The following is a 55611-nucleotide window of genomic DNA, read 5'->3' as shown; positions in this document are numbered from 1 at the left end:
GTGGCGTTGTCGCCGGTCATGTATTCACGTACGTCCAGCGGGATCGACTGGTCGCTGGGCAACAGCACCGTTGCATTGCGCAAGTGATGCTTGCGGATCTTGCCCTTGTCCACCAGTCCCAGCGCCATGCGCGTGGAGAAGGGCTGGCGGAACGAGGACGACGCCACACCCGTCACCAACCCATAGAGAAAACGGATCGGCCGACGATGCTGCGGCGTCAGGATCGAGAACGTCATTTCGTTACGTTGCTTGCCTTCGAAATCCACCATGAACAGGCGATCGCCCAGCAGCAGGCAGAACCCGTGGTAGGTGAATGAATACCCGATCTTGCCGCTGCCATCGCGCAGCGGAAAGCGCTCGACGGTGACGTACTGCACCATCGAGTCGGCGCGGTACAGGCAGGTGACCGAACGCAGGATCCGGCCCTTGTAGATCGATGAATTGTGGTAGCGGTAATACACCCCCAGATAGTCTTCGAGCACGTCAGCCGACTGCTTGGCCAGCGGCAGGAAATGATTGAACTGCTCCGAAGCCCGCAAGCCGGTCGGCAGTTCGTTTTCATAGCCTTCATAGAACTTCTTGAACTCGGCGGGCGGGCGGAAGAGGTCTTCGGCTTCCATCATGAAATAGCGGCCGATCTTTTGCAGAATCTTCTGCGACGGCACGTGCTGGCCCACCAGGTACTTGTTGAACTGCTGGCGGTTCACATCAACTTTGCGGCACATGTCGGCCACCGACCGGCAGGACTCCACCAGCGTGCTCAGATTCTTTTGCACATTGGCCTGCAAGTCGCTGCGCGCCTGCTGTCGCTCGGGGTGGGAGGTGGCGGCGGCTAATGACAGGGGCGATGAGTCCGGGCGGCTGGGCATTATTATCTCGATGTACTTGGCTGGTTAAGGCGCCAGTTATTAAGTTATAGCGCGGTTATCGAATAACCTTGGGCATAACCGTAATAACCGTTTAAGCGTTTGAAACTTCCGATCATTACCAAAGCATCTTTCATGCCGTTTGTTTAAGTTCAAACATGAAGTTTGAGCATAACTGAATGCGTCAGATTGTAAGCGCTTTTGCTGAAGGTTCGGCGCCAGTGCGTTGTGGTTTTCACGGGTCAATCGTGACGGTGGCGGTCCGCCCAGTAACACATTCGATAGCGACGGGTAACACCCCGTGCTGCGCAGGAGTGCTTCAGTCCGCGTCAGGTATCGCCAAGGGTGCGAAATGGTGGAAACACCGGTCACCCCTGATACTCGGGCCAATGCTTTTTGCGGAGGATTGGGCGATGGCAAGGTTGACCGGCGACATTCCCGGAAAGAGGCGACTCAAGGTCGGCATGGTCGGCGGCGGGCAGGGCGCTTACTTCGCCAGTTACCACCGCGCAGCGATGCGCCTGTGTAATCGCTTCGATATCGTCGCCGGCGCATTCTCTGCCGACGCGGATAAATGCCGCGAGGCGGGCGCAGCGCTCACTATTGAACCCGAACGTATCTACTTGTCGTTCGAGGACATGGCGGCCGCCGAGTCTCGCCGCCCCGACCCGATCGAGGCGGTGGTTATCGTGACGCCCAACCACTTGCACTTCGAACCGTGCCGGTTGTTCCTGGAGGCGGGCATCCCGGTGATCTGCGACAAGCCCCTGGTCAACCACCCTGACGAAGCCCGTGAGTTGGCGAGCCTTGCCGAGCGCCATGGGACATTTTTTGCGCTGACCTACACCTACCAGGGCTACCCGATGGTCAGGGACGCCCGCAGTCGCATCCAGGCCGGCGAGCTGGGTGAGCTGCGCTTCCTGTACGTCGAATACCTGCTGGAGTGGCTAGCCCCCGGCGTGTCCGGCTTGAGCAATAGCCTGGCGTGGCGCGGTGACCCGCAAAAGGCCGGCCCCACCGGCGCGCTGGGAGACGTCGGCACCCACGCCTTCAACCTGTTGGAGTTTCTGTCCGGGCAGCGCTGCACCCAGCTCAACGCCAAGTTGACCAGCGTGGTGCCGGGTTGGGGCCTGGACGATACCTGCGTGGTGCAACTGGAATTCGACGGCGGCGTGGATGGATTGTTGTGGGCCAGTTTCGCCGCGCCAGGGCATCGCAATGGCTTGCGCTTCAAGATCGTCGGCAGCCTGGCTTCGCTCGAATGGTGCCAGGAGTCACCGGAAACCCTGTTGTTCACGCCCACTGACGGTGCAGACCGCATCTATCGGCGAGGCCAGTCCGACAACAGGCCGCAGACGCTGATGTTCACCAGCTTGCCGGCGGGCAATACCGAAGGTTATCTGGAAGCGCTGGCCGTGCTGTACGCCGACTTCGCCGAGGCCCTGGACGCCGGGGCGCAATGGCGCACAGCGACCAGCGTCCCGTTGCCGGATATTCACGAAGGCGTGCGCGGGGTGTTGTTGTCCCAGGCCAGCCTCGAATCCCACCAGCAGCGGGCCTGGGTGCCTTTCCCGCGGTAATTGATTTCATGCGTGGCACCGCTGCGCATCCAACGACTCACCCAAACGCTGTTGAGGAAAAACAATGTCAAGCGAACTGCATCGCGCCGCGTATTCGGTACTGCTTCCCGCATTCGGGGATTTGCACCTGGACGACAATGTGCGCCGTTACCTGAGCCGTGGTGGTGTATCCCTGTTGCTTGGGGAAACCCGGGATGAATACGTGGGCCGAGGCATGAGCCCGGCGCGCAAGGCGGGCGAGTCCAAAGCCGATTTCATCAGTATCGTCAAGGAAGCCACGGCGCTGGCGGGCTCTGCGGTGCTGATCGCGGTAGACCAGGAACTCGGCGGAATCGAACGCCTGCACCAACTGGTCCCGGCGGTCGCCACCCGGGCGCAGCTCCAGGACCTCGGCGCCGAGGACCTCGAGCAACGTTGCTTCGAGATGGCCGCCGCGGCCCGCGGGCTGGGCGTGAATCTGTTCCTGGCGCCCATCGTGGACGTGGTCACCGGCGTCAATCCATGGCTGCACAACCGGCACCTGGGCGCGGATCCAGTGGAAGTCAGCCGAGTGTCCTGCGCGTTTATCCGCGGGGTGCAGCGCGCGGGTGTGATCGCCACTGCCAAGCACTTCCCCGGGCACTACATCACCGAGCACGATCCGGCCATTGCCGAAGCCACCGTGCCGGGGCCGCTGGAATTGCTGCATGACAATCTTGAAGTGTTCAAGCAGGTCATCGCCACCGGCGTAAAAGCCGTCATGCCTGGCCCGGCGGTGTTTCCTGCGATTGATGCGCAGCAGTCGGCGTCCACCTCGTCGAAGGTCATCGGCGTACTGCGTGACACCCTCGGCTTCGAAGGCCTGATCATTTCCGATGACCTGGACGCCGTGTCGATCCTGCGCGGCAACACCATCCCCGATACCGCCGTAGCCTCCCTGGTGGCCGGTGCGCACCTGTTGCTGGTGTCCAGCGAGTCAGGCCTGGACAGCATCGCCGAGGCGATTGTCGCCGCCGTCCATGAAGGCACCCTGGACCGCCAGGTTCTGTTGGACGCCGCTGCCAAGGTCCGTCAACTGGCAATCGCCACCCAGGAAACCAGCCATGAGCGCGAATGACCGCAAGGCCTACGGCGTACTGTTCCCGGTATTGCTGGACGTGCAGATGACGGATGACGTGCGTCGGTTCCTCGGCAATGGCGGGCGCAGCCTGTTGTTTGGCGAGACGGGAGAGGAATACGTCAGCGGAAAAATGAGCGCCAGCCGCCTGCAAACCGAAACCCTGGACATCTGGCAGCGTTTTACCGGCACGGCCACCGAACTGGGTGGGCCGCTGCTGCTGGCAGCCGATGCCGACATCTCCGCCGTGCACCGCTTGCAAGGGGTGACCCCGGCGCTGCCGGAGCCCGATGTGGCCCGGGCGATGGATTGTGCGGCGCTGGAACAGGCGTGCTTCAAGGTCGCCACCGCCGCGCGGGCGACCGGGGTCAACCTGCTGCTGTCGCCGACGGCGGATGTGGTCGGCGGCCGTAATGTGTGGCTGGCGGGGCGCACGCTGTCGGGCGATGTCCACCAGACGGCGGCGATGGTCGGTGCGTATGTGCGCGGCGTGCGGCGGGCCGGGATGGCCAGCACCCTGAAGCACTTCCCCGGGCACCCGGTGCTGTTTCAGCAGCCGTCGACTGAAACGGCGGTGGTCAGCGAGTCCATGCAGCAACTGCGGGCCTTCTGGCCCGGGTTTCAGGCCGGGATCGACGCTGGCGCCGATGCGGTGATGATGGGCCCGGCGATATTCGCCGCATGCACACCGCCCACGGCAGCCTCGGTGTCGCCTGAATTGATCGGCGTGTTGCGCCAGGAGTTGGGCTTCAAGGGGCTGGTGATGACCATCGACCTCGATCACCGCTCAACCATCGGCCAGATGTCCCTCGGCGAGGTCGCAGTGGCCGCGCTGAATGCCGGGGCCGACTTATTACTGATTTCCGCAAAGGCTATGCCCCACGTACCGCAGATCGTTCGGGCGATTGTCGCCGCCGTCGCCGAGGGCCTCTTGCCCCAAGCGCGGCTGGACGCCGCGGCGTTGGCCGTTGGTGCCTTGGCTGATCGCTGTTCAACCGTAGGAGCGCCATATGGCAACCCAAAATAACGTCCTCGCCCTGCATTCCACCGTTGCGAAACACTCGACCCTGGCGATGGATATCGACATCGCCCGGACGCTGGGTTTTGACGCGCTGGAGATCAACAGCGGCAAGCTGGAGGCGTATCTGCAGGCCGGCTATACCGAGTCAGAGCTTCAAGCACTGCTCAACGACGTGCCTGTCACCGGCATCGGCTACCTGCGGGATATCGAACGCCAGGGTGACGAGCGTGACGACCTGTTCAATGAAGCCCGGCGGCTATTTGAGCTGGCCAATCTGGTGGGCGCCAAAGGCGTGCAAGTCCTCACCGGTCCGATCAATGTACAGGCGGTGATTGATTTTCAGGCGATCGGCAAGAGCCTGCATTACTCAGGCTTGCTGGGCATGGATCAGGCCGAACAATACGCCCGCACGGCAAGCAACCTGGCGGAGTTGGCCGATGTGGCCAGGCAATACGGTCTGCTGCTCTACCTCGAAGCCTTGTCCTGGACGCCACTCAACACCCTGGATCACCAACTGCAGCTGATTGAACGCACCGGGCGCAGCAACGTGAAGATGGTGATCGACTATTGGCATTGCTTTACCAGCGGCGTGACCCCTGCGGACGTCGCCCGGCTCGACAAGGACGTGATCTACGGCGTGCATGTCTGCGACTCACTGGCCTTCGAAGGCGGTATTCCGAATGAGGAAGTGCTGCGCGATGTGCCCACCGGCAGCGGCGTGCTCGACCTGGTCGAGTGGACCGCCGCGGTAAAGGCCACCGGTTACGCCGGGTGGTGGAGTTGTGAGTTGTTCTGCAAAAAACAGCAGCAGCAAAACAGCTACGCCGTCGCCCAACAATTGAAGACGCTGTTAACCGGCCTGGTCGGTTGATAACGCGCGTTTCGACACTGGCTGAATACTAAAAAGATCTGAGGTTGTCATGGTGGATTTCATCGTAATCGGGGGCGGCTCCACGGGCTGCACAGTCGCATCGCGCCTGAGTGAGGATGCGGGAGCGTCGGTGGTGCTGTTCGAGGAAGGCCCGCGGGATCGCAGCCCTTACATCCATATTCCCGGCGCCTACTACAAGACCGCCCAGGGCCCGCTGCTCAAGCGTTATGCGTGGGAGCCGACCGAGGACCAGCACCGCAGCGAAACGCCGACCATGGTCCAGGCCAGCGTGCTCGGGGGCGGCAGCTCGGTGAATGCGATGATTTATATCCGTGGCGTACCCGCCGACTACGACGGTTGGGCCGAACAGGGCGCCGCCGGGTGGTCGTATAAAGACGTGTTGCCGTACTTCAAAAAGGCCGAGGACAACGAGCGGTTCTGCAACGAGGTGCACGGTGTCGGCGGGCCGTTGGGGGTGTCGGACCCGATCAATATCCACCCCTTGACCAAAGTCTGGCTGCGGGCCTGCCAGCAGTTTGGATTGCCCTATAACGAAGACTTCAACTCGGGCCAGCCCGAGGGCTGCGGGCTGTACCAGATCACCGCCAAAAACGGCTTTCGCAGCAGTGCCGCCGTGGCCTACCTTGCGCCGGCCAAGTCGCGCAAGAACCTGACGGTGAAGACCGGCTGCCGGGTGCTGCGTATCCTGATGCAGGGCAACAAGGCCGTCGGCATCGAATACCTGGAGAAGGGCGTGCGTCAGGTGATGCACGCCGACAAGGAAATCATCCTGTCCTCCGGCGCCATCAACTCACCCCGGTTGCTGATGTTGTCGGGGATCGGGCCCGCTGAGCAGCTGGAAAAACACGGGATCAAAGTGGTTCAGGATTTGCCCGGTGTGGGGCAGAACCTGCAGGACCATATCGAAATTTCACTGGTGTATGAGCTGACCGGCCCCCACAGCTACGACAAGTACAAAAAACCGTGGTGGAAGCTTATGGCGGGGTTGCAGTACGCGTTGTTCCGGCAAGGCCCGGCGGCGTCCAACCTGATTGAAGGCGGGGCGTTCTGGTGGGGCGACAAGACGGCGGTGCACCCGGATATCCAGTATTTCATGGTGGTGGGCGCGGGCATCGAAGAGGGTGTGGATTCGGTGCCCGGCGGCAATGGCTGCACGTTGAACCTGGGGCAGATACGGCCAAGGTCCAGGGGCTATGTGGAGCTTTACTCCGCCGACCCGATGTCCCCGCCGCGCATCGTGCCCAACTACTTTTCCGATCCGTACGACATTGAAAGCCTGGTGGACGGTTGCCTGGTGGGCGAACAGATCATGGCCCAGGCGGCCTTCAAACCCTACGTGGCTCGTCGGCATGTGCCGGAACCCACCGTGCGCTCGCGCGAAGCGATGAAGCAGTTCTGTCACGAGGAAGCCCACGCCGCACTGCATCCATCCGGCACCTGTCGCATGGGTGTGGATGAGCGGGCGGTGGTGGGGCCGGACCTCAAGGTGCATGGCATCGAAGGGCTGCGGGTGGCCGATGCGTCGATCATGCCGACCCTGATTTCAGGCAACCCCAACTCGGTGTGCATCATGATCGGCGAAAAAGCTGCCGACATGATCCGGACCGCCCGATAGAGTTGCCCGGGCGGTAACACCAGCCTCTTTTTGGGGCAGGCTCAGGCGCCGATCAACCACAGCGCGAAACAGCTGCCGAGGGCCAGCAGCCCAAGGGCGATGCCAAGCTTTGCCTGCAGTTCAAGGGGCATTGCCCTAGGGGCCGGATGTTTGTCCATGGAATCAACGGACTGTACGCGGCCGTTGATCATCTGAGCGGTTGCAAAGAACAAACTGTGCATGGCATGTGCCTCGTGGGTCGTTTCTGCTCAAGTCGAGGCCGATATCGGCCGCCTGCTGGTCAAGAGCAAGCTCCATGCCATTGCCCCAACCTCAACGACGCCCCGTCCGTGTACTCACATCCACCCACACCGCCAGCACCAGGATGCTGCCCTTGACGATCATCTGCCAGTAGCTGTCCACGTCGAGCATCGACATGCCGTTGTCCAGGCTGCTGATCACCAGTGCGCCGAGCAGGGCGCCGTACACCGTGCCCGAACCGCCGCGCATTGAAGTACCGCCGATAAAGCATGCCGCGATAGCATCCAGTTCGCCCATGTTGCCCGCCGAAGGTGAACCCGCCGCCAGGCGCGCGGTGTTGACCAGCCCGGCGAGGGCGCACATCACGCCCATGATCCCGAAGATCCACAGCTTGACCGCCTGCACGTTGATCCCCGACAGGCGCGTGGCTTCCATGTTGCTGCCCACCGAGTAGATGCGCCGGCCAAAGACGGTCTGGCTGGTGACGTAACTGAACACCCCCAGCAGCACCAGCAGAAGCAGCACCGGCACGGGAATGCCGTCGTAGCTGTTGAGGGTGTAGACGAAGCCGGCCAGCACGAAACCGATCAACACCACGCGCACGCTGTCGCGCAGCATCGACGGCAGCGCCAAGCCGTGCAGGGCGCGGTTGTGGCGTTGGCGCCAGGTCAGGAATACCGTCAGCCCGAACAGCAACACGCCGAGGATCACACCCACCACCGTCGGCAGGTAGCCCTGGCCGATGTACACCAGTTGTGGCGAAACCGGTGCAATCGTGGTGCCGCCGGTAATGCCCAGCAGCACCCCGCGAAACGCGAGCATGCCGCCCAGGCCGACGATGAAGGAGGGGATGCGCAGGTACGCGGTCATGTAGCCGTTGCCCAGGCCAATCAGCAAGCCACAGAGGGCGACGATGGCCAGGTTCAGCGGCAGGGGAATGTGATAAACCACATCTAGGATCGCCGCGACGCCGCCGAGCAAACCGAGCATCGAGCCCACCGACAGGTCGATCTCGCCGCTGATGATCACCAGCACCATGCCGCAGGCCAGGATGCCGGTAATGGACATCTGCCGCAGCAGGTTCGACAGGTTGCGCGGGGTCAGGAAACCGCCTTCGGTCTGCCAGCTGAAAAACACCCAGATCAGCACCACGGCGATCAACAGGGCGAGCATTTTGTAGCGGGTGAAGAGCTGTTTGACCTGGTTCATTTACGCGGACTTCCGATCATTATTATTGTCATGCCCGTTCGGTTGGCTGAGGGCGGCGGCGAGCACCTGTTCCTGGGTCAGGCCCTGGTTGATGAAGTCGCCGCGCAACTGGCCCTCGCCGATCACCAGCACCCGGTCGGAGACCCCCAGTACCTCGGCCAGCTCCGAAGACACCATGATGATCGACACGCCTTCGGCCGCCAGCGCGCCCATCAATTTGTAGATCTCATATTTGGCGCCCACGTCCACGCCACGGGTCGGTTCGTCGAGGATCAGCACCCGGGGTTTGGTCAGGAGCATCTTGGCCAATACGGCCTTCTGCTGGTTGCCGCCGGAGAGGCTGGTGATCGGCAGGAACGGGTTCGCCGTCTTCAGGTGCATGCGCTTGATTTCCTGTTCGACGCTGCCCAGTTCCGCCTCGGCATCGATGCGCGTCAGGTGCGAGAAACGGTCCAGCACCGCCAGGGTAATGTTTTGCCCAACGCCCAGGTCCGGGACGATGCCCTGGCGCTTGCGGTCTTCCGGGACCATGCACAGCCCGGCGCGAATCGACTTCAGCGGCGTGCGTGTATCAATCGGTTTGCCATCCAGCCATACCTCGCCTTGGTAGCGCCCGGGGTAGCTGCCGAACAGCGCCGACACCAGTTCCGTGCGGCCGGCGCCCACCAGCCCGGCGATGCCGAGGATTTCGCCACGGCGCAGGCTGAACGAAACATTGTCCACCCGCTTGCGGCTCGGGTTATCGACGTCGTAGCAGGTGATGTTGCGCGCCTCGAACAGCACCTCGCCGACCGCATGGGGTTCGGTGGGGTAGAGGTTGCTCATCTCACGGCCGACCATCTGCGTGATGATGCGCGATACGTCCATCTCGGCCATGGCCGTGGTCGCGATGTGTTTGCCGTCGCGGATCACCGCGATGGTGTCGCAGATGGCCGAGACCTCATCGAGCTTGTGGGAGATGTACACGCAGGCGACGCCCTTTGCCTTGAGCCCACGGATGATGTCCAGCAGCACCTCGATTTCCGAGCGGGTCAGCGCCGAGGAGGGTTCGTCGAGGATCAGCAGGCGCGCCTGCTTGTTCAGGGCCTTGGCGATTTCCACCAGTTGCTGGTAGCCGCCGCCGTATTGCGAAACGGGCAGGGCGACGTTCATGTCCGGTACTTTCAGCTCGCGCATCAGGGCTTCGGCACGGTGCATCATGGCGGGGTAGTTCATGCGCCCGCCGGGCAGTGTCAGCTCGTGGCCCATGAAGATGTTTTCGGCCACCGAGAGGTCGGGTACCAGGGTCAGTTCCTGATGGATGATCACGATGCCGCAGGCTTCGGTTTCGGCGATGGAGTGGGCGCGCAACGGCTGGCCGTCCCAAAGGATTTCGCCGTCCCAGGTGCCATGGGGATACACCGCCGACAGCACTTTCATCAGGGTCGATTTGCCGGCGCCGTTCTCGCCGCACAACCCTACGCATTCCCCGGGTTTTACCTTGATGTCGATGCCATTCAGGGCTTTGACGCCACCGAAGGTCTTGACGATGTTGTTCATTTCCAGCAGGTAGTCGGACATGGCGGGCACTCATTCCACAGCGAAAAGGCAGGAGCGGCCTCAAACCGCCCCTGCAGTGAGCCGTACGCTTACTGCCCGGCGATTTGCGCTTTGGTGTAGAACCCGTCTTCTTCCAGCACGTTGACGTTGTCCTTGGTCAACGCGGTCGGCTTGAGCAGGATGCTCGACACCTGCTTGCTGCCGTTGTCGTACTGCGAGTTGTAGGCCGGTTTCTCGTCACGCACCAGTTGCACCGAGAGCTTGGCCGCCTCGGACGCCAGCAGCTTCAGGGGCTTGTAGACGGTCATGGTCTGGGTGCCGGCGATCACGCGCTTGATCGCGGCGAGGTCGGCATCCTGGCCCGAGACCGGCACCTTGCCCGCGAGTTTTTGTGCCGCCAGGGCCTGGATCGCGCCGCCGGCGGTGGCGTCGTTGGAGGCGACGATGCCGTCGATCTTGTTGCTGTTGGCGGTCAGGGCGTTTTCGACAATGCTCAGGGCTTCGGTGGGGTTCCATTCCTTGACCCATTGCTGGCCGACAATCTTGATGTCGCCCTTGTCGATCGAAGGCTGCAGCACCTTCATCTGGCCCTGGCGCAGGATCTTCGCGTTGTTGTCGGTAGGTGCGCCGCCCAGCAGGAAGTAATTGCCTTTAGGCTGCGCGTTCAACACGCCCTGGGCCTGCATCTCGCCGACCTTTTCGTTATCGAAGGAGATGTAGGCGTCGATATCGGCATTCAAAATCAGCCGGTCGTAGGACAGCACTTTCACCCCGGCTTTCTTGGCCTCGGCCACCACGTTGTTCAGCACCGTGGCATTGAACGGCACGATCACAATCACGTCGACGCCCCGGGAGATCAGGTTTTCAATCTGCGAGATCTGCCGCTGTTCGTTGGCGTCCGCCGACTGCACATAGACCTTGGCCCCCAGTTGCTCGGCGGCGGCGGTGAAATAATCGCGGTCGCGGGCCCAGCGTTCAAGGCGCAGGTCGTCGATGGAAAAGCCGATTTTCGGATGGGCCGCGTCGGCCATGACCGAATTGGAAAGCAGTGCCAGAACGCTGGTGAGCAAGACAGTTTTCAGGTGTTTCATGATGGTGAGTCCCTTTTATTGTTGTTTAGACGCACTGCTGGACCTGGAGCGTAGCGGTCATGGGTAGATAAAGCGATTCACTACGCCTTCGAGCATCTCCTGGCGGCCACTCACAGCTTGTGGGTTCAGTTGGTGGCTGAAGGCATGCTCGGCCAGCGACGCCAGGCTGAAGTCGCCGCCAAGCACGGCACGCCCGAAGGATTGGTCCCAGCCGGCATAACGCTGGGCCTTGAACTGTTCGAGGGCGTCGTTCTGCACCATGGCGGCGGCACGTTCCAGGGACAGCGCCAGCACGTCCATTGCGGCCACGTGGCCATGGAACAGGTCCACTTCGTCGAGGCTTTGGCGGCGTACCTTGGAGTCGAAGTTGTAGCCACCTCCCTTGAAGCCACCGGCCTTGAGTACCTCGTAGGTGACCAGGGTCAGCTCCTCGACGCTGTTGGGGAACTGGTCGGTGTCCCAGCCGTTCTGCGGGTCGCCACGGTTGGCGTCGATGCTGCCGAAAATGCCCAGGGACGCGGCGGTGGCGATCTCATGGTGAAAGCTGTGGCCGGCGAGGGTGGCATGGTTGGCCTCGATGTTGACCTTGATCTCTTTCTCCAGGCCGAACTGATGCAGGAAGCCAAACACGGTGGCGCTGTCGTAGTCGTATTGGTGCTTGGTGGGCTCCTGTGGCTTGGGCTCGATAAACAGCTCGCCGGTGAAGCCGATCTTGTATTTGTGCTCGACCACCATGCGCATGAACCGCCCGAGTTGCTCGCGCTCGCGCTTGAGGTCGGTATTGAGCAGGGTCTCGTAGCCTTCGCGGCCGCCCCACAACACATAGCTGGAGCCCTTGAGACGGTGGGTGGCATTCATCGCGCTGAACACCTGGGCCGCCGCATAGGCAAACACTTCCGGGTTCGGGTTACTGGCGGCGCCGGCGGCAAAGCGCGGGTTGCTGAAGCAGTTGGCAGTGCCCCACAGCAGCCGGATACCGGTCTGTTCCTGATGGCCTTCGAGCTGGTCGACCATCCGCGCAAAGTTGTCGCGGTACTCCGCCAGGCTTGCGCCTTCGGGAGCCACGTCGGTGTCGTGGAAGCTGTAGTAGTCGATGCCCAGCTTGGAGAAAAACTCGAACGCCGCTTCGGCCTTGCCGCGTGCCACTTGCAGGGCTTCCCCCGGTTGCTGCCAGGGCCGCTGGAAGGTGCCGGAGCCGAACATGTCACTGCCGGGCCAGACGAAGTTGTGCCAGTAACACGCGGCCATCCGCAGGTGCTCGCGCATCGGTTTGCCGAGGATCAGCTTGTTTGCATCGTAGTGCCGGAAGGCCAGGGGATAGTCGCTATCGGGGCCTTCATAGAGGATTTTTTCGACCGCAGGAAAGTAGGGCATCGCCAGATCCTTGTTGTTATGAGTGCACGTTAACCTTGCCTCGATACTAGCAACGGCCCCCGGCCAACCGATTATGAAAATCACCAGAGCGGGGTTCGATTTTGAGTGGTTTTACGCGCATAGTGGCTCGACATATCGCATGGAGCCGCCCCTGTGAAAACTGTCCCGCCTGTGCACCGGATTGCCCTGCTGTTCAATGGCAACAAGATCTACGATCGCGGCATCATCACCGGGATCGGCAACTACCTGAGCAGTACGCGGGTGTCGTGGGATCTGTTCCTGGAAGAGGACTTCGTCTGCCGGCTCAAGGGTATCGAGCGCTGGCATGGCGACGGGATCATTGCCGACTTCGACGACCCGGCGATGGGCCCCGCGTTGGCGGGTGTGCATGTGCCGGTGGTGGCGGTGGGCGGGTCTTATGAGGATGAGCGGGCTTACCCACGGCATACTCCGTATGTGGCCACTGACAATTTTGCTTTGATCAAGCTGGCCTATGAACACCTGATCGAAGCCGGGCTGACGCGCTTTGCCTGTTTCAGCCTGCCTGAAGCCGATATCAACCGTTGGGCCCAGGAGCGCGAAAAAGCCTTCCGCCGCCTGCTGGAGCGCGATGGCTTGCCGGTGGAGGTGTATCGCGGGCTCGGCACCAGCGCGCCGCTGTGGGACTCGGCGGTGGAACAACAAATTGCCTGGTTGCACAGCCTGCCCAAACCCATCGGCATCATCGCGGTCAGCGACGCCCGTGCCCGCCAGTTGCTGCAGGCCTGCCTCACCGCCGGCATCCCGGTGCCGGAGCAAGTGGCACTGATCGGCATCGACAACGACCCCTTGACCCGCACCCTGACCCGTGTACCGCTGAGCTCGGTGATCCAGGGCACTGAAAAAATGGGCCGCACCGCCGCGCGCCTGCTGCACCAGATGCTGCACGGCATGCCTTCGGCAGGCAGCCAGATCCTGGTGCCGCCGGAAGCGGTCAACGTGCAGACCTCAAGCCTGCACCAACCCCTCGGCCATCCCTACGTGATGCAGGCGCTGCATTTCATTCGCCAGTACGCCTGCCAGGGCATCAAGACTGCCCAGGTCGCCAACTACGTCGGCGTGTCGCGGTCGTCCCTGGAAGCGCATTTTCGCAGTGAACTGAACCGCAGCGTCCACGATGAAATCCTGCGCTTCAAACTCGCGGCTGCGGTTTCCAGCCTGGAAAATACCAGGGCCGCGATTGCGGATATTGCCTATGACTGCGGGTTCAAATCCGCCCAGTACCTGCACACGGTGTTCAAGCGCGAGTTCGGGTGTACGCCGAGGGAGTACCAGGTGGGGCAGGTCGAGCGCGATTCGAGCGATGTCATTTCTTTGTCGCCTTGAGTCCCTATTTTGTCCTGAGCTTCGCTCCAGAACTTCAAGGGATTGAATCGTCTTATGCCGACTCTTACACGCAGAACGTTGTTGCAAGCAGCTGCCATCGGATCCGCCTACACCCTGTTGCCCGACTCCATTCGCCAGGCCCTGGCGATCCCCGCCAACAACCGCACCGGCACCCTGATGGACGTCGAACATGTGGTGATCCTGATGCAGGAAAACCGCTCCTTCGATCACTACTTCGGCACCTTGCCGGGTGTGCGCGGGTTCAGTGACCGCTTCACCATTCCACTGCCGGGCGGGCACCGGGTGTGGGAGCAGCAGGGCGTTGGGCGGCGGATCCTGCCCTATCACCTGGACAGCTCCCGTGGCAACGCGCAGCGGGTCAGCGGCACGCCGCATTCCTGGGTCGACGAGCACGCCGCCTGGAGCAGCGGCCGGATGAACGCCTGGCCAACGTTCAAGACACCCACCTCGATGGGTTACTACCGTGAGCAGGAAGTGCCGTTCCAGTTCGCCCTGGCCAACACCTTTACCCTGTGCGACGCCTACCACTGTTCGGTACACGCAGGTACCAATCCCAATCGGCTGTTCCACTGGACCGGCACCAACGGCCCGACCGGTGCGAATGTGGCGGCGGTGGTCAACGAATGGGACGGCCCCGGAGCGGTGGGCGTGGGCTACACCTGGAAAACCTATCCCGAGCGCCTGGAAGAAGCGGGTGTGAGCTGGAAGGTTTACCAGTACCTGCCGGATAACTTTGGCGACAACCCCTTGGCCGGGTTTCGCCAGTTTCGTGCGGCCAGCGTCGCGGCCGGCAACCCCGCCGTGCCACCGAAAGACTTCAAGGATTTTGTGCCCTACAGCGATCAATTGAACGCCCGCGTGCCGTTGTACAAAGGCAATGGCAACACCCTGCCGGCGGTCAGCGGCAGCGACCTGGAATCGATCATCCAGGGCTTTCGCAAGGACGTGAACGACGGGCGCCTGCCACAGGTGAGTTGGCTGGTGGCGCCGGCCGATTACTCCGAACACCCCGGGCCTTCCAGCCCGGTGCAAGGCGGCTGGTTCACCCAGGAAATCCTCAAGGCACTGACCGCCAACCCGGACGTGTGGAGCAAGACCGTGCTGCTGGTCAACTACGATGAAAACGACGGTTTCTTCGACCACGTGCCGTCGCCGTCAGCCCCGTCCAAGCGCCTGGATGGCAGCTTTGCCGGAAAGTCCACGGTGAAGTTCGACAGCGAGATCTTCACCCACCCGGCACCGCCCGGCTCTAGCCAGCAACCCGCGCCGGACGGCGGGGTGTACGGGCCCGGGCCGCGAGTGCCAATGCTGGTGCTGTCGCCGTGGAGCCGTGGTGGCTGGGTCAATTCCCAGGCGTTTGATCACACCTCCGTGCTGCAATTTCTGGAGAAGCGTTTCCACGTGCGCGAACCCAATATCAGCGCCTGGCGCCGGGCGGTGTGCGGCGACCTCACCTCGGCCTTCAACTTCGTCAACCCCAACACCGAGACCCTGCCGCCGCTGCACACCATCAGCCGCCAGGCCGCCGACTCCCTGCGTCAACGCCAGGAGCAGCTGCCCCAGGTCGCCCTGCCGACGGTAGGCCAGCAACAGGCGCCGTTCCAGGCGCGAATGGCGCGGCCATCCCGGGCGCTGCCGTACCAGTTGAACGTTGAAGGCTCGGTTGACCGTCGCGCCAGTTCGGTGAGCCTGGACTTCTTCAACAATGGCGAACAGGGCGTGGTCTTCCACGTCTACGACCGCCTGCACCTGGACGAGGTACCGCGCCGCTACACGGTGGAAGCCGGCAAACACCTCAGTGACACCTGGCAAGTCGCGGGCGCCTACAAGCTCTGGCTGTTGGGGCCGAATGGGTTCCACCGTTCGTTCAAGGGGCACCTGCAGCGTCGCGAGCCGGAGTTATCCCTGGCGTATCACGGCGACACCTTGCTGCTGACCCTGGTCAACCCCGGCAAGCGTGCGGCCTCAATCACCATCGAGCGTTGCCCTTACACCAAGCAGGGGCCGTGGCTGCTGGAGATTGCGGGCGGCAGTACCGTGCAACGAACGTTCTCCTGCCAGCCGAATGGGGGCTGGTATGACTTCAAGCTACGTGACGAGCATGGCTGGGTGCGACGAGTGGCGGGGCGCATCGAGACGGGAGCGCACAGTATCAGTGATCCGTTGATGGGTAAGCGCGGGTAGGGGCTTGGTTCATAGGTGCGTGGTCTCGTTACGCTTGAAACGGAGTGCCAATACCTGCGTTGCCAAATAGGAACGCTGGGGTGTCGTTGCTGAACTTGTCACCGAGAATAGGTTCAGCACTTCACCTTGTAATTCCAATGAACCACAAAGGCTGCTTACGCTCGATTCCTGCGTTTGCGCTGCGGTGAGACTCACCGATTGCAGCGCTAGTCTGCTCGCAAGCGCGTTGATATCGGTGAAACCGGACACCTCAACATTACCCTCCGGTGTGGATAGCTGCCCACGGACGTGACCCGATCGCCGCTGGCTGGACGCGTACACAATCAGTTCAAGTGTCGTTCCGTTGTCAGCCACCCACGTACCGTTCAACGCGTCCTCAATCGGTAGCATCTCTAAGGGCTCCGCACCCGAATCATCGAGCGCCGCTGTATCCACTCGCCGATAAGTAAGCTTGTCAATGTAAGTTCCTTGTCCCGCAAGCCCGGGAAAGTCGCTGCTTGCTACCAACAAGTGCGATAACTGCAACCTGTCTCCTGCTGGTGTAACACTCATTTGCCCGTTCAGTCCTGAGCACCAATTCCAGCTCGGATCTGCTGGGTCATCGCCAGTGGAGTGCCATTCAATAGCCAATGTCACCGGCTGACTCAGAGCGGGAGACGCAGGGGTGCCCAGTTGAAAGCCTGTCACTTCGTACTTGCCTGTTGAGCCGGTCGAAGACTGATAGGTGCCGCGAATCCGATTGCCCGTCACTGCCAGGGTCATGACTGATCCATATTCATTTTTCCAGGTGCCTGCTACCGATTTTCGCCTGGTGGCAGGGACTTCAACCGCTGGGCCGGGGAGTATGACCTTTGTGTTCACCACCGGGCGAGGGCCGGCGTTGAATGAGCGTGACGAAGATCGGGTAATGATCTGGGGCCCATCCGGGCGATTGAACAGCCACATCCCAACCGGGGCGAGTGAGTAAACCTCCTGCCCGCATTGCACTACCTGGTATTCATAAACGGTGTAGCAATGCTCCATAACCAGTGATCCCACCAGCACAAGGTCAGGCAAGCCCAGCGGGGCAAACTGCGGGACGGTCTGCCCCTTTTGTGGGCCTTCTTCAACCAGCAGGTCGTACAGGTCAGCGCCCAGGGTGATTTCACCCTCGGCAAATCCCAACACAACATCAGGTCGTGCGCCACGAGCGATAAGCGCTAGGGTGCGCCCCATGATCTTGTCATCGCCCTTGAATTGCGAAGATCCAGAGTCCAGGGCAAAGCTTACGTTGTTCGCCAGCGTTTCACCGCCCACCGAGTAGGATTTCAGTTCGGTAGACCAGATGTATTCCACGCCCGGCAATCGGCTATAGAGGGACCAAGGGAGAAACAAACCTGGGCCCCGGGTTTTGGAGGTGTCGAAAGCACCCATCTGGCAGGTTCCGCTGCGATCGCTGGAGTTCCAGTCGAACGCTACGTAAGGATGCATCGGGTCGAGCCGACCACTACCGATCAAGTCCTGAAACAGAAATGAGCTTCGTCCTTCGATATAGGCGCTGCTGCACGGCAGGCCGATACCGCCGTCCCAATCCAGCTGCTTGAACTGGTCGCCGTCGTAGTTGGCTGCCAGAAACAACTTGATCGGCTGCACACTTCCTGTAGGAACGGTTAACACGTCCGAAGCGCTTTCAACCTGCATCGTGCCCCAGGGGCCAAAGCTATAGGGGCGTTGCAGGCAATCAGTAAATTCAAAGGTGCTGGAAGCCCGGTAGTCAAACCGGGCACCGGCGAAATGCGCGCATTTACCGGGTGGACAAAGTGTTGAAGTCACCCAACTGATATTGGTGCCTGAGTCGATTGCCAGCTTCAACGGTTGACCTGGACTGCCCAGTGCCATCGTTGAGTACCACGGCGATGCCCCGTTGTTCTGGAAGGGGCCCCGTTGCATAGGAAATACCAGCCCATTGGCCGGCGATTGTGTGTCCATGATGAATTCCGTTTCTGGGGTGATGTACAGCGACATCACACAGTAATAGAGCTTCCCGGTTGTTTGGGAAGCCGATGCCAACTGCATGCATTCAAACCGACTTGTCTCGAGGCTGATGTCGGGCAGCTTCTTGTTGTCTTGACCGAAATGGCGGCAACGGTTGGCGGTTCATTGCAAGGCCCTGCCTTCGGTCTCCGGAATAAATGCCACTAACATCACAGTAACCAGCATGAAGGCGTTGATGAGGGTGGTCGTAACATTGAAGGACGCGCCATAAGCCACCAGTGCACCGATCAGCGAGGGCGCGAGGATGTTGGCTACCCGTTGGGCGAAAATCGCCCAGCCGTAACCAATGGTGCGTAGTGGCGTCGGGTACAGTTCGGCGATCCAGGTGCCCCAGACACCCCAGGCGCCAAGGCTGAAAAAAGCCAGGGCAAAGTTGCTCAGGTAGAGCATTTCCAGGGCCTGTGCGTTGGCAAAGCCGTAGCCGGCTACCACTGAGGCTCCGATAAAGCCGATGATGATTTTCTTGCGTCCGAAACGATGGGTCAGGAAGGACGCGGCGACGTAACCGGGGATCATGCACAGCGCCGACAGTGCAATGAAGCCGTAGCTTTGCGGCAAGCTCAGACCACGTTGCTGCAATAGGGTCGGTAGCCAGGTCTGCAATCCCCAATAACCCCATGAGAACGTGAAGTTGACGAGGATTTGCAGGGCGCTGACTTTGAGCATGGCGCCTGCAAACAAATCGCGCTGGTAGCCTCGGGTGCTCTGGTCGACTTGCAGTTGGCAACTTTCAGCTATTTGCACGGCCCCGCGACTTAGTCGCTGGATCACCCTCTTGGCCTGCGCTTGCCTGCCCACACTCGCCAGCCAGTAAGGCGATTCCGGAACCCAGAGCGCCACCACCAGCGCCCAGAGGCTTCCCATCGAACTCAGCACGATAATCGCGCGCCAGCCCCAGGGCATCAGCCATACCGTGGCTCCCAGCGCCAGTAGCATCCCGATCGGCCAGCCCGAGGCAAGGTACACCGTGAGCGCGCCGCGATGGCGCACCGGCAGCAGTTCCTGGTAGTGGGCAAAGGTGACGACCATCATGCCCACTGCCGCTACGCCCGACAGCAAGCGCAGCACATAGAGGCTGAGGTAGTTCGGGGCGAACGCACTGGCCAGCGAAATCACGCCGTAGAGCGCCAGGCTCCAGAGAATCGCGCGTTTGCGCCCAATCCGTTCGGCCGCTTTGCCCCAGGCCAATGACCCAAGCAGCATGCCAATGAACATGGCACTGATCAGATTGCCGACCGCGAGCGCGTCGAGGGCCATGTCTTCTGCTATCAGCGGCGCGGTGTAGACGATGATCATCATCTCCCACGCCTCGATGGCAAATACAAAGAACAGCGCGAGGCAGCATTTGAGGTGCTCGCGCGTCAAGGGAACATTTCTGAACACATCGCCCACCTGCTGGATGGACGCGTTGCTGCCCGGCGAGGGCGTTTCGGTGACGTTGCTCATGCTCATGGAGGATCATCCAAGTGAGGGAGGGTTATGCCTTGACCCGATTGCCGATCGGCACCGGCCCCTGGAACAGGCCGAAGGCCTTGATCTCGGTTTCCGGTGGCGGTTCACAACTGCCGACCCGGCTGGGTGACCAGCCGAAGCGCCGTTTCATGCCGGCCATGGCCTCGGCCATCTTGAAGGCCGCGACCACGGGGTCGATGACCGGTACGCCGACTTCCCGCTGTACCTGCTCAAAGAAACCGAACTCGATGGTGCAGCCGAGCACGATGGCTTCGGCCCCGTCCTCTTCGACGGCCAACATGGCTTGTTCGATGATTCGACTGCGGGTGAGGGCGGGGTCCTTCTGGAATTCATCAACCCCCATACCCAGAGGCCTCATCGATGCCAGCCGGTCCGCCGCGCCGTAGTTGCGGACCCGCTCATGCATCTGCTCCATCCACTTGTTGCGCCCGACGATGATCGAGAACCGGTTGGCCAGCTGTGCAACTATTTGCAGGCTCGCCTGGCAAGGGGCGACGACAATCGTGTCGCCTGAGATTTCCCGGGCATCTTCCAGTGCCGGATCGTAGAAGCAGCCGATCACCAGCGCGTCGATGTTCTGTTGCCCGCAGTCGCGGGCGATACGGAGGGTGCGCTCGTAGGTGAGTGCTTCGTACGCGCGATATTCCAGGTGTGTCGGGCTGTGTGCCATGTCGAAGGACACGACTTCAATCTGTGTCGATGGTTGCTTGATGCCGTGGAGCAGATCGGCGATGGTGGCGTCGAATGTGGAGCAACCAATCGGGTTCAGCCAGCGCACCGTTACGGGTACGTCCTGCGGCTGGGGAGCGGTTGTTGTAGTGTGCATGCAATAGTCCTCGGAGATTTTCGCAAGCGCGATTAGAAGAACTTCACCAGTGCCATGGTCAGTTCATTGGCACGGGTCAGGTTGGCGCTGCGGTAGTACTCGAAGTTCATATTGGCGGAGAGGTAGAACCCCTGTTGGGCAAACCCGGTATAGGTCATGGACGGGCCGATCTTTCCAACGCGTGACTCGGCGAAGTCCGACGCGGCTTTATTGTTGATGTGATAGACGTGATGCACGCCCAACCACAGGTCGTCGGTGACGAGGTATCCGGCGGCAACATTCGCCAGCCACAAGCTGACCCCGCCGCGCAGGCGCTTGGGGTTGTCGGTGCCGAGGTCGGTGGTATTGCGATTGCGCGCGGCGTAATGGATGCCCGCTGGGGTAAAGGTCGCGGCAAAGTTCCCGACGCGCACGTAATTGGCGAGGCTGAAACTTACTGCGTATCGATTGGCAAAGGCGCCGTAACCGGCGATGTCGTCGTTGCCATTGGGGAACTCGACCATCAGGGTCGGGTTGGTCCAGAACGTGGTGTAGTCAGCAGAGCCGGGTTCGCTGGTGGACTCCACCACGTTGTAGTAGTAGGCAAAGCCCAGGTTGGGTGAAGCAATGCCCCAGGGGCTGGTGTCCCGTGCACCATTGGTGCTGGCGTAGCCGGGGACGGCGCCTACCCAGAACTGCAACTGGTCACGGGTTGTGTCGGTAAAGCCCGTTTCGGAGAAGTACGCCAACACCGTATTGCCACCGGCGCGGACGTTACCGTCTGCCGTGCGATTGAACACCGGGAATGACTCCAGTGCCCATTTGCCCGGGATGCCCGGCTGGCCAAAACCAATGAACTGCTCGGCGTTGGCTGATGCGCTGAATCCCAAAATCAAGGCAAGCGCGGGCAACACCCAAGGACGTGATGGGGTGTACGGTTTCATATCAGTTCTCGCTTTTTTGTTGTTGTTCTTAAGTACTGAGGGCTGGTGCGCTCGGCGTAATCGCCGTCAGCAGCTCCTGTGGTTCAAATCTGCACGCCGTATATCGTTCTGGCCGTTTCGGTATCGACATAGCCGTTCTTCAGGTCATCCAGTACGGCTTGTCGGTTGCGCTCAGAGGGCGACCCGTAACCACCACCGGCTCCGGTGCGCACGCGTACCAAATCGCCTGCGTCGAGGCTGATGCTGCTGGCCATGGCATAACGCTGTTGTGTGCCGTCGCAGCGGGTGACTTCGACATAGTTGGGCGTACCGTCCAATCCTTGTTCAAGCCCCCAAGGTGGTATGACGGCGCGGGTGTAGCCGCAGGTCAGGAAGCTGGCATCGGAGCGAATGCGGTAGTCGATCAGCAGGCCTCGCCCGCCACGGAACTGGCCGTGGCCGCCGGGCGCGTCATTGAGTTCCATACGCTCGACGTACAGGCCATAGCGGGCTTCGCACACCTCAACCGGGCAGTTGTAGGTTTCCCCGTGCAGGCCCGAGTACACCGCGTTGTTGCCGTCGCGGCCGGGTTCGGCCCCCCAGCCACCAATCTCGGGCTCCACCAGGGTGAATACGCGCCCGGTATCGGGATGCACACCGCCGATGATGGTGGCGCACACCGAGGCAAAATTACCAGCGGGCAGGCGATCGGGAAACCGCTGGGCCAGGCAGCGCAGGATCAGGTCGTGCACGCGGATCAGGTTCTCGAAATAGAACCCTTCGGCTGCGGGAGGCTGGGCATCAAACAGCGATCCGGGCCGGGTCAGTACCCGGAGGGGGCGGAAGGTGCCTCCATTGGTGACGCCTTGTGGCGCGGTCAAGGCCTTGAAGGCCATCTGCGCCGCGACGACTGCGCCATCTCGGCTAAGGTTGGTGGGCCCGGCACATTGGTCAGGGTTGTCGCGCAGGTCGATGATCAGCTCGCGCTCGGATATCTGAATCGACACATTGAAGAGCCTGCCGTCGTCCTGCATCTCCTGTTGATGAAGGTGGGTGGCGGGCAAGTCACGCAGTGCGCGCAAGGAGATCTTTTTGCCCAGGTTCATAAACTCCTGCATGGCTGTGAGGAACACCTCGATCCCGTACTTCGCGCTCAGTACCTGCAAGCGCAGGGCGCCACTGCGCACTGCGGCGACTCCTGCCCATAAATCCCCTTCCATGAAATCCGGCATACGGGTATTGCAGCGCAGGATCTGCAGCACCGAACGAATCGGCTGGCCCCGACTGATGAGTTTGACCGAGGCCAGGCGCAGGCCTTCCTGAAAAATCTCGGTTGCCTCCGTCGACAACGAACCCGGCACCATGCCGCTGATGTCGTTCCAGTGGGCGATGTTGGCGGTCCAGGCCAGCAATCGCCCCTCGGCGAACACCGGCATCGCCAGTACCACATCATTGAGGTGGGTGACGCCGCCACTGTGGGGATCATTGGTGATGAACACGTCACCGTCCTCGATTTCCCCGGGCGCGGGGTGCTGAATCAGAATCTGCTTGACGGCTTTATCGAGCACGCCGACAAAGGCTGGAATGCCGGCGCCCGAGCTGGCGATTTCGCCATGGGCATCGGTGATGCCGGTGCCCATGTCCAGAACCTCATAGATCACCGGGCTCATGGCAGCCTTGCGCATCGCCTCGAACATTTCATCGGCGATCGCCTGTAGCGAGTTCTGGATGATATCCAGGGTGAATATATCGATTTTGCTCATGGGGGCTGCTCCTTCAGGCGCCGAGGGTGATATGCAGGTTGCCGAGGCGGTCGACGAGTACTTGATTGCCGGGATGGACCACTACGGTGGAACCGGCGTCCTCGATGATGGCCGGGCCGCTGAAACTCATCTGCGGCTCCAGGCGGGCGTAGTCGTAGATGGCCGTGTCGTGGATGCCTTCGAGGGCGAAATCCACCGGGCGTTGGCCTTTGTGGGCCTCTGCCAGCGTGCGACCGGTGACGGGCAGGGCTTGCAGGTTCAACTTGCCAATCTGCGCGACGGCCACCAGATGGAAACCGACAATTTCCAACGGCGCCTGTAAGCGGTAGGAGTACTGCTGCTCATAGAGATCGTGGAAACGTCGGGCTATCGTCGGCCAATGCTTTGAGAGCGATTCTTCTTGACCCAAGGCGACCTCGACGGCGTGCTCCTGGTTCTGGTAGCGCAGCTTGCAGGACACCTGCACGTCGACCTGATCCGGAGCAATGGCTTCGCCGATAAACTGGGCCCGGGCGTTGTGCATCAGTTCCTCGAGAAACACTTGGGTAAGCGCCAGCGCGTCCTCGCGGTCGGTTTCGACAAAACGATTGATGAACAGGTCGCGACGCAGGTCCGACATGGTCATGCCCCATGCTGAGAATACGGAGGCGCCTCGGGGCACAATGACTTTCTTGACCCCAAGTTCCTGCGCCAGGGCGACTGCATGCATGGCTCCGCCGCCGCCGAAGGCGATTAGGGTCAACTCCCGGGGATCATGGCCACGGCTCAATGACACCAGTTTCAATGCGTTGACCATGTTGTCGTTGGCGATTCGAATGATGCCGCGGGCGATCTCGTCGGCGGGTAGCTTCAGACGCTTGCTCAGTGGGCCGAAGGCCTGCCTGACAGCGGCCATATCCGCGACCAGCTCTGCGCCGCAGAAGTAGTCAGGGTTGATCCGGCCCAAAGCCAGGTTGGCATCTGTCGTGGTGACCTGCGTACCGCCGTTGCCATAGGCCGCGGGGCCGGGCAGGGCGCCAGCGGATTCAGGGCCGACGTGCAGTTTATCGAACTCATCGACCCAGGCGACGGAACCACCGCCGTTGCCGATTTCCACCAGATCCACCACTGGCACCATGATCGGGTAGCCCGCATTGAGTCGATTACGCTCAATCCAGTAATCGGTCTTTATCGACACCTGGCCGTTACGTACCAGCGAGCATTTGGCGGTGGTGCCACCGATGTCCAATGCCAGCAGGTTGGGCTCATCAAGCAGGCGCCCCAGCTCGGCGGCGGCCCAGAAACCGCTGGCAGGCCCCGACTCGACCATGGTGATGGGAATGTCCCGCGCATGAGCCACACTGTCGACGCCGCAGTTGGACTGCATGATGTACAGCGGTGCTTCGTAGCCGCCTTCGCGCAGGCCCGTTTCCAGGTTCTCGAGGTAGCGTGCGGCGATGGGTTGGACGTAGGCCGAGAGCACTGTGGTGCTGGAGCGTTCGTATTCGCGCCACTCGCGAGTGATCTGGTGTGAGGCCACGACTGAGACCTCGGGCCAGAGCCGCTGTACTTCTTTCAGTACCGCCTGCTCATGGACCGGATTTGCATAGGCGTGCAACAGGCAGATGGCAATGGCTTGCACGCCATCGGCGCGAAACGCATCGAGTATGTCGCCCAGGCCTGAAAGGTCCAGGGCTTTACGCTCACTGCCGTCGGTATGCAGGCGACCACCTACCTCGCGCCTCAGGTAGCGAGGCACGAAGGGTGCTGGCTTGACCCATTTCAAGTTGAAGTAGTCGGGGCGATTGGCCCGGGCAATTTCGAGGATGTCGCGAAAGCCTTGGGTGGTGATCAAGGCCGTCTTTACGCCTCGACGCTCGGTCAAGGCGTTGATGACCACGGTGGTGCCGTGGGCGAGATAGTCGACAGTTTCCAGTGCAATGCCCGCTTTCTGGATGACATTGAGCACACCCTTGGCGAAGTTCGGCGGTGTGGTATCGACCTTGGCGGTGCGAATGATTTGTTGGCCGGTGGCCGGGTTGCTTTCGAAATAGACCAAGTCGGTAAATGTCCCACCGACATCGGTCGCTACACGCACAGTTTTACCGTCCATACCCACAGGGTATCTCCTGATGTGATTGTTGTTATCGGAGCTAGCAGAGCGTTGGGGCTCTCGCTGTTTAGACGGATGCTAGAGGACGGTGAGCGGGGGTTACTACCTGCGGCACGGGTAGTTCATGGCGCGATTTCCACACCGCCTACCCGGATGGGTAGGCGGGTGGGCTCAGAGAGAGGAATCAAGAACACCGAGGCGCAACGCTGCACTGATGGCGGCCGTGCGATTGTCTACCGAGAGCTTGGCGAAGATGTGTTTAAGATGAAATTTCACGGTGTTTTCAGAGACGTTCAACCCTTGAGCGATCGTCTTGTTTGGCTGGCCGCTGGCGAGCAAGGTGAGGATTTGTGTCTCCTTGGCGCTGAATGGCATATGGGCGCGCCCCGGGTGTGCCCGCCAGCCCCGTAGCCGCGTAAGGATGGCTGCCTGACCAGGAAGGGTTTCAGGGCAGGCTTCCAGAGCCGGCAGCAGACTTGGCCCCACTTCCAGCAGCAGGCCCGGCAAGATCTGTTGAGGTATCGATGCCAGGATCGGGGTCAGATCCTTGGTTTCCAGCGTTGACTGGCCTTTGCCATAGGCGACTAACGCCAGCAGTTGCAGGCGCCACGCAGGGAGGCACAAACCTTTGTCTTGCAGCACTTTGCCTTCTTGATACAAGCGGGTCAGCGCGGCGGCGGAACGTCCCGAGGCCAGTTGCAGGCGGGCCAGTGCCAAGGTGGCTGCTTCATGGTTACGCCAGTCATCGCGGTCACCTGCAATATGTTCAAGGTCGACCCGCAATGCCTCCTCGCGAGCCTTTACCAGGGAGCCGCACTGCACCAGCAAATCGACCCGCCATGCATTGACCAATCGTGTCAGCCGCAGCCATTCACGGGTGTCCGCCAACTGTGCCACCTGTTCCAGTTCACGCAGCGCCAGCTGCATGCCTTGACTGCGCAGCGTCGTGCGCCACGCGACTTCCGCTGTTGTGGCGGCGATATCCAGCCAGCCATCCGTCTGTTCGAGGGATGCCCAGCCGTCCCGCCACCAGGCTGTCGCCTCGGACCATGCACCTTGCCAGTAGCAGTGCTGTGCCTTTAGGCAGCCGACTAGCGCGTTGACTGAGCTTTCATGGCCAAACTGATCGCTTGAAATGGCCAGCGCCTCGTCGACCATGCGACTCGACTGGGTAATGTTGCCCATCAAGGAAAGTACTTGTGCCTCATGAATGCGGCAGTAATTTTCACCGCGCGGAATATCGACCAAACGCATCTTGATATGGGCTGCCCGGATGGTTTGCAGCGCGCGGGGCAGTTCTGCGTGAGTCATGGCTTTCAAAGCCTCTACACAGGCAAGGGTTGCCTGGGCCAGCACTTCGTCGCCCTGCAACCGTACTGGGTCGAACGGACTTTCGTGGTTCTCTGCGAAACGATCGACGTAGGCGTTCACCAACGTTTGAATAACCTGGAAGTCTCGCTTCAGGCGCCTGTCGTCCTGGATGACGCCTTGCGCCAGCTTTAGTAGTTGAGTGGCTAACCTGTGGTCTCCAAGCTTGGCGTGCAAATACGCTTGGAGCAGCAAAAGGTCAGGTTCGCTGCGCCGTGTTGGCTCATCGAACTGCTGCAACAGGCTTTGTGCATAGCGGATCCCATGCCTCAGTACGGACTCCCATCCCCCTGCACGCACCACCATATTCACTGCCAGCGCGATATCGCTGGCACGTAACGTATGTGACACAGCCTGGATCCAGTCCTTTTCTTGTGCCAGCCATTGGGCGGCAGCGCGGTGAATGCGCTGGGCATTTTTGGTGTCACACCGTTTGCTCAGGAAATCCCGCAGCAGACGGTGGTAGCGGAACCACTGACGCTGGGCATCCAGCGGAACCAGCAGGGCGTCCAGGTGGCTTAACTGTGCAAGCAGTTGGGTACTGTCCGTGCGCTCGCGTATCGCGTCAGCGAACCCTGCGTTGAAACGCTCCAGCAATGCGGTATCGATCAGGAAGGATTGGCACGCTGGTGGCAAGCGTCCCACGACTTGTTCTGTCAGGTAGGCAGCGACATTGGTCACGTGCCCGGAAAACTCGTTCAGGCAGTACAGCGAGCCGTCGCCACTGGCTCGCCACAGCCGAGCCAGTTGCACGGCCACGGGCCAACCTTCGGTTGTTTCATGCAGGTGATGCAGGTCTGACGATGAGAGATCGGGTCCCAGGATCGTGTTGGTTTCGCTCGTTGAAAGCGTCAATTCGCGAGCCGTCACCTCGCGCACCCAGCCCATGGTTTTCCAGCGTGCCAAGGGCCATTGGGGGCGAGTACGGCTGGCGACAACCCATTGCAGCCAGGGTGCAGCTTGTTCCAGCAACGCTTGCACAATGGAGTCGAGGTGTTCGTTGGCGGCTGTATGGTAGTCATCGAGCAGTAGGGTGATGGAGCGGTTTTCGCGCGCCATGGCGTGAAGCAAGGCAGTGATGGTGCGCTGTGGTTGTGCATCCAGGGATTGGGCCTCTGCCAGCCGTGGCAGGTGTCCGAGATCAAGGCCTGCGTGGTCAAGCGCCAGAATCAGATAAGCCAGGAAACGGTTAGGTTCTGCGTCTGCTTCATCCAGCGATAGCCAGGCAACGGTTGCCTGTGGGGAGGTGCAGAGAAGTTCCTGTCGCCACTGCATCAATAGCGTTGTTTTGCCGTATCCAGGGGGCGCCACAAGGAGAATCAAAGGCCCTTCAATCCTCGTCTTTAATGACGTCAACAAGTCTTGCCGGGGCATTGAGGTGAGCAACGTCAGCGGCGGTGTCAGTTTGCCTATCCAGCGCCAGGTATGTTGGGAGTTACTTGAAGAAGGGGCATGGGTCACGGCGGGGCGGCTCGTGTCGGGAGTATGCCCGAATGCTTTATCAGGAATAGGCAGGTTGCGTTGGGATGATGAGTAACGAAATGTTTACATGATGCAGCAAGCTGAGCGGCCAATAAGGGCTTACGCCAGATGAGTTTTGTGAGGTTTTGTAGGGCCTATCCCTGTTTTGTGTAGGAGCAGGGCTTTCTCCCCTTGCAGCGCTTGAAACGCCACCCCTCTGGGCCATAGCCTCACGCTTTTCCTGACACTGAGGCCCGGCATTGGGTAAGCGAAAAACGGTTTGGCCCACGGAGCGGGAAGTTCGACTGCGCTTTATCCTGCTGGCAATCATTGAAACGGCCTGTATTCGAGGCGTTCCCATCGAACGCCTGCTGCTTTCATACATACTGTTGCGCAACAAGCCGACCCAGGAGCAACTTTGGGAGGCCATCAGCGATTGCCTGCTCCTCGATGAGATGCGTGGCTTTCGATTTGAACCCGGGTCGGAAGCCGATCGGTTGATGCGCAAGATCAGCAGCGAAATCAATCAGTCCTGACGAGCCACCAGCGCCGGCGTGCGCGGCGGCACCAGGCGCTTGCTGCCCGTCGACTCATAGGCCGATGCCAATCGCAGCAGCGCCGAATCGTCATACGCCCGGCCGGCAAATGTCAGCCCCACCGGCATGCCGATGTCGGCCATGACGCCCATGGGCACCGTCACTGTCGGCACGCCCAAATGGCGGATGGCGAGGTTGCCGTTGGCGACCCACACTCCGTTGCTCCAGGCGATATCCGCCGACGCGGGATTCACATCCGCATCCGCCGGACCTACGTCGGCAACTGTCGGAAAAATCACCGCATCCAGCCCCAGGTTATCCATCCAGTCTTCAAGGTCGATGCGTCGTGTCTGTTCCAGGCCGCGCAGGCCGTCGGGCACGGTGCTGATCCTGTCCCACGGCGTGATGCCGCGCTCGGCCATGCGCACGTATTCGTCCATGCCGGCGGCCAGGTCGTCTTCGCGGTTGGGCAGGGTGCCGGGGTCGTGGGGGAAGATCTTCGGGCCGTCGACATCCGCCAGGCGGTTCAGCGCAGGGTCGCCATTGGCCCGCAGGAAATCATCGAACGCCCAGGCCGACAGTTCCCACAATTCATCGTGGAGGAATTCCTTGGACACCAGGCCTCGGGTAAACACTTTCGGTGCGCCCGGGCGATCGCCTTCGCAATTGGAGACCAGCGGGAAATCCACCTCGACCACTTCTGCGCCGGCGGCTTCAAGTGCCTTGCGCGCAGCTTCCCAGAGCTCGATCACCGAGGCCCGGGTTTTGATTGGCTGGCCAGTAGGGCCGCCGATTCCCGGGGCGTCGCTGGTGCCTGCCTCGGGGTCGGCGTTGATGTACATGCGCGGCACGCCGAAGCGTTTGCCGGCGAGTGCATCGCCGGTCGCGGCCAGGTCTGCGTAGGATTGCGGGCGTACCGAGGCGACGCCGGGGATTGGCACCCAGGGTTGCATCCGCCACAGGTCGCCGCGTGTGTCGGGGTCTTCTGCGACCACGACGTCGAGCACTTCAAGCAGGTCGGCCATGGTCCGGGCGTAAGGCACGACCACGTCCATGGTCGGGGTCAGCGGCCAGTTGCCGCGCACCGAGATCACGCCACGGGACGGGGTGTAGGCACACAGGCCATTGTTGGACGCCGGGCCGCGCCCGCTGGACCAGGTTTCTTCCGCCAGGCCAAACGCCGCGAAGCTCGCCGCAGTCGCCGTGCCGGCGCCGTTGGAGGAGCCCGAGGCGAACGGTGCGGTGAGGTAGTCGGCGTTGTACGGGCTCTCGGCCCGGCCATATACGCCGCGCTGCATGCCGCCGTTGGCCATCGGCGGCATGTTGGTCTTGCCCAGGCAAATGGCGCCTGTTGCCCGCAGTCGCTCGATGGTGAACGCATCGCGGTAGGCAACCAGGTTCGCGAAAGCCGGGCTGCCGGAAGCGGCGGTGAGGCCCTTGACCAGGTAGCTGTCTTTGGCCGTGTAGGGAATGCCGTCGAGCGGGCCCAGGGTTGTGCCGCTGGTCCGGCGTGCGTCGGATGCCCGGGCTTCCTCCAGCGCTTGCGGGTTGCGCACCACCACCGCGTTGAGCGCGGTGGCAGTCGTGGGGGCGTCGTAGGCGTCGATCCTGGCGAGGTAAGCCTCGACCAGTTCAACCGCCGTGGTCTGGCCGGATTCGAGCGCAGTGCGCAGCTGGGCAATGGAAACTTCGGTTACTTCGATCACGTGGTTATCGCCGGGTGCAGAAAAGGGGGAGGGCTTGAGTGCTGACTCAATCCAATCAGTGAAAGTAGCTTACTGATAGATTTTTCATAGCGCCAGAGAATGGCATCCCTTACTGTGGCCCCTTCATTTCCTTATCGATAACGGTGCTGTTTATGTCCGATGAAGTGCGGCTTGTCGTCATCATCAATACCCAGCCTGGCCGGGGTGCGGACCAGTTGGCGGCCTTTGCCGGGCTCGCTCCGCTGGTCCGGGCCGAAGCCGGTTGCATCCAGTACGACCTGCATCCGGTCGAGGGCAACAGCGACAGTTTTGTGTTGATCGAGACGTGGGCTTCAAAGGCGGCGCTCAAGGATCACCACGCAGCGCCGCACATGCTGGAAGCCGCGAAGCACAACCCGACATTCCGTGCGGGCCCCTCCAACGTATTGGTGCTGGAACCTGCCGTCCAGGCACGTTGACTTCAACCCGGCAGCTCAAGGGTTTATCATTGCCCCTTCATTTTTTGCTGCCCGGAAAGATTTCGATGTTGTTTACAAGGACTGTCATGACGAGCGCACTGCTCGCCGTTCTGGCCACCCAGGCCCACGCGTCCAGCCTGGACCTGACCTACGAGGCACCTGTCCTCAGCGCTGTACCGCTCACGCCGCAGGCTGAGCCCAAACCGCGCTTTCCGGTCAAAAGCCTTGCGCCGGTGACCGTGGAAAACAGCTGCACCGGCCGCGAGTGCACCTACGAAGGCGACATCAGCCTGCCCCGTGAGGAGCAGACTGTGCGGCGTATTTCCATCGGTATTCAATAAAGCCGGCTGGCGCCTCAGACGATCCCATACCGGGGCGCCGGCTTGCCTGTTTGCGTGGCCGCAAACAACGCACCACGCGCCGCATCATAGGTCTCCCACAACGAACCATCGGCCACCGACGGCCAGGTGATCGTCTCACCCTGATCCAGCCCGGCCAGTGCCGCGTCCACCAGGTTTTCGGTGGTCATGACCGACTCCTGTTCCAGGGCGGAAAGCGGAATGCCCGACGCGTCCCAGATCTCGGTAGCGGTGGCTGCCGGCAACACGATCTGCACCTTCACCCCGGTTTCCGCCAGTTCCGATTGCAAGCCACGGCTGAATGCCAGGACATAGCTCTTGGTGCCGCTGTACACCGAGCTGACCGGCAGCGAGTGCACGCCCAACACCGATGCCACGTTGATGATCAAACCTTCATTGCGCACCAGCATGCCCGGCAGCGCCGCGTGGGTCAGGCGGGTGAGGGCGGTGATGTTCAGGGCGATCTGGGTCGTGGAATCCTCGACCGAGGATTGAGCCAGCGGATGCAGGCGGGCCAGGCCGGCGTTATTCACCAGCACCTGGATCGCCGGGTTGCCGGCGAGCAGGCTTTCAACACGGGCCAGGTCCGCGGGGTTTACCAGGTCGGCGCCGATGGTCTGGACCTCGCGCCCGTAGGTTTGAGTGATCTTCGCCGCCAGGGCTTCGAGGCGGTCTTCACGACGGGCGACCAGGATCAAGTCGTAGCCACGGGCTGCCAATCGGTCGGCATACACGGCGCCAATACCTGAAGAAGCACCCGTGATCAGGGCAATTTTTGTGGAAGCAGGGATCGACATGAACGGCTCCAATAGATGAGTACTCAACCAATATTGTTGAGGGCTCAAGTTATAGGCTTGGCGTTTGTCCTTGTCAATGGTTTAGTACTCAATCATTCTACCGGCATGGAGGATCTGAAAATGCCAACACACAAGACTGACAAGCCTGATGCCCGTGCCGACCTTTTGAGCCTGCTGGGGGACGTGGCGTGCACCAACAACGCACTGCGCCGTGCCGCCCGGCGGCTGGGCCAACTGTATGACGAAGCGCTGGCGCCGATTGGCCTGAAGGCTACGCAGGTCGGCTTGCTGGGTGAAATCGCCCGGTGGGCGGCGGTGGATGAGCAGGCAGGGCCGACGTTGCAGGAGCTGGCCGGACGCCTGGCGATCCTGATGTCGGCGCTGACCCATGCGATGAAGCCGCTGGTGCGCGACGGGATTGTCGAGCTGCGCCCGGATGCCCTGGACAAGCGCACCAAACGCTGCGTGCTCACGCCCAAGGGCGAAGCGCTGTTCAGTGAGGCGCTGGTGTACTGGGCGGCCGCCAATAACCGGGTAGAGGAGGTGCTGGGGCATGATTCGGCCGCGCAGCTGCGCGGCATGGCAGACCATGTCGCCTCCGAAGAATTTCTGGCGGACTACAACAGCCGATCCGCGCAGGCATAAGCCAGATCCTTTGGTTATTAGACAGACGCCGTTCGCCCATCCGATGCTGGGCCCCTCTCGATCAGGGGCTTTCCATGACCACTCAACGCCAACTGAAGCTGGGCGCGTTCATGCGTCCGGTCAGCATCCACACCGGCGCCTGGCGCTATCCCGGCGCTTACCGTGACGCCAACTTCAACTTCAAGCACCTCAAGCAGTTTGCCCAAACCCTGGAGAAAGCGCGTTTCGATGCGTTCTTCATGGCCGACCACCTGGCCCTGCTCAACATGCCCATCGACGCGTTGAAGCGCAGCCACACCGCCACCTCCTTCGAACCGTTCACCTTATTGTCGGCCCTGAGCCAGGCCACCGAGCACATCGGCCTGGTAGCCACGGCCTCGACCACCTACGACGAACCGTTCCACATTGCCCGGCGCTTCGCGTCCCTGGATCACCTGAGCCACGGCCGCGCCGGCTGGAATATCGTCACCACTGCCAACCCGGATGCGGCGCAGAATTTCGGCCTGGAGCAGGCCTATGCCCACGACGAGCGCTACGCCCGTGCGCGGGAGTTCTACGATGTGGTCACCGGGCTCTGGGACAGTTGGGCCGATGATGCCTTCATCCGCGATGCCGACAGCGGTGTGTACTTCGACCCCGACAAGCTGCACACCCTCAATCACCAGGGCCGCTACCTCAATGTGCGCGGCCCGCTGCACATTGCCCGCCCGGTGCAGGGCTGGCCGGTGATCGTGCAGGCCGGCGCCTCGGAGCCGGGCCGGCAATTGGCGGCAGAAACCGCCGAGGTGATTTTCGTGGCGCCCGGCACGCTCGAGGAAGGGCGTAAATTCTATGCCGATATCAAGCGCCGGATGCTGGCGGTGGGGCGGCATCCCGACCATCTGAAGATCTTGCCCGGGGCGTTTGTGGTGGTCGGCGATACGCTGGAAGATGCGCGGCGGATTCGTGCGCATCTCGACAGCCTGGTGCATTACGAAAGTGCGATTGCCTCGCTGTCGATCGCGCTGGGTACCGACGCGACGAAGTTTGATCCCGACCAATACCTCCCGGCGATTCCCCAAACCAACGCCAGCCAGAGCTCCCGCGAACGGGTACTGGCGCTGGCTGATCGCGAACAGTTGACGGTGCGCCAATTGGCCCAGCGTCTTGGCGGTTATGCAGGTCTCTCGTTTGTCGGCACCGCCCACAGTATTGCCGATGAGATGCAGCAGTGGCTGGAAGAAGAGGGCAGCGATGGCTTCAACATCATGTTCCCGTGGCTGCCGGGCGGGCTCGATGACTTTGTGGCCAGGGTGGTGCCCGAGTTGCAGGGGCGCGGGATCTTCCGGCGCGAGTACGAAGGCTCTACCCTGCGGGAAAACCTCGGGCTGCCGCGTCCGGCGAACCGCTTCTTCGCCGAATGAGCGGGTATTTCTACCGTGGTTAGATCGTTTATTTCCTTCTGATTGGGGGCCATTCCCCAATCGCATATCCATCGCGCCGGTTTGGCCCTGATAGCGGAGCCGGCCGGCGTGATCACGCCAAAGCATCTGTCATCGCGGAATTATCCGCTGCCGCGCCCCGGGAAATCCCCATGCAGCGTCTATTCCTGCTGCTGGGCCAGCGTCTTGCGCCGTTGTGCGGCCTCTCTAGAATCGGCCCCAGAACTTACTCATTTCCTGTCGATTACGGAGTTTCGAAGATGATGAACGCCATGCAGATGCCAATGAACAACGCGATGCCGATGATGCCGATGATGGGCATGCCGATGATGATGGCAACCATGACCTGCAAGATGACCGACGAGGCCATGATGTGCACCATGAAGCCGGCCGCGGGCATGGACATGGCGATGTTCAAGAATAACGCCGAAATGATGGCGATGATGATGAACTGCGGCATGCCGATGATGATGCAGTGCGCCAACATGTCGATGATGTGCATGTCTGAAGACGGCATGGCGATGATGAACAGCATGTCGACCATGAACATGCCGATGATGATGCCGATGGGCATGCCTATGCCGATGATGAAGTGCGTCATGGAATGCAAGATGGAAGCCGACTGCATGACCTGCAAGATGATGCCGATGCCTGGCATGAGCATGGACATGATGAACAACTGCTGCATGCTGATGATGAAGATGATGAACGACTGCGCCATGCCGATGATGATGAGCTGCAACGGCATGCCGATGATGTGCTGCACCTGCTGATTCGTTTGGCGTGAAATCAAAAAGCCCCGGCGTGTGCCGGGGCTTTTTGCGTTTCAGTCCAGGCGTTCCGGGTAGGTGATCACCAGGAACGCCACCGCCTCACTGTCTGCGGGGTTGCGGTAGCGGTGGGGCTGGTCGGCGTAGAACAGGATCGAATCACCGGTGGACAGCAGGTAGCGTTCCTCGTTGACGCTGACTTCCAGCACGCCCTGGGCCACCACCAGGTTTTCCTGGATGCCGGGCCCGTGACCTTCTGAAATCTCCTCGCCGAGGGCCTTCAGGCGTATCTCGTAGAACTCCGACTGGCGCGCCATATCGTAGGGAAACAGCGCCCGGCTGATGAAGCTGCCATCGGCACTCACCAGGCGTTTGCTTTGTTGCGCCGGCAGCAGTTCAACCCCTTCGAACGCACGGTTCTCCAGGAACGCCGCCACCGACACTTTCAAGCCTTTGGCGATCTTGCACAGCACCTTGATCGACGGCACGCTGCGCCCGGACTCGATCTGCGCAAGCATCGCCCGGCTTACGCCGCAGTTGCGCGCCAGGGCATCCAGCGACAGGTAGCGTTTACTGCGCAGGCGCTGCAGGTTCTGCGCGACGCACTGGCCGATGGCGTCATCGTCGCCGCTGTTGCAGTCCTTGGATTTGGTGGGGAGGTCGGGCACTTCGGGTATCGCGTGCAGGAAATTCATCGCCTCACGCCCGGCGGGTATCGCTGGACGTGGTGACGTGTGCGGTAAACAGCGCGACCCCGGCCCGTGCCGCATACATCGCCCACATCAGTTCAGCCGCTGCGCGAGCCTGGCGGCGTTTGCGGTGGAGGGTGAAATCGATGACAGTGGCGGATGTTTGCATGACGTAAATCTCTGGGGACTCAATGGCTCTACAGTAATCGGTGCCGCTTATTTCCATAAATACTGAGTTTGCATTTGGTAATTCTATTTTGGACTTAACGCCGATGGGGGCCTGTGCGTTCATCAATGGTGACCCGCCGCGCTTCACGGGCTTCCCACCACAGACCTTGTGCCGGACCGAGCCCGTCGCAAAAACGAATTCCAAGGATTTACCCCCATGCCCCCCGCGTTTCCGTTCACCTCCCGAAAAGCCTGGCCCTTGCTGGGCTTTGGCGCCGCCCTGAGCTTCAGCCCGGCCACCCAGGCCGAAGACACGCTGCAACTGGCCCCCGTCGAAGTCAGCAGCGCCGAACTCAGCGCCGACGAACTGGCCGAGGTCCAGCTCAAGAGCGTGCCCGGCGCTACCAACTACATCGACATGGGCAGCGTCGATCAGGGGCGGGTGAGCACCAACGAGGACGTATTCAAGTACCAGGCCGGTGTTTATGCCAAGGCGGCAAACAACGAAGGGGTGAAGCTTTCGATCCGTGGCTCGGGTATCAACCGGGGCCCGGGCGCCCACGCTTCCGGCCTGTATGAAACCTTCGACGGCCTGCCACTGACCGGCCCGGGTGGCACGCCCTACGAACTCAAGGACCCGTTGTGGCTCAGCCGCGTTGAAGTGCTGCGTGGCGCCAACGGTTTTGACCAGGGCGCATTGGCCCTGGGTGGGGCAGTCAATTACGTGACCCACACCGGCTACGACGCGCCCAGGCTGCAAGTACGCTACGAAGCCGGCAGCCATGGCTACGGCCAGCGAGAGATCAGCTCGGGCCAGGTGCTGGGGGATGCCGACTACTACATCAGCCTCACCGACTCGCAATACGACGGTTTCCAGAACCACAGCGCCGGCAGCGGCAAGGGCATCGCGGCCAACTTCGGCTACCGCTTCAACCCCGACCTGGAAACCCGCTTCTACTTTCGCTACCGCGAAACCGACAACGATTCCCCCGGCAAACTGACCCGCGACCAGATCAGCCACGACCCGCGCGCCGCCGCCAGCCTCAACGTGGCGCGAGACTCGAAACGCACGCAACCGGGCTCGACCTGGATCGCCAACAAAACCACCCTGCACCTGGACGACAACGCCCGGGTCGAGGTCGGGCTGGCGTATCACGATTATCCGATGGACCTGCGCGAGGGCACCAACCGTCTCAAGGTTGCCTACACCGACGTCAGCGGCACCCTGAATTACATCCGCCAGGACACATTGTTCGGGCGTGACAGCAAGACCACCCTCGGCCTGCGCACCACCCAGGCGATGCCGAACAACGGCGGCTCGGAATTCGTGCGGATCCCCACCGGCAATACGGCGGGCTACGCGCCCGGCACCAGGACCCGCGACTACAGCTACCTGGGTTCGGACACCGTGCTGCATATCGGCAATGACCTGGAACTGCTGCCGGACCTGTGGCTGACCACCGGGCTGGCGGCGATCTACACCCGTCGTGAAACCGAAGTCAGCTACCCGCAGACCCACACACCCGTCAGCCAGCACGATTGGGATTACGCGCCAAGGGTTGGCCTGCGCTACGACTTCAGCCCCCAATTGCAGGTGTACGGCAACCTGAGTCGCTCGGTGGAACCGCCTCATGCGTGGTCGATGATCTGGGGTTCCAACAAGTACTTCCCCGTGGGCAGCGGCCCGGCCAGCGGTTTGCAACGTGAAGGGGTGAAGCTGAAAAACCAGACCGCCACCACCCTGGAAGTCGGCGGTCGCGGTGAAGCGTGGTTCGGTCAGTGGGACCTGGCGCTGTACCGCTCCGAGGTGCGCCACGAACTGCTCAGCGTCGAAACCCAGGCCGCGACGTCCACCACGTCCGCAATAATCGCCGAATCCAACGCCAGCCCAACCGTGCACCAAGGCCTGGAGCTGAGCCTGATCAGCCCGCTGTGGGACGGTGGCCGCACGGGCCAGCTCGCCCTGCGCCAGGCCTACACCTACAGCGACTTCCACTACCGCAACGACGACCGCTTCAGCGACAACACCTTGCCCGGCATCCCCAGGCACTACTACCAGGCGCAATTGCGCTACAGCCACCCTAGCGGTTTCTACACCAGCCTCAATGGCGAACATTCATCGCGGGTCGCGGTGGACTACGCCAACTCCTACTACGCGGCGGCCTACACACTGCTCGGCGCGACGCTCGGGTACGACGCGCCGAAGCACGACTGGCAAGCCTGGGTCGACCTGCGCAACCTGACCAACCGGCGTTACGCGAACACGGTCACGCCGGGTTATGACGACAAGGGGCTGGACGTGGCGCGGTCGACGCCGGGGGATGGCATGGGGGTTTACACCGGGGTTTCCTGGAGCTGGCGTTAATCCGTAAAGTGTTTGATGTTGGCAGTGGGTGATTGCGGGCAAAGCGTACGTTCAGCGAACGAAGGCTGCATGCACCAGGCGCTGCAGCTGCGTTCGCTCCCACAGGCTCATCAGATCGAGCGGATTGGTGCCGTAACGTTGCCAGGTGTCCAGTGAACCTTGCCTGTTATCCGGTGCAATACAGCGCAGGCAGCACTCCAGAGCCGTCCCGCAGGTTGACAGCGTGACCTGCCAGCCGTCGATGTCGACAACCATTTGCTCGTCGCTGGAGCTGACGGGTTTCAGCGTTCGAACCTCTAATGCCACGTCCTTGAGCAGTTGATAGGCCTCGCGGGTAGAGACCGTGTTGGCGAAGGTTGTCATGCGTGATGTCCTTGTATGAGTCGCAGAAGTGTCGCGTGCGCACTGGTCGCTTTCAAGGTGGGCACAGCAAGTCGCAGATTCGTTGCAAGCCATCACTCCATCCTTGCTCCCCCTTCGTTTTACTGTCATCGTTCGCGCAATTGGTAATCTTTCTTGTTTGAGAAATTTTTGCGCATGCATGACTTTCCTGTAGCTGATGGTGATACAACCCGTCGCCAGCAGACCATCACCACCCTCTACAGCGACCATCATTCCTGGTTGCACGGTTGGCTGCGCAAGAAACTCGGCTGCTCGCAACATGCCGCCGACCTGGCCCACGACGCGTTTATCCGCATCCTGCTGCTGGCCGATCCCCATACCATCAAGGAACCCCGCGCCTTCCTGGCCACCACGGCGGGGCGCTTGATGATCGATGGCGCGCGTCGGCGGCGCATCGAAAAGGCCTACATGGAAGCCCTGGCGATCCAGAGCGAAGATGCCGGCATGCCGGACCCGGCGGCGATTCATGTGGCACTGCAGGCCCTGGAACGCATTGCCGAAATGCTCATCGGCCTGCCCGCCAAGGCCCGCGAGGCATTCCTGCTCAGTCGCCTCGACGGGCTGACCTACAGCGAAATCGCCGAACAACTGCAGGTGTCTTCCAGCACCGTGAAGAACTACATCTCCAGTGCGTTGGTGCATTGCTATCACACCCTGCACGGGGCGGACCCGCTGTCGTGAGTTCCGAGCAGATCATCAGTGAAGCCGCCCGCTGGCTGACGTTGTTGCACGACGACCACGTGACCGAGGCCGACCGCGCGGCCTTCGAGAAATGGTGCCAGGCCGATCCACGGCATGCCGTCGCCATCGAGCGCATGCGCAGCCTGTGGGGCAGCCTCGACGAGTTGCCCGCCGCCCCGGCGCGCATGGCCCTGAACCGTGCATTTGCCCCACAGAAAACAAGGTTTGCCGCCCGTAGCACCCAGGCCGTCGCGCTGTTGGGTGTGTTGCTGTGCGGCTGGGCCGGGATTGAGCGCCTGCCGGTGTGGATGGCCGACCAACGCACCAGCGTGGGCGAACGGCGCCAGGTGGCACTGACCGACGGCAGCCAGGTGCAGCTCAACAGCAACTCGGCACTGGACGTGAAGTTTGACGGCCACCAACGGGTGATCGAACTGTTGCAGGGCGAGATGTGGGTCGAGGTGGCCAAGGACGCGCAACGGCCGTTCGTGGTGCACACCGACCAGGGCACGGCCACGGCGTTGGGCACGCGGTTCCTGGTGCGCAAGGCCGAGGATGGCGCGACCGTGGTCACCGTGATCGAGTCCACCGTGGCCGTCAAAGGCACCGTTGCGGGCGACGTGAAAGTGCCGGCGGGGCAGAAGTCCACGCTCCAGGACGGCCGTGCCCGCACCCCACAACCCATCGGCAACGCCGACCCGGACGCCTGGACCCGTGGTTTGCTCAAGGTCGACGACCAGCCCCTGAGCGAGGTCCTGCAAACCCTCGCCGGTTACCGCCATGGGCTGGTGCGCTTTGATCCGCAGGCGCTGCAAGGGATGCGCGTGTCCGGGGTATTCAAGCTCGACGACACCGGCGCGGCCCTGGCGTCACTGGCAGATAACCTGCCGATCAAGGTGGAGTACTTCACCGATTTGGTGGTGGTGATCAAGCCGCTGTAAAAAGTCTGAATAAAAACTGCTCTCATTCATACCCGATTTTCCGACATGGCCGTCATGACTAATAGAACCCCCATTTCCCAGGACTTCTCATGTCGCGCCTTGCTCGTCCTTTACAGCCATTGACCCTTTCAGTGGCGATGGCGTTTGCCGCCGTACCCCTGCTGACCGTTCAAGCGTCCTACGCGGCTGAAAGCGCTGCGTTCTCCATTCCCGCCGGTGACCTGAGCCAGGCCCTCAACAGCCTCGCCGAACAGGCGGGCCTGGTATTGGCCTTTGATTCGAGCCTGACCCGTGGCAAACACAGCAATGGCCTGAACGGGCAATACAATACCGACGCCGCCCTGGCCCAAGTGTTGGCCGGCAGCGGCCTGCAAGCCCTGAAGATCGCCGACGACCGCTACCGTCTCGAAGCCATCCCGCACACCGATGGCGCCATGGAGTTGCAGGCCACCACCATCAGCGGCGCGTACCAGTCGGAAAGCCCCACCGGCCCGGTGTCTGGCTACGTGGCCACCCGCAGCCTGTCGGGCACCAAGACCGACACCGCACTGATCGAAACCCCGCAGTCGATCTCCGTGGTCACCAAAGACCAGATGCGCGCGCAGAACGCCGAGAGCCTCAACCAGATCCTGCGCTACAGCGCTGCCGTGATCCCGGAAACCCGTGGCTCCACCGCCTCGCGTCTCGACCAGTTGACCATCCGTGGCTTCACCCCGGCGACCTACCTCGACGGCCTGCGCATGCCGTCGAGCCGGGATGCCTTGCCGCAAAAAGACGCCTTCGACCTGGAGCGCGTCGAAGTGCTGCGCGGGCCGGCGTCGGTGCTGTACGGGCAGGGCACCCCCAGCGGCGTGATCAACATGGTCAGCAAACGCCCGCTGGACACGCCGTTCCATGAAGTCGGCGTCGAGTACGGGACCTTCAACAAGAAGCGCACGACCTTTGACTTGAGTGGCCCGCTGGACGACCAAGGCGTTTATTCCTACCGCGTTGCCGGCCTGTTCGACGATGCCGACGGGCAGATCGACCACACCGAAACCCGGCGTCAATCCCTGTCCAGCGCCTTCACCTGGCGCCCGGACGAGAATACCTCGCTGACCTTGCTCGGGCACTTCCAGAAGGACCCCAAGGGCGCGTCCTACGGCTCGATGCCAGCCTGGGGCTCGGTGCTGCACAGCCCGACGGGGCGCAAGATCGACGTGGATTTCTACGACGGCGAAAAAAGCTTCGAGAAGAGTGACCGCGAGTATTACTCCATCGGCTACGCCTTCGAGCATCACTTCAACGATGTCTGGACCGTGCGCCAGAATGCGCGCTACCTGCGCAGCGAAGGGCAATACCGCAGCCTCTACAGCAACTACCTGGAGAGCGATTACCGCACCATCCGCCGCTCGACCATCGCCAGCGACGTGAATATCGACGCCTATGCCCTCGACAACCAGTTGCAGGCCAAATTCGACACCGGGCCGTTGCAGCACACCGTGCTGATGGGCGCCGATTACCAGAACACCAGCACCGACACCAAGTCGGGCAACGGCGTGTACACCGCAGGGCCTACGCTGGATATTTTCGACCCGGTCTACGGCGCGGCCGTGCCGGTACCGGCGTACACCAGCGACGCCACCTCGCGCAGCGAGCAAACCGGGGTGTACCTGCAAGAGCAGATGAAGTGGGACAAATGGGTGCTGTTGATGGGCGGGCGTTATGACTGGGCCAGCACCGACAACAGTACCCTGGCGATGACCACCCAGAAAAAGACCAAGTCGTCCCAGGACAGCAAGGCCTTCACCGGCCGCCTGGGCCTGGTCTACCTGTTCGATAACGGCCTGGCGCCGTATGTCAGCTACTCGGAATCGTTCCAGCCGCAATCCGGCACGGGCTACGGCGGTTCGACGTTCCAGCCGACCGAGGGCAAGCAGACGGAAATCGGCATCAAGTACCAGCCGCCGGGCAGCAACAGCTTCATCACGGCTGCCATTTTCGACCTGCGCCAGACCAACGTACCGACGCTGGACCCGGACGCTTCCCACCTGTGCAACGGCTCGCGTTGCCAGATTCAGGACGGTGAAGTGCAATCCCGCGGGTTTGAACTGGAAGGCAAGGCCAGCCTGAACGACAACCTGGATATCACTGCGGCCTATGCCTACCTGGATAACCGCATCAGCAAATCCAACAACACCGTGCGTTATGCGCCCATCAGCGACATCGGTGTCGGCCCGGCCATTGCGGCCGAAGGCACCACCACCTACGCGGTGCCGCGTCATACCGCGTCGGCCTGGGCGGATTACACCCTGCACGACGGCACGCTGAAGGGCTTCGGCGTGGGGGCCGGTGCGCGCTATGTCGGTTCTTCCTGGGGCGATACCGCCAACACCCTGAAGGTGCCCGGTTACACCCTGTTTGATGCAGCGGTGCACTACGACATCCCGCACATCAATCGTCAGGGTGACAACCTGCGCCTGGCGGTAAACGCCACCAACCTGGCGAATAAAGAGTACGTCGCGTCCTGCTATTCCTACTCGTGGTGCTGGTATGGCTCGCAGCGTACCGTGCAGGCCAGCGCGACCTATCAGTGGTAAACACCCACCTACTGTAGGAGCGAGCTTGCTCGCGAAGAACCTGAGAGCAGCGCGCTAAGCCAGGCACGCTGCGTTATCGTTAACGATTTTCGCGAGCAAGCTCGCTCCTACAGTGATCGTCGTTATTTTTAGGAGGATGGCCTTTTAACATCGCCGCCCACTCTTTATCATCCGCCCCCAGCAACTCCGGCCATGGAGACGCTCCATTCACTAAGGAAGTCGTAATGCACATTGGAAAAATGCTGGGGTTGGCCCTGATCACGTTGTCGATGGGCGGCTGCGCCAGCTTCACGAAAGACGAAGTAGCACCCGTCACGCTGCCGTCGAAGGCCAGCTACGCCAACAAACCGAACGTCTACGTAGACTTCAAGTTCTACCAGGGCGAGCCGACAAATGCCGCCGCGGCCGAAGTCCCACAAGCGCGTGAGATGCTCAAGCCACAGCTGCAGAAAGTCCTGACTGACTCCGGCCTGTTTGGTCGCGTGACCCTGGATGAATTCCAGAAGCAGCCAGGCGATTACAGCCTGCGCCTGAAGGTCTACAACCATCCACCGGGTGGCGGCCAACTGGTACTGGCCTTTATCAGCGGCTTTACCTTCACCATCATTCCGGCGCTGGGGACTGATCAGTACACCATGAAGCTGGAATCGGTGGACGCACAAGGCCAGGCACTGAGCACCGGCTCCAACCACGACTCGATCAATACCTGGATGGGCATCTGGTTCATCCCGTTGATGGCCAATACGCCGAAAGACGCGGTGACCGATACCTTCACCCGCCAGGTCAATGCCCTGCTCAAGCAAATGGTCGACGGTAATAACCTGAAGTATTCGGCGCTGGATGCCGGCGTGCCACGGGCGTGACACGTAACTGAACGTTTGAAACAGCTGCGAGGGCAGGGTGGCCGATCCTCGCAGCCCAGGCCTTACTTAAGCGCCTTGATGAACAACGGGTCGCTGTACAGCGACTTGAGCAAATCCCGCACCATCGGGTTGTAGGCGTTGGCGGCATTCGGGATCGCAATGAACCCGAAGAACGAACTGGGCCAGGTGTGATTCACTTCCTTGGTCGCGTCGTACACCACGTCATTGCCCTTGAGCAGGGTAAACCGCGCGGCCAGGGTGCCGTTGCCGGAGCCCATGCCTGCCGACAGCGAATTCTTCACCACCAGCACTTGCAGATGACGTTCTGCTTGCGGGTTCAGCAGGCCTGCCAGTTGCAGTTCCTGGGTGATTGCAGCCTGGATATGCGCCGGGATGCTGCCACTGGGCGAGCGGATCGGGTTGGCACGTACAGACAACGAGCCTTCGCCCGATGCGGCCGTCACCTGGGCATTGCTGACGGGTTGCAGCGGCGCTGCTTGCTTGAGGACCTGGACGTTATCGAAGTTCGGCTCGTATTGCGTCATGGTGACGCCGCAGCCTTGCAACAGCAGTGCGAGCAATGGGGTCAACAGTAGAAGCTTTTTCACGGCGTTTCCTTGCGTGAGTGTGGGAGAGCGCCGCGATTATCGTCAGGCAATGGGCCATCGGCAACCAATAGTGGCAAAATGCCTGAGTGGCAGCGCTGTTACTTGGTTCGGTTTCAGGTCGGAAAATTCATCGAGAAGGCAATTTGCTGGCCCCTTTGTAACAAAATTCTCGCCAAAATCACTTTTATTTTCAGGTGGTTAGGCGGGATGCAAATGCGCAATGTTGGAATCATGCTGATCGCCTGTTCCCTGGCGGGTGGGGCGGTTTCGGTTGAGGCACGGGAGCTGCGGGACAACGACAAGTACATGTGCAGTTGGGGGGCTGGCACCGCCGCCCGGGCCCAGGAATTGAAGCTGTCGGGCGTCTCGCTGTACGCCGCGCGGCAGAAGCTGAAGACCTACCAGTTCAAGAAACCCTGGATGCACATGATGGCCATGGGCATCACCGAACAGACCTACGACAGCCGTTCGCGGGTCAAGCCCGAGGTGATTCGCCAGAGTTTTTATCAGGACTGTTTGCGCTACAAGCTGGCGCGTAAATAACCCTTATTTATCCAGCAGCAATTGGAGCCTTGAGAACGACTGGTCGTAGTTGGGCTCCCACGGAAAGCGCCCTTGTTTGTCCGGCCAGATCATTTGCAACGCAGGGAAATCAGCTTTGATCGAGGCGTAGAACCAGCCGGCATAACCGAGGTACTCGCGGTAGTGCCTGCGGTCTACAGGAATGAAGGCGATGCGCATGCCTTCGGCAATATCGTCATAGGGCTTGTAGGTTTCATAGGCGGCTTTTGCACCGGCAAAGCGGATCGCGGCGATGTTCAGCAACTGCTGGGCAATCTGCGGGGGCAGCCCGAATACGATGATTTCCGGTTGGCCGAAGTTGGCGTAGAACCCCAGGGAGTAGGCGAACGAAGGCTCACCGTCTTCAGCCCGCACATGCACATGGTGCCAGCCGATCTTCTTGATATCCGCCAACACCTTCTCGTCATATTCCGAATCTGCCTTGGGCAACTGGAATCCCGGAAGCGGGGCCTTGGCTGAAGTGTTCATCGAGAACAATGAGGCGGCGAAGAGGGCGACGGCGCGAATGATGTTCATCAGAGTCCTTTCTGCGGGATCAGGGGTTGAAAGCGCGATGAGGCTAGCAGTGTTGGGTTCGCTCGGCAAAGTGACCGATGCACCGCCCAGTACAAAATCTGCGTAAGCCTGTCCAACTTCGCCCCGGAGCCCGTCCGCATACTGGCCCCAGGTAATCGAAGAGGCACATGCCATGACCCGCTACGTCATCACTCCCAACGAAACCCCGTCCCTCGCCATCCACGGCGACGACGCCCGCTTCCCGCTACGCCGGGTGTTCTGTGTCGGGCGCAACTACAGCGAACATGCCCGCGAAATGGGCCACGACCCTGACCGCGAGCCGCCGTTCTTTTTCATGAAGCCAGCTGATGCCGTGGTGCCCGCCGAGGGCGTGATCGCCTATCCGCCGCTGACCGCCGATCTGCACCATGAAGTCGAGTTGGTGGTGGCCATCGGCAAGGGCGGGGTGGACATTGCCCCGGAAGATGCCCTCACGCATATCTGGGGTTACGGCCTGGGCATCGACCTGACTCGCCGCGACCTCCAGGCCCAGGCGAAAAAGGCTTCGCGGCCATGGGAGTGGGCCAAGGCCTTCGATGAGTCGGCACCCTGCACGGCGTTGCAGCCGGTGAGTGCCGTCGGCCACCCGGGCACTGGGCGAATCTGGCTCAAGGTGAATGGCGAGCAACGTCAAGTGGGCGATCTGGCAGACCAGATCTGGTCGGTCAGTGAGGTGATCAGCCACGCGTCCAAATCCGTGGCGCTGAAAGCCGGCGACTTGATCTTTACCGGCACCCCGGCGGGCGTCGGCGCCTTGCAACCGGGCGATGTGGTGACCGCCGGCATCGACGGCCTGGCCGAGCTGAGCTTCACCCTCGGCCAGGGTTGACGCTACAGTGGTGCCCAGGCCCCCCGAGAAACGCGTATGCCCGGCACCCGCATCACCACCTATGGCATGGAACAACGCAGCGACCGCTCCGACTTCTACATCCGCGACAAGCGGGGCAGGGCGGCGCTGACCAGTCCCCATCGCCACGAATATTTCCAGATCCAGATCAACCTGGGTGGCGACACCGTGCAGCACATCGGCGGTGCGGTGCGCCCGTTCCCGAAAAAGGCCCTGGCCTTTATCCTGCCCCATCGCCTGCACGTGATTCCCCATCCCGAAGACGGCGACTTCATGCTGATCAATTTCAGCCAGGGCTTTTTCCTGCCGCAACTGACCTGCGACCCGCTGGACCTGGAAGACATCCCCATCGGCCAGGCGCCGGAGCTGTCGCCGTTCCGCTTCCAGGAGCAGTTGGACTTCATCCTCGACGACGCGGCCTTCGAAGAAGTCAAAGCCTGGCTGGAACACATGCGCACCCTGGACGCCCACCGCAGCTTCGGCGCCCGGGAGCGGCTCAAGGGTTACCTGTTCCAGTTGATCGGGCTGGTGTGCCAGCAGTACGCCGAACCGCTCCAGGCGTTCGCCGCCAACAACGCCACCCGGCGTGGGCGCAAGGATGCCCTGGCCCGGGTGCAAGGCTACATCCGCGAGCATTTGCACGAGCCGTCGCTGAACCTGACGGATGCCGCGGCGGCGGCGTTCCTGTCGCCCAACTACCTGACCCACCTGTTGCGCAAGGAAACCGGCAAACCCTTCTCCCAGTTGGTGCTCGACCGGCGCATGCAACTGGCGCGCACGCTGCTGCTCAACAGCCCGCAGATGATCGGCGCGATTGCGCACCGTTGCGGGTTTACCGACGAGGCGTATTTTTCCCGGTGTTTCCGCAAGGCCCACGGGCTGGCGCCGGGGCAGTTCAGGCGGCGTGAGCAGGATTAACGCGCAATCCGGCTGACTGTTTTACAAATCCACCACAACCGATGTGTTTCAATTTACATACAATTGAGCGTCTCATCGGGAGGCGGTGCACATGGGTTCGGTTATACGGTTGGCAACTCCGGGCGATATCAATGCCATTTTCGACATTCGCACCGCCGTGGTGCAGAACCACTTAAGCCGCGAGCAGATGGCTGAGCTGGGCATTACCCCGCAAGTCGTCGCCGACAGCATGCGCGAGGCGCCTTGCGTATGGCTTGCCGAACTGGACGGCAGGCCTGTCGCGTTTGCAATGGTTGATCTTGCCGAAGGCGAGGTGTTCGCCCTGTTTGTATTGCCGTCTCACGAGAACCTTGGGTTGGGCCGCCAATTGATGGCAGTGGCCGAGGCCGCGCTGTTCGAGCACCACGACACGCTCTTCCTGATCACGGATGGGCGGGATCAGATCCGTGCCAACGGTTTTTACCAGCGGCTTGGCTGGGCAGTGGTCGACACGGCCGAGGGCGACGATGTTCGCTATCAGAAACACAAGGTGCAATGAGTGTATGAGTGAGCTGGAACCCCCTCAATCCAACGCCTTGCGCTATTTTGGCGTCGGCGTTCTATGTGTCGCGGTGTTGTTGGGGACTTATTTCGTTCGGCTCAATGCCCAGGTCGACCGGCAGCGGGAAGAGGCGGCGGAGCGCCTGGCGTTATGCCGTCAGGCAGCCAGTGTTTCGCGCGCCACGCCCCAGGACGAACTTGTGTTGGTGGATCCGTGCAAACACCTGTATCAGCACTATTTAAAGAAGCCCACGCACTTTTAATCAATAACCTTATTTTTATCGCGGAATTAAACAGCGAAGTTTGTTTAACGATGCGCTGTTATTGCACCAAAAAGTGGCATTTCCAATAATCGGATCCATTAAAAAAGTGTGGTTATTGAATGACTTAGCGCTGTTTTAATCCGACGAAAGGTTGAAAATTATCTTGTTACAAGTTTTCCCGCTGGGTAATATAGCCGGGCGTTCACCTCCCACGGTTTATGCATTTTTAAATCCCAAGTTTCCATCAGCTACTTGGGATTTTTTTTGCCCGCGATTTGAGCGTTGTATCAATCCTCTACGTCGGCAAACTCTGCGCGCATCCGCCCATTGCGCTTGGCCTGGTACAGCAATTTGTCGACGGCTTCGACAAAGGCCAGCGCCGCGCCGCCCGGCGTTACCGTGCAAGTGCCTACGCCCAGGCTCAGTGTCAGCAGGTCCGACACCGCCGAGTGCTCATGCGCGATCTGCTGCTGGCGGATCAAGTGCAGGCAGCGTTCGGCCACGCGCCGTGCCGACTCGGCATCGGTTTCCGGCAGCAACCACACAAACTCCTCGCCGCCGATGCGCGCAATGAAGTCCCGTGGCCGGTTGGCCGCCTGCGACAGCGTGCGTGCCACCTGGCGCAGGCATTCGTCGCCCTTGATATGCCCGTAGAGGTCGTTGTACTGCTTGAAATAGTCGATATCCAACAGGATCAACGACAGCGGCAATTGGCTGCGCTGGGCGCTGGTCCATTCCCGCGCCAGCACGGTGTCGAACATGCGCCGGTTGGCGATGCCGGTGAGGCCGTCCTGGAACGAATACTCCTCCAGCTGCTTCTGCAGGCGAATCAGGTGTTCTTCGGTCTTCTTGCGCTCGCTGATGTCGAACATGAAGCCGATCAGCGCCTGCACCTCGCCGTCCTTGCGCTCCACGTGCACCACGTCGCGAATCCACACGTACTCACCGCTGGCGGTCAGCGCCCGGTAATCGGCTTCGTGGTCGACCCCGGCCCGGGACTGGGAGACGCAGAAGTTGACCACGTATTCGCGGTCATCCGGGTGCATGCGTTCCACCCAGTCGTCCACGGTGGCCCAGCTCTGTGGCGTCCAGCCCAGCAGCGCCTCGATTTGCGGGCCGATGTAGCTGAAGGTCATGGTCGGCCAGTCGATGCGCCAGGGGATGGCCTTGGTCGATTCCAGCAACGTCTTGTACACAGCACTGTCGGGTTCGATCAAAGGTTCGATACTCATGCGGGGTGCTCTCGGTGTCGGAAAAAACCAGAGCATCTGGCCATCATCGCCAGGAAGCAAGCCCTTCGCGTGGCATCGGATAAGAGGGGGGCTGTGTGGTTTTTCTGGCGTCAGCCGGCCAGCGGTTTTAGCCGAAATGCGCACCAAGTATCACTTTTGAATTAATTCCCGGGCAGTTTGAAAAAGCTCATCTACCCTAGACGGATCACGTCCTCCGAGCCCCGTACAGGGAAGGGTGCCCGCATGATTTCGATCGCCGAGTTTCGCCACATCATGGAGTCGGGCTTCCTGCCCCTCGCCTGTGACTGCTCATTGAACAGCGACGGTTCGCTGCGCATCAACATCTTCGACCCGGCCTCCGGGCGCGTCGACCTGCTGCTGCCCCGTGTGTCGCCCCAGGGTCTGGACAGCATCCGTTCCATCTCAAACCTGATTGGCGAACTGCGCACCGAGATCAAGGCCGGGCGCAGGGGGTTTGCAGCGGTCAGTTAGCGGATCAGGAGATCGCTTGTGCCGTCGGGGTAGTCACTACCCCGTAACCGCGCCAGCAGCAATGCTCGCGGTGCCCCGGCAGGAACACGCAGCCGCCAAGGTTCATGAGCAGGACGGCGGCAACCAGCAGTGAAATTCGACGAGACATGGTGATTTCCTCAAGGTGATGGGCGTCGCCAACCAACAGAACGCGCCTGTCGATTACCAACGGTTAACCCTTGAACGCGGCCACATGGATAATTCCGTCGCGGCCTTTCAACAATTTCATCAACTCCCCGCAAACCCTGGGCAATACTGGCCCTGCCTGCCGTCCTGAGCGGTCGCGATAAAAAGTTCTTTTTGTTGCGACGGATTTTCGGACACCTGCCGTTCAACCCTACAACTGCGATCACTGGCGATCGCCGATGAAGGAGTTGTCATGAGACTTGCACGACCGCTGGCCAAATTACGTTATGCCCTGTTGATCCCGCTGGCACTGGCCGCCCTGGTCAGCACGCCGACCTTTGCCCAGACCGAAGTGATCATCCGCGAAGCGCCACCGCCGATGCGCGTCGAGGCCGTTCCCGTCGAACGCCCTGGCTATGTGTGGGATCGCGGGCACTGGCGCTACGAAGGGCGCGGTTATGCCTGGGTACCGGGCCACTGGCAGCCGGTGATGCGCAACGCCCGTTGGGAACCTGGCCACTGGGAATCGCGCGGCCCCAACTGGTACTGGAGAGAAGGGCACTGGATCCGCTAAGCATTCCGTCAACCTGACCCTTAGCCACCGGACCGAGACTTGCCCTATTGAAAGACACTGATCCGGACGTTGAGCTGTTGGCCCGCATCGGTAACAACGAACCGGCGGCCATCAACGAAATGGTGACGCGCAAACTGCCGCGTTTGCTCGCGCTCGCCAGTCGGATCCTCGGGGATGCCGACGAGGCCAGGGACGTGGCCCAGGAAAGTTTTCTGCGTATCTGGCGCCAGGCTGCAAGCTGGCGCAGTGGCGAAGCGCGTTTCGACACCTGGCTGCACCGCGTGGCACTCAACCTGTGCCACGACCATTTGCGTCGGCGCAAGGAGCGCCCGTTGCGCGATGAGGAGGCGATGAGCGAGGTGGTCGACACAGCGCCTGCGCCCGATGAACAGCTGGAAGCGGCCGCCCGCAGTGAGCACATGGCGGCGGCGTTGGCGTCGCTGCCTGATCGCCAGCGTGAAGCGATTGTGTTGCAGTATTACCAAGAGCTGTCGAATATCGACGCCGCGGCGCTGATGAACATCAGCGTCGAGGCACTGGAGAGCTTGCTGTCACGGGCCCGGCGCAACCTGCGCAGTTACCTTGACGACACACCCGGGCCCGCCCGCCCAGGAAGGGGAAAACCATGACGCCTGAACGATTTGCCCAATTGGCCGAGGCTTACGGCGGCCACTTGCACCGTTGGCCGCGCGCCGAACAGGCCGAGGCCCAGGCCCTGCTGGACGCAGGCGATGCCAGCCTCCTTGAGGTGCTGCATCAGGCGCGATGGCTCGACGGCCAGCTGGACGGCTATCAACTGGCACCCGTCGACCCGGCGCTGGCGCGGCAGATTCGCCAATCGTTTCCCCAGCGCCAGTCCTTCTGGGCGCGCTACGCCGGCTGGCTGTCGCCGGCCGGTTTTGTTGGCGTGGGCATCGCCGGGGTCGCCGCCGGAATCCTGGTGGCGTCGTTGAGCGTGCCGTTGCCCATGCTTGGCCCTGAAGTACTGCCGAGTGTCTTCGACCAGGGCGACGCCGAAGTCGTCTTCACCGTCAACGCCGAGGAAAGCGAGCAATGACCCCGTCACCCAAGTACCTGAAGCCGCTGCTGGTTGTGTCGGTGTTGTTCAACGTGTTTATGATCGGCGGTGTCGGCGGTGGCTTGTACCATTGGTTGGCGAACACCAAGCCCGCCGAGGCGGTGGTTAACCAGCATGGCCTGCGCCAGGCGATGGTCAAGCTGCCGCCGGAACGGCGCAAGGAACTGCGCCAGTTGTTGCGCCAGAACCGCGCCGACAGCCAGCCGCTGGTACTTGCCGGGCGCGAGGCGCGGCTGGACGTGATCAAGCAACTGGAGGCGCCGACTCTCGACCGTGAGGCGTTGGTGACGGATTTGGGCAAGGCCCGGGAGGCGGACATGGCGCTCAGGGCGCTGGTGGACAACACCCTGGCGCAGTTCGCCAGCACCTTGCCCCGGGATGAGCGCCAGCGGTTGGTGGAGGCGTTGTATATGAAGGGGCAGGCGAAGGGCAAGGTCGCCAAGAGCCACTGAAGATCGTTCCCACGCTCTGCGTGGGAATGCCGCCCCGGACGCTCTGCGTCCAGTTGGCGAAGCAAGGTTCAAGTCTTGCGCAGTGGTGACGCGGAGCGTCACGGTATGCGTTCCCACGCAGAGCGTGGGAACGAGCATTAATAACCGAGACGGGCGACGGATTTTCCCGGTTGGCGGCGTTTAACCCGGGTAGGCCCGCCACTCAGGCGAAGGCCAATCTCATTGGGGAACCTTGCCATGTCCCGCCTATTCAAAGCTACGCTGGCCGCCACGTTGATGGCGGCTGCGTTGTCCGGTTGTATTGTCGAGCCTGTTCATCCGCGGCGTCCGCCGCCTTTGGTCGAGGTGGTGCCGGTGGCGCCGGCGCCAGGGTATCAGTGGGTGCGGGGGCACTATCGCTGGGGGAACGGGCAGTGGTTATGGGTGCCTGGGCATTGGCGGTACTGATCCACCACACGTTCAACTGCGACACCGAAACCCTGTGGGTGCTGGCTTGCCTGCGATGGCATCACCGCGGTCTTACTGACAGACCGAGGTGCCTGCATCGCGGGTAAGCCCGGCTCCCACAGGTGATAGGGGCTCTGTCAGGACTTTCCTGAATGTCTCCACCAGCGGCCGCAAGTTGATCCGATGCCACGCCGCCCACAGCGGCGTGGTGTAGGTCAGCCACGGCAGTTCTCGCAGCACAACGCCCGGCGGTGCATTGCGGCTCAAGCCCTTTTGCACCATCGCGATACCTAGCCCCGACGCCACCAATCCCAACGCGGTAAACGGCTCGCTGGCCTCCATCGGAATCTGCGGGGTAAACCCTGCCCGAATGCACGCCGCAACAAAGTCATCCGCCGGGTTTGCACCCGCTTTGCGCTGCACGCCAATCCATTGCTGCTCGGCCAGATGCTCAGGCAGCAACTCGCTGACGCTGGCCAGCGGATGCTGCTCGGGCAGCGCCAGCAGCATCGGATCGTCCAACACTTGCAATGCAATCAGGTCCGGGTCATCCGCCGCCGGTGGTTCACCCACCAGAGCGATATCCAGGCTGCGTTGGCGCAGGCCTTCCAGTTGCTCGATGGAGGGCAGGTTGTACAGGGCGATATGCACGTTCGGCCGCGCGTCACGCAGTACCTTCAGGCCGTTGGGCAGCACCCCCGCGTGCATGGCGTTTTCGATGTAGCCGATGCACAGTCCGCCTTCTTCGCCTTTACCCAATCGCCGGCCCAATGACTCCAGGCGGTTGGCGTGGGTCAGCAGCGCCTTGGTTTCGGCGAGGAACGTCTGGCCGTCGCGGGTCAGGCGGATGCGCTGTTGGCTGCGCTCGAACAGGGTCAGGCCCAAGCGTTCTTCCAATTGGGCAATCTGCCGGCTCAGGGGCGATTGGGAGATGTGCAACCGTTCGGCAGCACGCCCCACGTGTTCTTCTTCAGCGACTACAACGAAGTAGCGCAATTGGCGGAAGTCGATCATGTCAGACCTTAAGGGACTCAAGTTGGTCGCAGTATGTCTTGGACGGTCCGATCTCTGCAATCTACGATCTGCTCAACGGTCAACACAGCGACCTTGAACAATCTTGAGGATTTACCCCATGAGCTTGAAAGACAAACTGCCCGGCGTGCTGGGTTTTGGCACCGCCCCCTTGGGCAACATGTTCCGTGCGATTCCTGAAGAGGAGGCGCAAGCCACCGTTGAAGCAGCCTGGAACCAGGGCGTGCGTTACTTCGACACCGCACCGTTCTACGGCTCGGGCCTCTCGGAAATCCGCCTGGGCCAGGCCCTGTCCAAGTACAACCGTGACGACTATGTGCTCAGCACCAAGGTCGGCCGGGTGATCCTGGATGAAGTGGAAGAAAGCGCCCGCGACCTCGGCGAGAAAAGCGGCGTGTTTGAACATGGCCGGCCGAACAAGATGGTCAACGACTACAGCGCCGATGCCACCCTGCGCTCCATCGAAGACAGCCTCAACCGCCTGCAAACCGACCGCCTCGACATCGTGTGGATTCACGACATCGCCCAGGATTTCTACGGCGATCAATGGCTGGACTACTTCAATCAGGCGCGCACCGGTGCTTTCAAGGTGCTGACCCGCCTGCGTGAAGAAGGCGTGATCAAGGCCTGGGGCCTGGGCGTCAATCGGGTCGAGCCTTGCGAGTTGACCCTGGACCTGGCCGAAGCCCAGCCCGACGGTTTCCTGCTTGCCGGTCGCTACACCTTGCTCGACCATGAACGCGCCTTGCAGCGCTTGATGGATGCAGCCCAGGCGCAGAACGTCGAGATCGTGGTCGGTGGCCCTTACAGCTCCGGGATCCTGGCGGGCGGCGCACATTTTGAGTACCAGAAAGCCAGCCCGGCGATCATCAGCAAGGTCGAGCAGATCAAGGCGATTGCCGCGGCCCATGGCGTGAGTGTGAAAGCCGCTGCACTGCAATTCTCCCTGGCTCACCCGGCAGTGGCCGCAGTGATTCCGGGTGCCAGTCGTCCGGGGCGCATTGCTGAAGACGTCGCGGCGTTGTCAGAGAAGATTCCCGCAGCCTTTTGGCAGGCCCTGCGCGAGGCACGATTGATTTCGGCCCGTGCACCGTTGCCGCTCTAACCACAGGAACGCGAACATGAAAATTGATATCAGTGGCAAAGTCGCAATCGTCAGTGGCAGCACCGCCGGCATAGGCCTGGGCATCAGCCAGGCGCTGGCGCAATCCGGCGCTACGGTGGTGGTGATCGGGCGTGAATCGGGCAAGGTCGACGAGGCGCTGGCGACCATTCGCCAGGCCGTGCCCGGCGCGGATCTGCGTGGGCTGGTGGCGGACCTCGGTACGGCCGAGGGCGCTGAAAAGCTGTTCGCCGCCGAGCCGCGCGCCGACATCCTGGTGAACAACCTCGGGATCTTCAACGACGTCGATTTCTTCGACGCCCCCGACAGCGAGTGGACGCGTTTCTACGAGGTCAACGTGATCTCCGGTGTGCGTTTGTCGCGGCATTACACGCCGGGCATGGTCGAGCAGGGCTGGGGCCGGGTGATCTTTGTGTCGTCGGAATCCGGGGTGGCAACGCCGGCTGACATGATCAATTACGGCGTGACCAAAAGCGCCAACCTGGCGGTGTCCCATGGCTTGGCCAAACGCCTGGCGGGCACCGGGGTGACGGTCAATGCGATCCTGCCGGGGCCGACCTTTACCGATGGCCTGGAGCACATGCTCAAGGACGCCGTGGCCAAGTCCGGGCGCAGTGCGCGGGACGAGGCGGATGTGTTTGTGCGCAATGCGCGGCCGACGTCGATCATCCAGCGCGCAGCGAATGTGGATGAAGTGGCGAATCTGGTGGCGTACATTGCTTCACCGTTGTCCTCTGCCACCACCGGTGCCGCGTTGCGGGTCGACGGCGGTGTTGTCGACAGCATGGCGATCTGATTTTTCTTGAATGGTTTGGAGTGTTAATCGTGGCAAAAGCATCTGCTGTTATTGAAATCCCGGTTTCGGCCGAACAGGTTTGGCAATTGGTCGGCGGCTTCAATTCGCTGCCGGACTGGCTGCCCTTTATCGTCAAGAGCGAGCCGAGTGAAGGCGGGCGCGTGCGTCATCTGCAAACGGCGGATGGTGGTGTGGTGGTGGAACGGTTGCAACGCTTTGATGATGCGGCGCGTACTTACAGTTATTCGATCAGCGAGTCGCCGTTTCCGGTGAGTGAGTATCTGGCGACGTTGAAGGTTGAGGCGCTGGGTGACAGCTCCGCGAAGGTGACCTGGTCGGGCGTGTTTACTCCGGTGGCCGGTGTGACGGATGCGGCGGTGGAGGAGTTGTTTACCGGTGTCTACAGCGGCGGGCTGGATGCGTTGCGGGGTAATTTTCCGGGCTGAATGAAGATCAAATGTGGGAGGGGGGGGGGGGGGGGGGGGGGGGGGGGGGGGGGGGGGGGGGGGGGGGGG

General features: G+C 61.5%; 55 protein-coding genes (1 of these 55 running past the window's edge). 31 read left to right on the top strand and 24 right to left on the bottom strand.

All coding sequences use genetic code 11. The annotated features are described in order from the left end of the window. Window positions 1-842 carry the 5' portion of a helix-turn-helix transcriptional regulator gene (locus tag AC3WKX_RS20250; protein ID WP_032899479.1) on the bottom strand. It extends 25 nt beyond the left edge of the window, so 842 of the gene's 867 nt are visible here — the first part of the coding sequence; it begins with the start codon at window positions 840-842; the stop codon falls past the left edge of the window. A 437-nt stretch (window positions 843-1279) separates the two neighbouring features. Here AC3WKX_RS20250 and AC3WKX_RS20245 point away from each other — a divergent pair, with 437 nt between their 5' ends. The 5 genes from AC3WKX_RS20245 to AC3WKX_RS20225 all read left to right on the top strand — a co-directional run bounded on the left by AC3WKX_RS20245 (window position 1280) and on the right by AC3WKX_RS20225 (window position 7070). Continuing rightward, window positions 1280-2446 carry a Gfo/Idh/MocA family protein gene (locus AC3WKX_RS20245; protein WP_102605570.1) on the top strand — a complete coding sequence of 389 codons (1167 nt, stop codon included), beginning with the start codon at window positions 1280-1282 and terminating at the stop codon, window positions 2444-2446. Between the two features lie 64 nt (window positions 2447-2510). Then, window positions 2511-3542 (top strand): glycoside hydrolase family 3 N-terminal domain-containing protein, encoded by a 1032-nt coding sequence (locus tag AC3WKX_RS20240; RefSeq protein ID WP_008436031.1) that lies wholly within the window; start codon window positions 2511-2513, stop codon window positions 3540-3542. Further along, window positions 3529-4569, top strand: a complete 1041-nt coding sequence (locus AC3WKX_RS20235; RefSeq protein ID WP_102605571.1) for a glycoside hydrolase family 3 N-terminal domain-containing protein — start codon at window positions 3529-3531, stop codon at window positions 4567-4569. The genes AC3WKX_RS20240 and AC3WKX_RS20235 overlap by 14 nt, the downstream gene beginning before the upstream one ends. Beyond that, window positions 4553-5434, top strand: a complete 882-nt coding sequence (locus AC3WKX_RS20230) for a sugar phosphate isomerase/epimerase family protein (RefSeq protein WP_102605572.1) — start codon at window positions 4553-4555, stop codon at window positions 5432-5434. Before AC3WKX_RS20235 ends, AC3WKX_RS20230 begins: the two co-directional genes overlap by 17 nt. 49 nt (window positions 5435-5483) lie before the next feature. Continuing rightward, window positions 5484-7070 (top strand): GMC family oxidoreductase, encoded by a 1587-nt coding sequence (locus AC3WKX_RS20225; protein WP_102605573.1) that lies wholly within the window; start codon window positions 5484-5486, stop codon window positions 7068-7070. 41 nt (window positions 7071-7111) lie between these two features. Here AC3WKX_RS20225 and AC3WKX_RS20220 read toward each other — a convergent pair whose 3' ends face one another. The 5 genes from AC3WKX_RS20220 to xylA form a co-directional block, all read right to left on the bottom strand. Further along, window positions 7112-7291, bottom strand: a complete 180-nt coding sequence (locus AC3WKX_RS20220; protein ID WP_102605574.1) for a hypothetical protein — start codon at window positions 7289-7291, stop codon at window positions 7112-7114. A gap of 91 nt (window positions 7292-7382) precedes the next feature. Beyond that, window positions 7383-8519, bottom strand: a complete 1137-nt coding sequence (locus tag AC3WKX_RS20215) for a sugar ABC transporter permease (RefSeq protein ID WP_102605575.1) — start codon at window positions 8517-8519, stop codon at window positions 7383-7385. Next, a complete protein-coding gene (gene xylG, locus AC3WKX_RS20210) occupies window positions 8520-10079 on the bottom strand; it encodes a D-xylose ABC transporter ATP-binding protein (protein ID WP_087693041.1) in 1560 nt (519 codons plus the stop codon). A 68-nt stretch (window positions 10080-10147) separates the two neighbouring features. After that, complete coding sequence (gene xylF, locus AC3WKX_RS20205; RefSeq protein WP_003219660.1) at window positions 10148-11149, bottom strand: D-xylose ABC transporter substrate-binding protein; 1002 nt, start codon at window positions 11147-11149, stop codon at window positions 10148-10150. Between the two features lie 57 nt (window positions 11150-11206). Then, on the bottom strand, window positions 11207-12523 hold the full coding sequence (gene xylA, locus AC3WKX_RS20200; protein WP_102605576.1) for a xylose isomerase: 1317 nt from the start codon (window positions 12521-12523) through the stop codon (window positions 11207-11209). Between the two features lie 153 nt (window positions 12524-12676). Between xylA and AC3WKX_RS20195 the strand changes: the two genes are divergently transcribed. Further along, window positions 12677-13888: a XylR family transcriptional regulator gene (locus AC3WKX_RS20195; RefSeq protein ID WP_003219663.1), complete on the top strand. Its 1212-nt coding sequence runs from the start codon at window positions 12677-12679 to the stop codon at window positions 13886-13888. 54 nt (window positions 13889-13942) lie between these two features. Next, window positions 13943-16093 (top strand): phosphocholine-specific phospholipase C, encoded by a 2151-nt coding sequence (locus tag AC3WKX_RS20190; protein ID WP_102605577.1) that lies wholly within the window; start codon window positions 13943-13945, stop codon window positions 16091-16093. A gap of 9 nt (window positions 16094-16102) precedes the next feature. On the opposite strand, the gene AC3WKX_RS20185 is transcribed toward AC3WKX_RS20190, so the two are convergent. From AC3WKX_RS20185 to AC3WKX_RS20155, 7 genes are all read right to left on the bottom strand, one after another. Continuing rightward, on the bottom strand, window positions 16103-18148 hold the full coding sequence (locus tag AC3WKX_RS20185) for an avidin/streptavidin family protein (protein WP_256579824.1): 2046 nt from the start codon (window positions 18146-18148) through the stop codon (window positions 16103-16105). Window positions 18149-18229: 81 nt separating this feature from the next. Continuing rightward, a complete protein-coding gene (locus tag AC3WKX_RS20180) occupies window positions 18230-19579 on the bottom strand; it encodes an MFS transporter (protein ID WP_256579825.1) in 1350 nt (449 codons plus the stop codon). A gap of 25 nt (window positions 19580-19604) precedes the next feature. Further along, window positions 19605-20426, bottom strand: a complete 822-nt coding sequence (locus tag AC3WKX_RS20175) for an aspartate/glutamate racemase family protein (protein WP_102605578.1) — start codon at window positions 20424-20426, stop codon at window positions 19605-19607. A gap of 32 nt (window positions 20427-20458) precedes the next feature. Beyond that, the gene (locus AC3WKX_RS20170; RefSeq protein WP_102605579.1) at window positions 20459-21349 is read right to left on the bottom strand and encodes a hypothetical protein; all 891 of its coding nucleotides are present in this window, start codon (window positions 21347-21349) and stop codon (window positions 20459-20461) included. Between the two features lie 83 nt (window positions 21350-21432). Next, a complete protein-coding gene (locus tag AC3WKX_RS20165) occupies window positions 21433-23091 on the bottom strand; it encodes a hydantoinase B/oxoprolinase family protein (RefSeq protein WP_102605580.1) in 1659 nt (552 codons plus the stop codon). Between the two features lie 13 nt (window positions 23092-23104). Continuing rightward, window positions 23105-25183, bottom strand: coding sequence for a hydantoinase/oxoprolinase family protein (locus AC3WKX_RS20160; RefSeq protein ID WP_102605581.1), 2079 nt, complete (start codon window positions 25181-25183; stop codon window positions 23105-23107). Between the two features lie 171 nt (window positions 25184-25354). Next, the gene (locus tag AC3WKX_RS20155; RefSeq protein ID WP_256579826.1) at window positions 25355-28012 is read right to left on the bottom strand and encodes a winged helix-turn-helix domain-containing protein; all 2658 of its coding nucleotides are present in this window, start codon (window positions 28010-28012) and stop codon (window positions 25355-25357) included. 260 nt (window positions 28013-28272) lie between these two features. On the opposite strand from AC3WKX_RS20155, the gene AC3WKX_RS20150 reads away from it, so the two are divergent. Then, entirely contained in the window at window positions 28273-28548 is a 276-nt protein-coding gene (locus tag AC3WKX_RS20150; protein ID WP_008436022.1) for a hypothetical protein, read from the top strand. On the opposite strand, the gene AC3WKX_RS20145 is transcribed toward AC3WKX_RS20150, so the two are convergent. Continuing rightward, on the bottom strand, window positions 28539-30254 hold the full coding sequence (locus AC3WKX_RS20145; protein ID WP_102605583.1) for an amidase: 1716 nt from the start codon (window positions 30252-30254) through the stop codon (window positions 28539-28541). The two genes, AC3WKX_RS20150 and AC3WKX_RS20145, sit on opposite strands and share 10 nt — an antisense overlap. A gap of 152 nt (window positions 30255-30406) precedes the next feature. On the opposite strand from AC3WKX_RS20145, the gene AC3WKX_RS20140 reads away from it, so the two are divergent. After that, the gene (locus AC3WKX_RS20140; RefSeq protein WP_003219672.1) at window positions 30407-30712 is read left to right on the top strand and encodes a putative quinol monooxygenase; all 306 of its coding nucleotides are present in this window, start codon (window positions 30407-30409) and stop codon (window positions 30710-30712) included. 86 nt (window positions 30713-30798) lie between these two features. Further along, a complete protein-coding gene (locus AC3WKX_RS20135) occupies window positions 30799-31053 on the top strand; it encodes a hypothetical protein (RefSeq protein ID WP_102605584.1) in 255 nt (84 codons plus the stop codon). A gap of 14 nt (window positions 31054-31067) precedes the next feature. Here AC3WKX_RS20135 and AC3WKX_RS20130 read toward each other — a convergent pair whose 3' ends face one another. Then, window positions 31068-31868, bottom strand: a complete 801-nt coding sequence (locus tag AC3WKX_RS20130; RefSeq protein ID WP_102605585.1) for an SDR family NAD(P)-dependent oxidoreductase — start codon at window positions 31866-31868, stop codon at window positions 31068-31070. Window positions 31869-31988: 120 nt separating this feature from the next. Between AC3WKX_RS20130 and AC3WKX_RS20125 the strand changes: the two genes are divergently transcribed. Together AC3WKX_RS20125 and AC3WKX_RS20120 are read left to right on the top strand one after the other, a co-directional pair. Then, entirely contained in the window at window positions 31989-32513 is a 525-nt protein-coding gene (locus AC3WKX_RS20125) for a MarR family winged helix-turn-helix transcriptional regulator (protein WP_003219677.1), read from the top strand. A gap of 74 nt (window positions 32514-32587) precedes the next feature. Beyond that, complete coding sequence (locus AC3WKX_RS20120; protein ID WP_102605586.1) at window positions 32588-33916, top strand: LLM class flavin-dependent oxidoreductase; 1329 nt, start codon at window positions 32588-32590, stop codon at window positions 33914-33916. Window positions 33917-34178: 262 nt separating this feature from the next. Here the strand turns inward: AC3WKX_RS20120 and AC3WKX_RS20115 are convergent, their stop codons facing one another. Genes AC3WKX_RS20115 through AC3WKX_RS20105 form a run of 3 tightly spaced genes read right to left on the bottom strand, consistent with a single transcriptional unit; the run spans window position 34179 to window position 35562 of the window. Continuing rightward, window positions 34179-34700, bottom strand: coding sequence for a hypothetical protein (locus AC3WKX_RS20115; protein ID WP_043225000.1), 522 nt, complete (start codon window positions 34698-34700; stop codon window positions 34179-34181). A gap of 60 nt (window positions 34701-34760) precedes the next feature. Beyond that, complete coding sequence (locus AC3WKX_RS20110; RefSeq protein WP_102605587.1) at window positions 34761-35399, bottom strand: helix-turn-helix domain-containing protein; 639 nt, start codon at window positions 35397-35399, stop codon at window positions 34761-34763. A 4-nt stretch (window positions 35400-35403) separates the two neighbouring features. Then, the gene (locus AC3WKX_RS20105) at window positions 35404-35562 is read right to left on the bottom strand and encodes a hypothetical protein (RefSeq protein ID WP_003219684.1); all 159 of its coding nucleotides are present in this window, start codon (window positions 35560-35562) and stop codon (window positions 35404-35406) included. 216 nt (window positions 35563-35778) lie between these two features. Here AC3WKX_RS20105 and AC3WKX_RS20100 point away from each other — a divergent pair, with 216 nt between their 5' ends. Further along, a complete protein-coding gene (locus AC3WKX_RS20100; RefSeq protein WP_102605589.1) occupies window positions 35779-37926 on the top strand; it encodes a TonB-dependent receptor family protein in 2148 nt (715 codons plus the stop codon). 51 nt (window positions 37927-37977) lie between these two features. Here the strand turns inward: AC3WKX_RS20100 and AC3WKX_RS20095 are convergent, their stop codons facing one another. Beyond that, window positions 37978-38289, bottom strand: a complete 312-nt coding sequence (locus tag AC3WKX_RS20095) for a DUF7693 family protein (RefSeq protein WP_102605590.1) — start codon at window positions 38287-38289, stop codon at window positions 37978-37980. Window positions 38290-38463: 174 nt separating this feature from the next. Here AC3WKX_RS20095 and AC3WKX_RS20090 point away from each other — a divergent pair, with 174 nt between their 5' ends. The 4 genes from AC3WKX_RS20090 (at window position 38464) to AC3WKX_RS20075 (ending at window position 43392) form a co-directional block, all read left to right on the top strand. Next, on the top strand, window positions 38464-39009 hold the full coding sequence (locus tag AC3WKX_RS20090; protein WP_102605591.1) for a sigma-70 family RNA polymerase sigma factor: 546 nt from the start codon (window positions 38464-38466) through the stop codon (window positions 39007-39009). Then, window positions 39006-39950 carry a FecR family protein gene (locus AC3WKX_RS20085; protein WP_102605592.1) on the top strand — a complete coding sequence of 315 codons (945 nt, stop codon included), beginning with the start codon at window positions 39006-39008 and terminating at the stop codon, window positions 39948-39950. Before AC3WKX_RS20090 ends, AC3WKX_RS20085 begins: the two co-directional genes overlap by 4 nt. Window positions 39951-40039: 89 nt before the next feature. After that, window positions 40040-42529: a TonB-dependent siderophore receptor gene (locus tag AC3WKX_RS20080; RefSeq protein ID WP_102605593.1), complete on the top strand. Its 2490-nt coding sequence runs from the start codon at window positions 40040-40042 to the stop codon at window positions 42527-42529. Between the two features lie 224 nt (window positions 42530-42753). Further along, a complete protein-coding gene (locus AC3WKX_RS20075) occupies window positions 42754-43392 on the top strand; it encodes a hypothetical protein (protein WP_003219694.1) in 639 nt (212 codons plus the stop codon). Between the two features lie 62 nt (window positions 43393-43454). Here the strand turns inward: AC3WKX_RS20075 and AC3WKX_RS20070 are convergent, their stop codons facing one another. After that, window positions 43455-44000, bottom strand: coding sequence for a hypothetical protein (locus tag AC3WKX_RS20070; protein WP_003219695.1), 546 nt, complete (start codon window positions 43998-44000; stop codon window positions 43455-43457). Window positions 44001-44213: 213 nt separating this feature from the next. Here AC3WKX_RS20070 and AC3WKX_RS20065 point away from each other — a divergent pair, with 213 nt between their 5' ends. Continuing rightward, window positions 44214-44543: a hypothetical protein gene (locus tag AC3WKX_RS20065; protein ID WP_023658946.1), complete on the top strand. Its 330-nt coding sequence runs from the start codon at window positions 44214-44216 to the stop codon at window positions 44541-44543. Between the two features lie 3 nt (window positions 44544-44546). Here the strand turns inward: AC3WKX_RS20065 and AC3WKX_RS20060 are convergent, their stop codons facing one another. Continuing rightward, a complete protein-coding gene (locus AC3WKX_RS20060; protein WP_102605594.1) occupies window positions 44547-45098 on the bottom strand; it encodes a DUF4262 domain-containing protein in 552 nt (183 codons plus the stop codon). Window positions 45099-45270: 172 nt separating this feature from the next. On the opposite strand from AC3WKX_RS20060, the gene AC3WKX_RS20055 reads away from it, so the two are divergent. From AC3WKX_RS20055 to AC3WKX_RS20040, 4 genes are all read left to right on the top strand, one after another. Beyond that, window positions 45271-45966: a fumarylacetoacetate hydrolase family protein gene (locus AC3WKX_RS20055; protein WP_003219698.1), complete on the top strand. Its 696-nt coding sequence runs from the start codon at window positions 45271-45273 to the stop codon at window positions 45964-45966. Window positions 45967-46002: 36 nt separating this feature from the next. Further along, a complete protein-coding gene (locus tag AC3WKX_RS20050) occupies window positions 46003-46902 on the top strand; it encodes a helix-turn-helix transcriptional regulator (protein ID WP_102605595.1) in 900 nt (299 codons plus the stop codon). A 91-nt stretch (window positions 46903-46993) separates the two neighbouring features. After that, window positions 46994-47440: a GNAT family N-acetyltransferase gene (locus AC3WKX_RS20045; RefSeq protein WP_003219700.1), complete on the top strand. Its 447-nt coding sequence runs from the start codon at window positions 46994-46996 to the stop codon at window positions 47438-47440. A gap of 4 nt (window positions 47441-47444) precedes the next feature. Continuing rightward, window positions 47445-47705 carry a hypothetical protein gene (locus AC3WKX_RS20040; protein ID WP_003219703.1) on the top strand — a complete coding sequence of 87 codons (261 nt, stop codon included), beginning with the start codon at window positions 47445-47447 and terminating at the stop codon, window positions 47703-47705. A gap of 287 nt (window positions 47706-47992) precedes the next feature. Here AC3WKX_RS20040 and AC3WKX_RS20035 read toward each other — a convergent pair whose 3' ends face one another. Continuing rightward, entirely contained in the window at window positions 47993-48937 is a 945-nt protein-coding gene (locus tag AC3WKX_RS20035; protein ID WP_003219704.1) for a sensor domain-containing diguanylate cyclase, read from the bottom strand. Window positions 48938-49180: 243 nt separating this feature from the next. On the opposite strand from AC3WKX_RS20035, the gene AC3WKX_RS20030 reads away from it, so the two are divergent. After that, complete coding sequence (locus AC3WKX_RS20030; RefSeq protein ID WP_008435982.1) at window positions 49181-49429, top strand: DUF1652 domain-containing protein; 249 nt, start codon at window positions 49181-49183, stop codon at window positions 49427-49429. Between the two features lie 4 nt (window positions 49430-49433). On the opposite strand, the gene AC3WKX_RS20025 is transcribed toward AC3WKX_RS20030, so the two are convergent. Beyond that, the gene (locus AC3WKX_RS20025; RefSeq protein ID WP_166742173.1) at window positions 49434-49577 is read right to left on the bottom strand and encodes a hypothetical protein; all 144 of its coding nucleotides are present in this window, start codon (window positions 49575-49577) and stop codon (window positions 49434-49436) included. Window positions 49578-49847: 270 nt separating this feature from the next. On the opposite strand from AC3WKX_RS20025, the gene AC3WKX_RS20020 reads away from it, so the two are divergent. From AC3WKX_RS20020 to AC3WKX_RS20000, 5 genes are all read left to right on the top strand, one after another. Then, window positions 49848-50168 carry a YXWGXW repeat-containing protein gene (locus AC3WKX_RS20020; protein ID WP_003219711.1) on the top strand — a complete coding sequence of 107 codons (321 nt, stop codon included), beginning with the start codon at window positions 49848-49850 and terminating at the stop codon, window positions 50166-50168. A gap of 47 nt (window positions 50169-50215) precedes the next feature. Then, window positions 50216-50797: an RNA polymerase sigma factor gene (locus AC3WKX_RS20015; protein WP_102607490.1), complete on the top strand. Its 582-nt coding sequence runs from the start codon at window positions 50216-50218 to the stop codon at window positions 50795-50797. Continuing rightward, window positions 50794-51225 carry a hypothetical protein gene (locus AC3WKX_RS20010; RefSeq protein WP_003219715.1) on the top strand — a complete coding sequence of 144 codons (432 nt, stop codon included), beginning with the start codon at window positions 50794-50796 and terminating at the stop codon, window positions 51223-51225. The genes AC3WKX_RS20015 and AC3WKX_RS20010 overlap by 4 nt, the downstream gene beginning before the upstream one ends. Then, on the top strand, window positions 51222-51698 hold the full coding sequence (locus AC3WKX_RS20005; protein WP_102606347.1) for a periplasmic heavy metal sensor: 477 nt from the start codon (window positions 51222-51224) through the stop codon (window positions 51696-51698). Before AC3WKX_RS20010 ends, AC3WKX_RS20005 begins: the two co-directional genes overlap by 4 nt. Before the next feature lie 237 nt (window positions 51699-51935). Beyond that, complete coding sequence (locus tag AC3WKX_RS20000; RefSeq protein WP_080673247.1) at window positions 51936-52145, top strand: YXWGXW repeat-containing protein; 210 nt, start codon at window positions 51936-51938, stop codon at window positions 52143-52145. 72 nt (window positions 52146-52217) lie between these two features. Here the strand turns inward: AC3WKX_RS20000 and AC3WKX_RS19995 are convergent, their stop codons facing one another. After that, window positions 52218-53159: a LysR substrate-binding domain-containing protein gene (locus tag AC3WKX_RS19995; RefSeq protein WP_102606346.1), complete on the bottom strand. Its 942-nt coding sequence runs from the start codon at window positions 53157-53159 to the stop codon at window positions 52218-52220. 118 nt (window positions 53160-53277) lie between these two features. Here AC3WKX_RS19995 and AC3WKX_RS19990 point away from each other — a divergent pair, with 118 nt between their 5' ends. Genes AC3WKX_RS19990 through AC3WKX_RS19980 form a run of 3 tightly spaced genes read left to right on the top strand, consistent with a single transcriptional unit; the run spans window position 53278 to window position 55542 of the window. Beyond that, on the top strand, window positions 53278-54282 hold the full coding sequence (locus AC3WKX_RS19990) for an aldo/keto reductase (RefSeq protein ID WP_003219721.1): 1005 nt from the start codon (window positions 53278-53280) through the stop codon (window positions 54280-54282). Between the two features lie 16 nt (window positions 54283-54298). Next, the gene (locus tag AC3WKX_RS19985; RefSeq protein ID WP_003219722.1) at window positions 54299-55096 is read left to right on the top strand and encodes an SDR family NAD(P)-dependent oxidoreductase; all 798 of its coding nucleotides are present in this window, start codon (window positions 54299-54301) and stop codon (window positions 55094-55096) included. Between the two features lie 29 nt (window positions 55097-55125). Further along, a complete protein-coding gene (locus AC3WKX_RS19980) occupies window positions 55126-55542 on the top strand; it encodes an SRPBCC family protein (RefSeq protein WP_087694116.1) in 417 nt (138 codons plus the stop codon). Window positions 55543-55611: the final 69 nt, after the last annotated feature.

This window comes from Pseudomonas sp. GP01-A4, from assembly GCF_058780865.1.
Note: the sequence above shows the minus strand (reverse complement) of the source record. Positions and strands in the feature narration are given on the sequence as shown.

What these genes read in the sequence shown, in the direction of transcription:
- AC3WKX_RS20245 (WP_102605570.1), top strand. Translation starts at nt 1,280, where the DNA reads ATGGCAAGGTTGACCGGCGACATTCCCGGAAAGAGGCGACTCAAGGTC.
- AC3WKX_RS20240 (WP_008436031.1), top strand. Translation starts at nt 2,511, where the DNA reads ATGTCAAGCGAACTGCATCGCGCCGCGTATTCGGTACTGCTTCCCGCA.
- AC3WKX_RS20235 (WP_102605571.1), top strand. Translation starts at nt 3,529, where the DNA reads ATGAGCGCGAATGACCGCAAGGCCTACGGCGTACTGTTCCCGGTATTG.
- AC3WKX_RS20230 (WP_102605572.1), top strand. Translation starts at nt 4,553, where the DNA reads ATGGCAACCCAAAATAACGTCCTCGCCCTGCATTCCACCGTTGCGAAA.
- AC3WKX_RS20225 (WP_102605573.1), top strand. Translation starts at nt 5,484, where the DNA reads ATGGTGGATTTCATCGTAATCGGGGGCGGCTCCACGGGCTGCACAGTC.
- AC3WKX_RS20220 (WP_102605574.1), bottom strand. Translation starts at nt 7,291, where the DNA reads ATGCACAGTTTGTTCTTTGCAACCGCTCAGATGATCAACGGCCGCGTA.
- AC3WKX_RS20215 (WP_102605575.1), bottom strand. Translation starts at nt 8,519, where the DNA reads ATGAACCAGGTCAAACAGCTCTTCACCCGCTACAAAATGCTCGCCCTG.
- xylG (WP_087693041.1), bottom strand. Translation starts at nt 10,079, where the DNA reads ATGTCCGACTACCTGCTGGAAATGAACAACATCGTCAAGACCTTCGGT.
- xylF (WP_003219660.1), bottom strand. Translation starts at nt 11,149, where the DNA reads ATGAAACACCTGAAAACTGTCTTGCTCACCAGCGTTCTGGCACTGCTT.
- xylA (WP_102605576.1), bottom strand. Translation starts at nt 12,523, where the DNA reads ATGCCCTACTTTCCTGCGGTCGAAAAAATCCTCTATGAAGGCCCCGAT.
- AC3WKX_RS20190 (WP_102605577.1), top strand. Translation starts at nt 13,943, where the DNA reads ATGCCGACTCTTACACGCAGAACGTTGTTGCAAGCAGCTGCCATCGGA.
- AC3WKX_RS20185 (WP_256579824.1), bottom strand. Translation starts at nt 18,148, where the DNA reads ATGCAGTTGGCATCGGCTTCCCAAACAACCGGGAAGCTCTATTACTGT.
- AC3WKX_RS20180 (WP_256579825.1), bottom strand. Translation starts at nt 19,579, where the DNA reads ATGAGCATGAGCAACGTCACCGAAACGCCCTCGCCGGGCAGCAACGCG.
- AC3WKX_RS20175 (WP_102605578.1), bottom strand. Translation starts at nt 20,426, where the DNA reads ATGCACACTACAACAACCGCTCCCCAGCCGCAGGACGTACCCGTAACG.
- AC3WKX_RS20170 (WP_102605579.1), bottom strand. Translation starts at nt 21,349, where the DNA reads ATGAAACCGTACACCCCATCACGTCCTTGGGTGTTGCCCGCGCTTGCC.
- AC3WKX_RS20165 (WP_102605580.1), bottom strand. Translation starts at nt 23,091, where the DNA reads ATGAGCAAAATCGATATATTCACCCTGGATATCATCCAGAACTCGCTA.
- AC3WKX_RS20160 (WP_102605581.1), bottom strand. Translation starts at nt 25,183, where the DNA reads ATGGACGGTAAAACTGTGCGTGTAGCGACCGATGTCGGTGGGACATTT.
- AC3WKX_RS20140 (WP_003219672.1), top strand. Translation starts at nt 30,407, where the DNA reads ATGTCCGATGAAGTGCGGCTTGTCGTCATCATCAATACCCAGCCTGGC.
- AC3WKX_RS20135 (WP_102605584.1), top strand. Translation starts at nt 30,799, where the DNA reads ATGACGAGCGCACTGCTCGCCGTTCTGGCCACCCAGGCCCACGCGTCC.
- AC3WKX_RS20130 (WP_102605585.1), bottom strand. Translation starts at nt 31,868, where the DNA reads ATGTCGATCCCTGCTTCCACAAAAATTGCCCTGATCACGGGTGCTTCT.
- AC3WKX_RS20125 (WP_003219677.1), top strand. Translation starts at nt 31,989, where the DNA reads ATGCCAACACACAAGACTGACAAGCCTGATGCCCGTGCCGACCTTTTG.
- AC3WKX_RS20120 (WP_102605586.1), top strand. Translation starts at nt 32,588, where the DNA reads ATGACCACTCAACGCCAACTGAAGCTGGGCGCGTTCATGCGTCCGGTC.
- AC3WKX_RS20110 (WP_102605587.1), bottom strand. Translation starts at nt 35,399, where the DNA reads ATGAATTTCCTGCACGCGATACCCGAAGTGCCCGACCTCCCCACCAAA.
- AC3WKX_RS20105 (WP_003219684.1), bottom strand. Translation starts at nt 35,562, where the DNA reads ATGCAAACATCCGCCACTGTCATCGATTTCACCCTCCACCGCAAACGC.
- AC3WKX_RS20100 (WP_102605589.1), top strand. Translation starts at nt 35,779, where the DNA reads ATGCCCCCCGCGTTTCCGTTCACCTCCCGAAAAGCCTGGCCCTTGCTG.
- AC3WKX_RS20095 (WP_102605590.1), bottom strand. Translation starts at nt 38,289, where the DNA reads ATGACAACCTTCGCCAACACGGTCTCTACCCGCGAGGCCTATCAACTG.
- AC3WKX_RS20090 (WP_102605591.1), top strand. Translation starts at nt 38,464, where the DNA reads ATGCATGACTTTCCTGTAGCTGATGGTGATACAACCCGTCGCCAGCAG.
- AC3WKX_RS20080 (WP_102605593.1), top strand. Translation starts at nt 40,040, where the DNA reads ATGTCGCGCCTTGCTCGTCCTTTACAGCCATTGACCCTTTCAGTGGCG.
- AC3WKX_RS20075 (WP_003219694.1), top strand. Translation starts at nt 42,754, where the DNA reads ATGCACATTGGAAAAATGCTGGGGTTGGCCCTGATCACGTTGTCGATG.
- AC3WKX_RS20065 (WP_023658946.1), top strand. Translation starts at nt 44,214, where the DNA reads ATGCGCAATGTTGGAATCATGCTGATCGCCTGTTCCCTGGCGGGTGGG.
- AC3WKX_RS20060 (WP_102605594.1), bottom strand. Translation starts at nt 45,098, where the DNA reads ATGAACATCATTCGCGCCGTCGCCCTCTTCGCCGCCTCATTGTTCTCG.
- AC3WKX_RS20055 (WP_003219698.1), top strand. Translation starts at nt 45,271, where the DNA reads ATGACCCGCTACGTCATCACTCCCAACGAAACCCCGTCCCTCGCCATC.
- AC3WKX_RS20050 (WP_102605595.1), top strand. Translation starts at nt 46,003, where the DNA reads ATGCCCGGCACCCGCATCACCACCTATGGCATGGAACAACGCAGCGAC.
- AC3WKX_RS20045 (WP_003219700.1), top strand. Translation starts at nt 46,994, where the DNA reads ATGGGTTCGGTTATACGGTTGGCAACTCCGGGCGATATCAATGCCATT.
- AC3WKX_RS20040 (WP_003219703.1), top strand. Translation starts at nt 47,445, where the DNA reads ATGAGTGAGCTGGAACCCCCTCAATCCAACGCCTTGCGCTATTTTGGC.
- AC3WKX_RS20035 (WP_003219704.1), bottom strand. Translation starts at nt 48,937, where the DNA reads ATGAGTATCGAACCTTTGATCGAACCCGACAGTGCTGTGTACAAGACG.
- AC3WKX_RS20030 (WP_008435982.1), top strand. Translation starts at nt 49,181, where the DNA reads ATGATTTCGATCGCCGAGTTTCGCCACATCATGGAGTCGGGCTTCCTG.
- AC3WKX_RS20025 (WP_166742173.1), bottom strand. Translation starts at nt 49,577, where the DNA reads ATGTCTCGTCGAATTTCACTGCTGGTTGCCGCCGTCCTGCTCATGAAC.
- AC3WKX_RS20020 (WP_003219711.1), top strand. Translation starts at nt 49,848, where the DNA reads ATGAGACTTGCACGACCGCTGGCCAAATTACGTTATGCCCTGTTGATC.
- AC3WKX_RS20010 (WP_003219715.1), top strand. Translation starts at nt 50,794, where the DNA reads ATGACGCCTGAACGATTTGCCCAATTGGCCGAGGCTTACGGCGGCCAC.
- AC3WKX_RS20005 (WP_102606347.1), top strand. Translation starts at nt 51,222, where the DNA reads ATGACCCCGTCACCCAAGTACCTGAAGCCGCTGCTGGTTGTGTCGGTG.
- AC3WKX_RS20000 (WP_080673247.1), top strand. Translation starts at nt 51,936, where the DNA reads ATGTCCCGCCTATTCAAAGCTACGCTGGCCGCCACGTTGATGGCGGCT.
- AC3WKX_RS19995 (WP_102606346.1), bottom strand. Translation starts at nt 53,159, where the DNA reads ATGATCGACTTCCGCCAATTGCGCTACTTCGTTGTAGTCGCTGAAGAA.
- AC3WKX_RS19990 (WP_003219721.1), top strand. Translation starts at nt 53,278, where the DNA reads ATGAGCTTGAAAGACAAACTGCCCGGCGTGCTGGGTTTTGGCACCGCC.
- AC3WKX_RS19985 (WP_003219722.1), top strand. Translation starts at nt 54,299, where the DNA reads ATGAAAATTGATATCAGTGGCAAAGTCGCAATCGTCAGTGGCAGCACC.